The organism is Micromonospora psammae, from assembly GCF_036902725.1.
Lineage (GTDB): Bacteria > Actinomycetota > Actinomycetes > Mycobacteriales > Micromonosporaceae > Micromonospora.
In genome coordinates this window covers 168,755-225,021 of the sequence record NZ_JBAKHM010000006.1, presented here as the reverse complement: position 1 = coordinate 225,021, position 56,267 = coordinate 168,755, and the positions used below count along the sequence as shown (strand labels likewise).

Genomic DNA, 56,267 nt, shown 5'->3' with positions numbered 1-56,267 from the left:
GGCGGTCCGTCGCGCTACCCGTGGTCGTACACCGTGACGGCGACGTCCCGGTCGCAGAGGGCGCGGGTGATCAACGGCTCCACCCGGGGCCAGCTGCCGCCGGCGAGCCCGCACCCGATGCGCGGCATGTGCACCGACGCCCCCAGCGCCCGCGCCTCGTCGCCGAGGGTGGCCAGGCACCGCCCCAGGGCGTCGTAGCGGATGGGCGGGCCGCCGCTGCCCGTCCTGATCCCCCGCTGACCGATCATGTTCGCCACCCACAGGTCGTCGGCGACCCGCACCAGGCGGACCGCGCCGAGCCCGAAGTCGTTGCGCGCCCGGTGCCGGTGCCAGTCGCGGTAGTCCCGTTCCGGCTCCGGCCAGCGCCGGGAGACCGCCAGCACGAAGCCCTTGCCCCAGCCACCGAGGTCGTTGCAGACGTGCGCGATCACCTTCCGGCCCTTGGCCTGCGGGCTGGTCGCGTCGCCCTTGATGATCATCAGCGGGGTCATGCGGTCATGATGACCGTCGGGTACGACCATCCGACAGCCGATTACGGCCAGCCGTCAGCCGTCGGCCGTGATCTCGGTGAGCATCTGCCGCTGGAAGGCCCGGGCCTCGGCGCCGCTGGGCGGGGTGCCGCCGGCTCGGGCGGCGACGCAGCGGTGGATCAGCTCCGGCCGGTAGCCGGCGGCGGCGAGCCGGTGACCCGCGGCGACCTTGGAGAGCCACACCCCGTCCCGGACGCGCACCAGGGAGCGGCAGGCGCCCAGCACCGCGTCCTCGGCGCCGGGCGCGGGGGCGTCGTCGGCGGGCGTCGGCAGGTCGAGCCACCAGCGCAGGGCGGTGACGATCAGCCGCCGAAGCTCGTCCGGGGAGGGGTCGGCGAAGACCTCGGCGGCCGGGGCGCCGAGCAGGGCGTACCCGTGCTGGTGCAGGATGCTGCGGTCCAGGGCGTACCAGAACCGGCCGTCCTCGACGGCCCGCTCGCCGGCCGCCCAGGTCACCCGGAACGGCATCCGCGCCCCGGTGTTCAACTCCACCTCGAAGCCCGGCTCCGGGGTGCCCGAGCCGGCGACCGCGGCGGTGTAGACGACCAGTTCCAGGCCGCGCGCCGGGCACGGCAGCGCCTCGTGCCGCAGCCGGGCCACCAGGTCACGTTTGGTGTGCTCGGGCAGGGCGTGGGCGCAGACCAGGGCCACGTCCACGTCGCTGCGGCCGGACTGGTAGGCGTCCAGCGCCACCGAGCCGGCCGCGTACGCGCCGACGAGATCCTCACCGAGGACGTCCCGGGCGGCGGCGACCAGGTCGGCGAGATAGCGGCGTACGACAGGGTCCATGCCGCCATCCTGCCAAGCCCGAAACTCGGCCCGCGTCCCGGATGATCGCGAGGCACGGGCGCGGCACCGTCACCCCGTCCCGTGCCGGGCTCGACGACCTCCCCCGGGCGCGACCGGCTCGCCGCTCAACTCCGCGGCGCGGGGCAGCAGACCGTCAACGCCCCCGGCGCCACCCGGACCTTCATCCGGGTGGTCCGCGTCCGCGCGCCGCCGTCCAGTTCGTACGTCCTCGGCGCGGCGAAGCGGACCTTCACCCGGCGCCCCCGGGTGATCCGGACGAACGGCGAGTCCTCCGATCGGCCCGCGGCCATCCGGCCCAGGGTGCGCGCCCAGTCCACAGCGCCGCTGGCGGTGGAGACGCCGATCTCCAGGGCGCCGTCGTCGGGGCGGGCGTCGTCGAAGGCGGGTACGCCCCCGGTGATCGTGCCGACGTTGCCGAAGAGCACGCAGCTGGCCTCGCCGTCGAACCAGTCCGCGCCGTCGACCCGGATCCGGGTGTGCACCAGCTCACCTCGGACGTGGCGCAGGCCCGTCCAGAGGTACGCGACCCGGCCGAGCCGACCCTTGAGCTTGCGGTCGGCCTCCCGGATCAGGTCCCCGTCGAAACCGGCGCCGGCCATCACCGCGAAGTGTTCGCCGTTGAGCCGGCCGAGGTCGAGCTTGCGGCGGCGGCCGTGCAGGCCGATCCGCACCGCCTCGGCGAGGTCGGTGGGGATGCCGAGGTTGGCGGCGAAGAGGTTGGCGGTGCCGGCCGGCACGATGGCCATCGCCGCGTCCGCGCCGGCCATCGCGTCCGCGCAGCGCTGCACCATGCCGTCGCCGCCCCACACGAAGATCAGCGCGGCGCCCTTCTTCATCGCCTTACGGGCCTTCTTGGGCGCCTTGCGGCTCTTGGGCACCTCGTACCAGAGGAGGTGCTCGACCCCGGCGGCCACCAGCGTGGCGCGTAGCTGGTCGAGGCCGCCGTCCAGGGTCTTCTTCCGATGGGCGACGACCGCGACGGTGCCGGGCGGCGCGGCGCGGTCACGGTCGGGGCGGGCGACGGTGCTGCTGCTCATGAGCGGGGGTGTTACCCACCCGCCCATGGGTCCACGCACCGGGTGGCGGCCGCCCCCACACCGGCCGGTTCGCCGGTGCGGACAGCCGCTGGCGCACGGGCGGTCGGTCAGACAGACTTGAGGCCCGACACGGCAGGGACGGGGGCATGGGCGGTTCCACACAGGACGGCGCGGCCGAGGCGTTCGTACGGGAACTCACCCACTGGCGCCACCAGCGGGGACTGTCCAAGAAGGAACTCGCCGGGCGCACTGGCTTCGACCCGTCGTACGTCAGCCACATCGAGAACGGCCGGCACCAGCCCACGGAGGAGTTCGCCCGACGGGTCGAGGTGGTGCTCGACAGTGGCAACCGCATCTGGCAGCGCTTCGTGGCCTTCGCCGGCACCCGGGGCCAGGGCGGGCGGTTCGCCAGCCTCGGCCCGACCGCGGTGCCCCCACCCACCGGGTCGCACCTGGTGATCGACGACGAGACGGCGCAGCTCGCACTGCGCGACGGCGCGTACGAGTGCCGGTTCCGGCGCGTGCTGCACAGCGTCGGCACCGAGCCGATCACCCGGCACACCGTGCAGATCGACATCGACCGGTTCCCCGACGACCCGGCCCGCTCCACCGCGTTCCACGGCCGCCATCCGCTCACCCTCGACGAGGTCGGCTTCCGGGCCACGATCGGCGGCGAACCGATGCGGTGGCGGGTCACCCGGTCGCGGGACGCCTTTTTGAAGATCGTCCTGATGTTCGAGACCGGCGACGCCCCGGTGCCCCTCTATCCCGGCCAGCGCACCGTCGTCGACTACGGCTACCGGGTGCCGGTGTGGAAGTTCGGCGACTGGTTGCAGCGCGACATCCGGCTGCCCACCCGGCGCCTGGCCATCCGGCTGGAACTGCCCGCCGCGGCCGGACCCACGGTGTGGGGCAGCGAGACCTCCTTCACCTCCGAGAGCACCGCCGAGGTCACTCCCCGGCGGCGGGACCGCGCCGGCGCGGTGGCGTACGACTGGGAGGTGCCCCGGCCCCGGCTGCGGGCCCAGTACCGGGTGAACTGGCGCTTCGGGAACCCCTCCGCGATCGGGGCGGCGGAGGACGCCGCGCCGACGCCCGGCGGGCCGCCGGACGCAAGTTCCGCCCGGTGTGGCCGGACGGTGTCGTTTCCGACAGATCCGGCCGGTTGTCGATCCGGTCCATAGCGACGGAAGGGGCTCGACCGTTAGGCTCGAATGCTGAGTGGGGCAGCCGGGCCAGCGCCTCCACTCGATGCCGGGTTACGGATATTGGCTGGTGGTGGCACCGGAAAGCAGGCTGCAGTGACCCGAGACGGCGAGCCGGGGATCGAATTCGCCCACCGCGCGGACCACAAACGCGTGGCCTTCGAGGTGACCGGCGCGCCCGACGGGTTTCCCGTCTTCCTGATGCACGGCACACCCGGCAGCCGACGGGGCCCGAAGCCCCGCAGCATCGTGCTGTACCGGATGGGGGTGCGGCTCATCGCGTACGACCGCCCCGGGTACGGCGACTCCGAACGGTTCGAGGGGCGCGACGTCGCGGACGCCGCCCGGGACGTCGAGGCGATCGCCGACCAGCTGGGGCTGCGGCGGTTCGCGGTCGCCGGGCGGTCCGGCGGGGGCCCGCACGCCCTGGCCTGCGCCGCCGACGAGCGGCTACGCGGCCGGGTGACCCGGGTGGCGGTGCTGGTCAGCCTCGCCCCGTCGGACGCGATGACGCTGGACTGGTTCGCCGGCATGAACGCCGACAACACGCGCGGGTTCGGCTCCGGCAGACCGGACACCCAGTCGGTGGTCGAGGAGATCCGCCAGCGCGCCGAGCGGGCGATCGGGGACCCGCGCCTGCTGCTGGAGGACCTGATCACGCACATGGGGCCGCCGGACCGCCGGGCGATCAACGACGCGGCGCTGCGCCGGCTGATCACCGACACCTACGAGGAGGCGCTGCGCGCCGGGCCGTACGGGTGGATCGACGACGTCCTGGCGCTGCGGCGCAGCTGGAAGTTCGACCTCGGCGCGATCGACACGGCGGCCACGCCGGTACGCCTCTGGCACGGCGCGGAGGACACCTTCGCCCCGGCCAGCCACGGCCGCTGGCTCGCCGCGCAGATCCCGGGCGCCCAGATCGAGGTGCAGGCCGGCGCGGCGCACTTCGACGCGATGGGGCAGCTGCCCCGCATCCTGAGCTGGCTCACCGCCGCCGACGAGCCGGCCGGCCGGGACCTGCTCATCGGCGCGCGCCCCGGTCAGTAGGGGTGCGGGTCGAGCACCCGGCGGACGAAGCGCCCGTCGCGTAGCACGACGACGCTGGGGTGGTGCTGCCCGATCCGGTTGGCGAGCCGGTCGGCGATGCGCATCCGCCCGATGCTCACCACTCCCCCGGACGCCATCTGGTTGGCCAGCTCCAGGTTGCCCAGGCCGCGCAGGGTGTCGGGATGCTCGGGCCCGAGCACCTCGGCCAGCCGCGCCACCACCGCGCGCAGCCGCTCGTGCCCCTCCTCCGGGTCGCCGGCCAGGATGGTGAAGACGGCGATGTTGTTCGCCGCGCCCATGGTGAACGGGTGGGCGTCGCCCAGGACGTCGCGCAGCGACCCGGCGGTGGCGTCGGCCAGCGCCGCGGCGTCGCCGGTGTCACCGGCGTCCCACAACGCCACGGCCAGGTTGTTGCGCGAGACCAGCGTGTACGGGTGCTCCGCGCCGAACACGCGGACGAGCATCTGCTCCACCTCGGCCAGCTCCGCCCGGGCCCGGACGCCCTGCCCCTGCAGCATCAGGTTCGCGGTACGGCTGAGCCAGGCGAAGAGGGTGTCCGGGTTCTCCGGGCCGAGGCTGGCCCGCAGCCGCTCGTACGCGTCGTCAAGCAGCTGCGCGGCCCGGACCACCTCGCCGGTGCTGCGCAGCGACACGGCGAGGTTGGCCTGGGCGGTGAGCACGTCGCGGGACTGGTCGCCGAAGAGGTTGCGGTAACCGTCGACCACGTCGTGCAGCAGCGCCACCGAGCCCTCGTAGTCGCCGGTCTCGCGCAGGTCCCGGGCCAGGTTGTTGGCCGAGACCAGGGTGCGCGGGTGGTCGGGGCCGAGCACCACCCGCAGCCGGCGGTAGGTGTTCTCGTCACCGTCGAGGGCCTTGCCGAACAGGCCCATCAACCGGTACGACGCGGCAAGGTTGTTCGCCGAGTTCAGGGTGCGGCGGTGGTCCTCCCCGAACACCTCCACGGAGGCCGCGTAGGTCGTCAGGTCCCGCTGGAGCGCCTCGGCGTAGCGGCCCAGGGCGCGCAGGTCCGCGGCGTACCCGCCGGCGGTCATCAGGGTGTACGGGTGACTGTCCCCGATCAGCTCCTCCTGCTGGCGCAGGGTGTCCGCGTCGAGCTGGCGGGCCTGCTCGAACCGGCCCAGGCTGCGCAGCAGGTTGGCCCAGTTGAACCGCAGGTGCAGCAGCTGGACCCGCAGGGCGCGGTGCGCGGCGCCGTCGGCCGGGAGGTCGGCCAGCAGGGCCGACCAGATGGCGTCGGTCTGCCGCGCGTACTGCTCGCCCTGCTCGTAGCCGCCGTTGAGGTAGATGTAGCGGATCCGGTCGATGACCAGTTGCCGGACGTTGTCGTCCTGGCAGGAGATCGCGTCGGAGCCGTCCAGATGCGGCCAGAGGATCCGGAAGCGCTGCTGGTTGGCCGGGTCCTCCACCTCGCCGGGGGGTCGGGATCCGGCGAGGATCCGGTGCACGTCGTGCTTGGCCTCGGCCAGCTCACGCTCGGACATCCGGGCCCGCAGGGCCGCCTGGAGCAGCCGGTGCACCTGCACCCGCTGGGCGTGCGGGTCCAACTTGATCAGGGCCAGCTTGTTAATCCGCTGCACCAGCGCCGCGGCGATGTCGCGCTCGGACACCCGGTCGGCGACCCGCGCGGCCACCACCGGGTCGTGCGGCGCGATCACCCGGGCCACCTGGTCGCCGTAGAGCAGGTCGAGGGAGATCTCCGGGGCCAGCACCGAGGCTAGCTGGAGCAGCCGGTACGCGCCGGCGGAGCCCTCCCGCAGCCGTTGCAGGGAGAGGTCCCAGATGTCGGTGCTCAGGCCGGTGCGGCCGAGCCCGGCCAGGTAGTCGGCGACCGGGGTGCGGGTGTCGGCCAGCCAGGCGCCGGCCATCGCCACGAAGATCGGCATGTTCTCCACCGCGTCGGCGACCCGCTCGGCCTCGGCGACGCTCATCAGGTGCTCGCCGATGCGGGCCCGCAGGTGCGTCACGCTCTCCGCCCGCTGGAACGCCTCCACGTCCAGCGTCCGCGCGACGTCGGCCCAGTCGGGGTTGCGGGTAGTGACCAGGACGTGCCCGTTGCCCTGCGGCAGGAAGGGGCGCACGTGCTCGTACTGGTCGGCGTTGTCGAAGATGAGCAGCCAGTGCGGCGGCGGGCTGCCGTCGGGACGGCGCTCGGTGTGGCCGAGCCGCTGCCGGACGGCCCGGGTCGTCTCCGGGATGGTGGCCTGGGTCGGCAGGCCGAGCTCCTCGCTGAGCTCCACCATCGCCACGTCGACGAACTGCGGCGGGTCGGCCGGGATCCACCAGACGATGTCGTAGGCGCCGCGGAAGCGGTGCGCGTACTCGATGGCGAGCTGGGTCTTGCCGAGGCCGGGACCGCCGCGCAGCGCGACCGGGGTCCGCTCACCGCCCCCCGCCTTCAGCTCCTCGCGGAGCCGGCCCAGCAGCTCCTCCCGTCCGGTGAAGCGGGCGTTGCGGCCCGGCGGGTTGAACACCCCCGCGGTGACGCCCGGATAGCGGGCGACGCGCAGGCCCGGCCCGCCCTCCACGGCCGACCGCCCGACCAGCTTGAGCAGCTGCGCGGCGGCGTCCTCGGCGGTGAGCTCGTGCACCGACGCCCAGCTGCCGATCGGGACGTCCGGCGCCGGTGGGGTGTCGTCCACGTGCAGCGCCAGCCAGTCCGCTGCGCCCCGGCCTGGGTCCAGGCCGTGCCGGGCCCGCCGGGCGGCCAGCCAGGCCCGGGAGACCAGCCGCAGCTCCCGGGACGCCGTGCCGCCCGGCACGGGCGCCGCGCCAACCGCCGGCACGGTCACCACCCGCAGGTCGGCGGCGCTGAGCACGGACTGCACCCACTCCGCCCAGACCTGGTCCTCGGGTACGTGGCGCAGCACGATCAGCTCGTCGACGATCACCGGTTTGCGCTCGAAGCGCTGGACCGTCTGCCGGCGCAGCGCCTCGTCGACGCGGGGCAGGGCGGCGACCCGCCCGTTGGTGATGTGGCTGGTCAACGTCTCGTACGCGGAGAGCAGGCTGGTCCGGCTGCCCGGCTCGTCGCCGAACGTGGCCAGCGTCTCCTCGTAGGCGTAGTACGCCCGGTAGGGCACCTCGACGGTGAGCCAGTACTCCTGGCGCTCGGCGTCGGTCATGCCGCCCGGCAGGCCGGCGAACCGCTGCATGGCCAGCGCCCGACCGGCGTCCCGCTTGCTCTTCTCCCCCTCGTCGACCCGCATCGGCACCGGCAGGACCCGCCGCGCCCGCCGCCCCTCGTAGCCGCGGACCCGGGCGGCGACCGCCGCCGCGCCGTCGATGCCCTGGTCGCTGAGGGTGAAGCAGTCGACCAGGACGTCCGGCAGGTGGATGGTGCAGATCTCGGCGACGTCGCTGATCCCGGTGCGGCTGTCGATCAGGGTGTAGTCGTAGTGCCGCTTCATGTCCTCGCGCAGCGCGTCGAAGAACTGGGCGCCGCCGAGCCGGTTGTAGAAGTTGTCCCAGTTGAGCCCGGTGACGCTGGTGGCGTAGTCGGGGTTGTGCCGGCCGGCCAGCAGCAGGTCCAGACTGCCGCCGCCGGGGAACTCCCAGCTCACCGAGAAGGCGTACTTGTGCACCCGGGCGAACTCGCGGTGCCAGTCGCCGGGGCGCCGGACCGGATCCGTGCCCTCCTTGCGCCGCCGCGCGTTCTCCCACTCGTACTCCAGGATCAGGTCCATCACCCCGCCGGTGGAGGCGACCTGGTCGGGGTCGAGGAACGGCGCGTAGAACCGGTGCAGGCCGGGTGACTCCAGGTCCCAGTCGGCGACGAGCACCCGCTGGCCGTTCGCCGCCAGGATCCAGGCGGTGTTGGCCAGGGCCATGGTGCGGCCGGTGCCGCCCTTGTAGGAGTAGAAGGTGACGACCTGGCCGTCGCGCGGTGCCGTCATCGCTCGTCCTTCCCTCGCCGTACGTCGGATTCCCCGGTCTGTCGCAGGCTCGGTCTCGGGGTGGGTGGCCCCTCCGGCGGGTCGACGGGACCGTGCCGGAGGAACTGCTTGCGGGCCTCGGTCACCAGCAGCGGCGTGCAGCGTTCGAACTCGTCGATGCCGCGCACCGGCAGCACCCGGGGGAACCCGGCGTCCTGCAACGTACCGGCGATCGTCTCGGGGGTCTGCTCGCCGCGCTCGTGGTCGGCGGCGATCACCAGCGGGACGACCCACTGCGGCAGGCCGTGCAGGGCGGCCCGCGCGGCGGCCCCGCCGACGGCCGCGTCGACCAGCACCACCGTGGGGCTCTCCGGGACCCGGTCCCGGGCCCGGTCCAGCTCCACGACGGTGGTGGGCAGGCCGAGCCGCTCCGCCGTGGCGGCGACGTAGTCGGCGACCGTCAGCTCGTGCTGGTCGCCGTACGGGCGCCAGCGGGCGCCGTGCGGGGTGAGGGTGGCGACCACCAGCGCGGGGCCGCCGGCGTCGGTGACCGGGCTGCCGGTCAGGGGCGCGGCCCGGGACCGGGGCAGTGGTTCGGTCTCGGCCACGGTGACGATCCGCTCGGCCAGCGCGGTGAGGACGCTGCGGTACTGCCGCCGGTAGGCGCTCAGCTTGCACAGCGCGCGCAGCCCGTTCTCGGCGTAGTCGGCGCGGTCGCCGCCGTCGCGGACCAGCTCCAGGGCGGGGACCGTCTCCGACCGGTCGCTCCACGACGGCAGCGGCATCCAGAGCACCGGCAGGATGTGCCGGGCGGCCCGGGACGGCGACAACCGGCTGAGCCGGCTGCGGAACGAGTCCCGCTCCCCCACCGCCCAGGCGTTGCGGAAGTAGTTGGGCGAGTACAGCGGCACGAAGACGTGGGCGAGGCTGAGCGCCTCGGTCAGCGTCTGCTTCAGGTCCGCGCCGGGGTTGACCAGGCCGTCGAAGAACCCGACGTCCAGCTCGCCGGTCCGGCTCGCGCCGTCGCGTACCGCCGTGCCCAGGTCCTGGAAGAACCGGGTGACCCAGAAGTCGGTGTCCGGGCGGGCCGCCGCCGACAGCGGAACCGAGTGGGCGTAGCTGAGGAAGAAGTAGGTCTCCCGCCCGGCGACCGCGCTGGTCGAGGAAGCGTCAGCCCAGTTCATGCCCGGCCTCCTCGAAGCTGTCGCGCAGCTCGCGCACGTCGTCCGGGACCCGGGCGGCGACCCAGTGGGTCTGGTACGCCTTGGCGATGCGCTGCGCCAGGCGCCACACCACCGCGTCGTAGGCGTCCTTGCCGTTCTTGCCGAGGCTCAGCAGCCCGTAGATGCCCTCGTCGTGGTACTGCGGGGCGATCTCCGGGGGTAGCCGGGTGGGGCTGAACATCTGCCGCTGCGACACGACCGGAGGCACCCGCCGCCGCTCCACCACCGACCAGTTGACCGGGATCAGCGGCGTCTCCCCCGCCGACGCCTCCGCGCCCGGCCGCAGCAGGACCGGCCGCCGGGAGAACGCGTCCCACTCGCGGGCGCACCACTCGCTGCGCAGGTACTGCGGGGAGATCAACGGGATGAAGACCTGGCAGTGGCCGGCGGCGAAGGCCAGATCCTCCGTCCACAGTTGACCGCCGTCGAGCACCCGGTCCATGAAGCCGGCCGTCCGGCCCGGGCGCAGACCCAGCAGCTCGACGACGTGGTCGGAGAGGTCGACGAAGAGCTGGAAGACCTTGCTGTTGGTGTCCCGCGGGGGCGCGGCGATCCGGTTGCGGGTCCGGGCATAGCTGAGGAAGAACACGGGGGCGCTCTCGTCCACCCGGAACTCGTCCTCCGCCACCTACCGCTCCCGCCCGGCGCAGCCACCCTGGGCCGCCCACAGTATCGACATCCGCCAACCGCCGACTGCCCCGCTCACGGCCGCCGGTGCTCATCCATCCACCCACGGGCGAAGTCCACGGCCGGCCGCAGCCGGACCAGCCGGCCCACCGCCGCGCCCACTGGTCCGGTACGCACCGGCACCGATCCCTCCAGCGCGGCGCCGATCACCGCGAAGTCCGTGTCGTCCAGGTGCGGGGCCCGGAAGTCGCGCCGCAGCCGGCGACCGTCGACCCCGCGCACGTAGCAGCGGTAGGCCCGCTCCGGGGCGGGGCGGCGCAGCCGGTACTCGGCGAGGTGGAACGCGGTGCACACCGACCAGCCCACCCCGAGCAGGAGCACGACGGCGTCGGCCGCGTGCAGGGCGCCCAGCGGTGACCGCTCGCCCAGGTGGCAGTCGAGGTCGTGCACGGCGGTCACGGTGGTCGCGCCGGGGCCGACGGCGGCGAAGGACGCCTGCGGGTGGTGGCTGCGCCGCGCCGCGGGCTGACGGCGGACGTGCTCGGCGAAGGCGCCCGTGCCCTCCGCCGGGCTGTGCTCCGGGTCGAACGGGGTGATCGCCGCCTCCGCCGCCGCGACCTGGGCGGGGCTCATCCCGGCGGTGGCGGCCCGGAACGCCCGGGAGGTGACCGAGTTGCCCGGGGTCTGGGTGCCGACGACCACGGTGCCCTCCGGGCCGAGCACGTCGCGCAGCGCGGCCAGCAGGGTCGCGGGCCCGTGCCCGACCCGGGACAGGGCGCTGTGCACCAGCACCGTCGCCCCGGCGGGCAGCCCCAACCCGCGCAGCTGCGCCGCCAGCGTCTCCCGGCCCGCGGTCAGCTCCACCCGTCCACCGTCTCCCGCATCCGCCGGACGAAGCGGTCGCCGGTGGGGGTCAGCGCGCCGAGGCCGAGCAGGGCCTCGAGCGCCCCGACGGTCCAGTCCCGGTAGCGGCGGTGGTGGGCGGCGGCGGCCGGGCCGGGTCGGGTGCGCCACACATCGGCGACCGCCAGGTGGGCGTATACGCCGTGCAGGGCGCCCTCGACGGGACGGGGGTCGTCGCGCCACGGCACGGTCAGCGTCCGGGGGTCGGTCCGGTCGAAGAGGTCGGCGACGTCCAGCACCGCGTCCAGCTTGAGGTGCTGCACCTCGTGGACGAGCAGCACCGCTAGGGCGGCGTCGTCGGGGGTCGGCGTGACGGCCACCGCGCCGAAGGCGGCCCCGGCGGCGGCGCTGCGCTGCCGGCCCGTCGGGTCCGGACGCAGCGGCACCACGGCCCGCAGCAGCGCGCGCAGGCCGGGGGCGTACCCCGCCGACTCGGCGCCGACCCGGTGGACCGCCCGCTCCAGCCGCCGCGTCCACCGCTCGGCGGTCACCCGGTCCAGCCGGGGCGCGACCGGCAGCCCGTAGCAGTCCCGGTACGGGTCGGTGTCCTCCAGCAGCAGGTGGTGCCCGCCGAGGGGCAGCCGGCGTACCGGCCGCCAACCGGGCGGGTCGGCGGCGTCGCCGGGTCGCACGGCGACGCGCTGCCGCCCGGCGCGCACCGCGAAGCCATCGGCGGTGACGGAGATCGACCCGTCGCCGTCGACGGTGTCGAGGGCGACGGCGCCGAGGGTCGGCAGGTTGACCAGGCCGTCGCGGACGGGCACGACGAGTTCGGCCTCGACGCCGGCGTGCACCGCGGCGGCGGCGGCCACGCAGCCGAGGTACGCCAGGTCGACCTCGGCGGCGTCGCGGCAGGAGCGCGCCCACCGGCGGACGAAGGGATGGGCGAGGACCGTCCGCACGGCGTCGGGCGCGGTGACGTCGAGGGCGGCCAGCAGCTCCCAGCCCGGCGCGGCGACCGGGTCGACGGCCGCCTCGGGGCTGAGCGCGACCAGCAGCGCGCGGACCATCGCCTGGTGGACGGCGACCAGCTGGCGCACCGAGTCGTCGCTGCCGTAACCGGTGCCGAGGTCGTCGAGGACCGCCGGGCCCAGCGCGTCCGCCGGCGGGTCGGGTGGCTCGGCTGCCGGCACGCTCACCGCGTCGATCAGCTCGCGCAGGTCGGCGCAGTAGACGGAGGGGTTGTCGAAGCCGTTGCCGGAGCGGTACCGGTGGGCGAAGAGCCCGCCGCCGCACCGGTGGACCACCGGGCAGGCGCGGCACGTCGCGCAGAGCCCCGCCAGGCCGATCTGCCGGACGGCGATCATCGGGTGCGCCGCCGCGTCGTCCACCCGGTGGCGGAAGACGTCCAGCCCGGTGGCCGCCGCGCCGTCGAAGGCCGACTTGAGGGAGTCGACCTGTTCGAAGGTGCCGTCGGTCTCGACGACGACCAGGTCGGCCGGGCCGAGCCCGACCGCCTCCGTCCGGCTGGCGCCCCCGGCGGCGGTGGCGAGCAGGGACTCCAGCAGCCGGATCGGCACCGGCCGCCCGTCGGCCAGCCAGCGCCGGTGCACCGCCAGCAGCCAGTCGGCGTACGGGGTGGCGGTGCCGTCACCCCGCTCGGGTGGGCGGTCCCAGTTGGCGTGCGGCAGCAGGAAGTCGACGTGCGGGGGCTGCTCGGCCAGCACCGCCTCGTAGACCCGGACCGGATCGTTGGCGAGGTCGACGGTGCAGAGGATGCCGGCGTAGCTGGGGCGGTATGCCGGGCGGCGCAGCAGGGCCAGCGCGCGGCGCACCGCGGCGTGGCTGCTGGCCCCGTTGGCGTGGCGGCGGTGCCGGTCGTTGGCGGCCAGGTCGCCGTCGAAGGAGATGCCCACCTTGACGTCGTGGGCGACCAGCACGTCGGCGATCGCCGGGGTGAGCAGCACACCGTTGGACTGCATGCGCAGGTCGAGCCGGGCCACCGGCTCGATCCGCCGGCGCAGCTCGGCGGCGGTCGCGTCGAGTCGGTCGGCGCCGGCGAGCAGCGGTTCACCGCCGTGCAGGACGACCCGGACGGCGCCGAGCCGGTGCGCCGCCGCGTGCTCGGCGATGCGCCGCGCGGTGGCGGAGACCGTCGAGGGGGCCATGACGTGCGGTTGCCGCCGCCAGGACTGGTCCGGGTGCTGGTAGACGTAGCAGTGGTCGCAGGCGAGGTCGCAGCGGCTGGTCAGCTTCAGCACGTACTGACTCAGCGGGGCGACCCGACCGGCCCGGTCGCGACCCGGCGTGCCAGGCTCAGATCGAAGAAGAGAAGGCGGCGACATCGACACGGGCCGGCTGGTCCGCCCGGCGGTCGGCGACCCGGACCACGGCCCGGGCCCGGTCGAGCGGGATCTGGCCGAGCGGTGTGTGCCGCAGGTCGTCCAGCGGCGGCGGGGTCGGGCCCGGCTGGCGAGCGATGAGATCCACGGAGGCTCCCCCATTTGAGTCGAAGGTGGACGGACCTCCACCCATGGCGACGGTCAGTGAGCACTATCGACGATGCTATATGCCACAGCCGGTGATGTCACTGCTGCGCTGCGCCATCGAGCTCGATCATCCGGGCCATCCACCCCTCGTTGGAGAGCGAGATGATCCGCTCGGCCTCCGCCACGACCGCGTCGTCGTCGGCCCAGCCCTGACCGGCGGCGCGGACGGCCAGCAGCCGGGTGAGCTGGTCGGCCGTGCGGGCGTACTCGATCTGCTGGTGCTCGTAGCGCTGGGCGGCCCCGTAGCCGACCAGCGCCGTGGTGACGGTGGCGGTGACGCCGATCCAGGCGGTCAGCCCCAGCGGGTCGCCGAGCACGGCCACCGTCGCGGAGAGCAGCGCGCCGGCGACGGTCACCGTGGTCGCGGCGCGCCCGACCCGCTCGGACCGGGTCGCCATCCGGCGCGCCATAGGCAGGTAGTACCCCTCGACCTGCCCGCGGACCCGGGCCGTCAGGTAGCTCGGCACGTCCGACACCTCGGGCAACGGCCGCGCGTCCGGCGCCGGATCGACGACGTGCCCCATCAGGTCCCCCACGTCGTCCATCAGGGCGTCCAGGCGGCGCAGCAGCACGGCGTCCCGGTCGGCGCCGGCGAACGGAGCGACACCGGCCAGGTGGCGGTGCACGTCGGCCTTCAACGCCTCGGAGACCGACCGCAGCCGCGTCCAGGCCTGCACCGACTCCCGGGACGCCGCCCGGGTCACGATCGGCACCAGCAGCAGCGCGGCGGCCGCGACGACGGCGAGGACCCGGGCGGGCACGGTCTCCCCGATCCCCGCGGCGGCGGTGCCGGCGACCGCGGCGCCGATGGTGAGCCCGGCGACGGCGCGGCGGGCGGCGACGATCCGCCGTTTCGCGTTGCCGGCCGCCCGGGACCAGACGCCCTGGCGTCGCCAGACCAGGTCGACGGCGGCTTCCGCATCGAAGGTCGTCACGCCCGGCATGGTAGCCATGCGTCGCCCACCCGCCCCCGGCGGCGCTACCGCACCTGCGGCCATTTTCCCTACTGATCCCTCCGGTACGCGGGCACTTCGCTCCCTTCCGCCACGCAGATGCGGCCCGCTAGGGTGACCGGGTGACCGTCTTCCGGATCAGCGAAGCCGCCGAACTGCTCGGCGTCAGCACCGACACGGTGCGCCGCTGGGTGGACGCCGGCCGGCTCGCCGCCACCCGCGACCCGCAGGGCCACCGGCTGATCGACGGCGTCGACCTGGCCGGCTTCGTCCGCGCGCAGGCCGCCGAGCCGGACCGGGCGGAGTTCTCCTCGGCCCGCAACCGGCTGCGCGGCATCGTCACCGCGGTCGTCCGGGACACCGTGATGGCGCAGGTCGACATCCAGGCCGGACCGTTCCGGGTGGTCTCGCTGATGAGCCGGGAGGCGGTCGACGAGCTGGACCTGCGGGTCGGCTCGGTGGCCGTCGCCGTGATCAAGTCGACCACCGTCGTGGTGGAGCGTGCCGCCCCCGGTGGCGGCAGGGGGAGGAGTTCGTGACCGCACGGTGTATCCGGTCCGCCCTGGCCGCGCTCGCGGCCCTGACCGTCGTCGGCGCCACCGCCTGCGGCAGCGGGGCCGGGGACCGGCGACCGGCCGGCGGCGGGAGCGCCGGCGCCGTCACCGGCACCGTGACGGTGTTCGCGGCGGCGTCGCTGACCGAGTCGTTCACCGCCCTGGGTACGGCGTTCGAGGCCGCCCACCCCGGCGCCGAGGTGAACTTCAACTTCGCCGGCAGCTCCGCTCTGGCCGCCCAGATCAACCAGGGCGCGCCCGCCGACGTGTTCGCCTCCGCCGCCCCGAAGAACATGGCCACGGTGACCGAGGCCGGCAACGGCGCGGACTCCCCGACCACCTTCGCCCGCAACCAGCTGGTCATCGCCGTGCCGAAGGGCAACGCCAGGAAGATCACCGGGCTGGCCGACCTGGCCGGACCCGGGATCAAGGTGGCGCTCTGCGCCGAGCAGGTGCCCTGCGGGGCGGCGGGCACCCGGGCCCTGGCCGCGGCGAAGGTGACGCTCACACCGGTCACCCTGGAGCAGGACGTCAGGGGCGCCCTGTCGAAGGTGAAGCTGGGCGAGGTCGACGCCGCGCTGGTCTACCGCACCGACGCCAGGACCGCCGCCGACGCCGTCGACAGCATCGAGTTCCCCGAATCCGCGAGCGCGATCAACGACTATCCGATCATCGTGCTCCGGGACGCCCCGAACCAGGCCGGCGCCCGGGCCTTCGTGGCGTACGTGCTCTCCGCGGCGGGCCGCACCGCGCTCACCGACGCCGGCTTCCAGGCGCCAGCCGGATCATGACGCCCCCGGTCGTCGAGGAGCCCGCCGCCGCGGTCCGGCGACCGCGCGGGCCCGGCCGGCGGGTGCCGGTGGCGCTGCTCGTACCCGCCGGCCTCGGGCTGCTGTTCCTGGTGCTGCCGCTGGCCGGGCTGCTGGTCCGGACGCCGTGGGCGACCCTGCCGCAGCGGCTGACCGCGCCGGGGGTGCTCACCGCGCTGCGCCTGTCGGTGCAGTGCGCCACCCTGGCCACCCTGCTCTGCCTGCTGCTCGGCGTACCCCTGGCCTGGTTGCTGGCCCGGGCGGAGTTCCCCGGCCGGCGGCTGGTGCGGGCGCTGGTCACCGTGCCTCTGGTCCTCCCGCCGGTGGTCGGCGGCGTGGCGCTGCTGCTGGTGTTCGGCCGCAACGGGCTGGTCGGCCGGTGGCTCGACGCCGCCTTCGGCGTCACCCTGCCGTTCACCACCACCGGCGTGGTGCTCGCCGAGGCGTTCGTGGCGATGCCGTTCCTGATCATCGCCGTGGAGGGGGCGCTGCGCGGCGCGGACCACCGCTACGAGGAGGCCGCCGCGACCCTGGGCGCCGGCCGGTGGACCATCTTCACCCACGTCACCCTGCCGCTGGTCGCCCCCGGGGTCGCCGCCGGCGCGGTGCTCTGCTGGGCCCGGGCGCTGGGCGAGTTCGGCGCCACCATCACCTTCGCCGGGAACCTTCCCGGCCGCACCCAGACCATGCCGCTCGCGGTCTACCTGGCCCTGGAGACGGACCTGGAGGCCGCGATCGTACTCAGCCTGATCCTGCTCACCGTCTCGGTGGCGATCCTCGCCGGGCTCCGCGACCGCTGGATCGCCGGCCCGTGACCGCGCCGCTGCTGGACGGTCACCTCGTCGTCGACCGGGGCGCGTTCCGCCTCGACGTCCGGATGCGGCTGGCCGCCGGCGAGGTGGTCGCGCTGCTCGGCCCGAACGGCGCCGGCAAGACCACCGCGCTGCGGGCCCTGGCCGGGCTGCGACCGCTGACCGGCGGGCACCTCCGGCTCGACGGCGTCGACCTGGACCGGCCCGACCAGGGACGCTGGGTCCCGCCGGAGCGCCGACGGATCGGCGTGGTCTTCCAGGACTACCTGCTCTTCCCGCACCTGAGCGCCCTGGACAACGTCGCGTTCGGCCCGCGCCGGCAGGGCCTCGACCGGCGGGCCGCCCGCCAGCGGGCCGCCGGCTGGCTGGACCGGGTCGGGCTCGCCGGGTACGCCGAGCGCCGGCCACGGCAGCTCTCCGGCGGCCAGGCCCAGCGCGTCGCCCTCGCCCGCGCGCTCGCCGTGCATCCGAGGTTGCTGCTGCTCGACGAGCCGCTCGCGGCGCTGGACGCGCGGACCCGGCTGGACACCCGGGCGCAGCTGCACCGGCACCTGGCCGACCATGACGGGGCGACCCTGCTGGTCACCCACGACCCGCTCGACGCGCTGGCGCTGGCCGACCGGCTGGTCATCGTCGAGGACGGCCGGGTGGTCCAGGACGGCGACGCGGCCACCGTCACCGCCCGGCCGCGCACCGACTACGTCGCCCGGCTGGTCGGCCTCAACCTCTACCGGGGCCGCGCCGACGGCCACCGGGTACGCCTCGGCGACGGCTTCGTCCTCACCACCGCCGAACGGCTCGACGGCGACGCCTTCGTGGTGTTCCCACCCGCAGCGGTCGCCCTGCACGCGCACCGACCCGAGGGCAGTCCCCGCAACACCTGGCCGGCCACGGTCTCCGGCGTGCAGCGGCACGGGGACAACCTGCGGGTGCAGCTCGGCGGGCCGGTCCCCGTCGCCGCCGACGTCACCCCGGCCGCCGCCGCGCGGCTGCGCCTGGGACCGGGCCAGCAGGTCTGGGCGGCGGTGCGGGCCAGCGAGACCCGGGCGTACCCGGCCGGGTCGGCGTAGCGGCCGAGCCGCTCTGCCCGGCCGCGCTACCTCGGGCCGGCCTGGTCGTCACCGGCGGAGCGGGGCTCGACCGCCTCGTCGCGCGGTGCCGACGGCGCCGTCGACCGGCGATCCCCCCGGACCCGGCGCAGCACGCCGTACCAGGCCGGGGCCTCCCGGGCCTCGTCGAAGGCCCGGGCGATCACGACGTCGGTGGAGGAGTGCGCCAGGATCGAGACGACGATGGTCAGGGCCACCAGGTGGAACACCTCGTCCGCGGCGGGGATGCCGGACTCCAGCACCAGCAGTCCGTAGACCACCGAGGCGAACCCCTTCGGGCCGAACCACATGGCGGCGGCCTGCTCCCGGAGGCTCAGGCCGGAGCGCAGGAAGGAGATCCACAGCGCGACCGGACGGGCGACCACGATCGCCAGGATCGCGAAGACCCAGCCGGTCCAGCTGATCTCGCCGAGGAACCGTACCGAGATCAGCGCGCCGAAGACCAGCAACGCGGCCAGCTTCAGCAGCTCGGCGACGTTCTCCCCGAGGTGCTCGAACGCCGCCCGCTCCCGCGGCCCGAACGTCGCCACGGTGATGCCGGCGGCGAACGCGGCGAGGAACAGGTTCCCGTGGGTCGCCTTGCCCAGGGCCAGCACCAGCAGGCCGATCGCCACCCCGTTCAACGGGGCGTACGCCGCCGACGCGGCGAACCAGCGGGTCCGTTCCAACGCGATCGCCAGCAGCGGCACCAGCACACCGATCAGCAGCCCGAGTGCGAGCTCGGTGGCCAGCTCCGCCAGGTGCAGGTCGGAGCCGGCGGCGACGGCCAGCAGGAGCACCACGAACGGCAGGGCCAGGCCGTCGTTGACGCCGGACTCGACGTTGAGCAGGTGCCGCAGCCGGGCCGGCACCCTGTCGTTGCCGACCAGCGCGGCGGCGAACACCGGGTCGGTGGGGGCCAGGATCGCCCCGATCAGCAGTGCCTCCGGCCAGTCCAACCCGGCCACGTAGTGCGCCAGCACCGCGGTCACCAGCAGCGTCAGCGGCAGACCCCAGCCGAGCGCCCGGCCGGGCAGCCGCCACGCCGAGCGCAGGTCGGCCCAGCCCACCCGCATCCCGTCGGTGAAGAGCACCGCGAACAGCGCCAGCTCCGCCAGCTGCGCCACGATCGGGGAGTCCGCCCGCAGGTGCAGCACCCCGGTGGTGTCCTCGCCGAGCACGAAACCGGCGATCAGGAACAGCGCCGCCGTGGAGAGGATGGTGCGATGCGCCAGGGCCGACACGAGCACGGCGGCCAGCAGGACGGCGGCGAAGGAGAGCAGCAGCACGGGATCAGCCTCCAGGGGCAGGGATCAGCACGGTGCCGACCGGACTTCCCGGCGCTCCACGGTTCCCGGTGATCATAACGGTCCGGGCACCCCCGACCGTAGCGATGGCCGGACGGGGGTCGCCCGTCCGGCCATCGCCGTGCTCACCGACCGGTGGACCGGTCGGCCTCGGATTCGTAGACGTCCGGCACGCCGTCCTGGTCGAGGTCGACCCGCTCGGCCTCGTGGACCCGGCGGTAGACGCGGCTACGGGCGCGGAGGATGACGGTCGCCAGGAGCGCCGACAGCAGCGACCCGGTGAGCACGGCGACCTTGACGTGGTCGTCACGTTCGCTGCCCAGGCCGAAGGCCAGCTCGCCGATCAGCAGCGACACCGTGAAGCCGATGCCGCCGAGCAGTGCCAGGCCCAGCACGTCGAGCCAGTTGAGGCCCTCGTCGGGGGCGGCCCGGGTGAACCGGGACACCAGCCAGGTGGCCACCAGGATGCCGATCGGCTTGCCGACGACCAGGCCGACCACGATGCCGATCGCGACCCGGTCGCTCAGCGAGGTGACCAGACCGGAGAGACCGCCCACGGTGACGCCGGCGGAGAGGAACGCGAAGATCGGTACGGCGATCCCGGCGGAGATCGGCCGGAACAGGTGCTCGAAGTGCTCGGCCAGGCCGGGGCCCGCGTCCGGGCCACCGGCGTCCGCGCTGCGGATCACCGGGACGGTGAAGGCCAGCAGCACCCCCGCCACGGTGGCGTGCACCCCGGACTCGTGCACCAGCGTCCAGGTCACCACCGCCAGGGGCAGCAGCAGCCACCAGGAGCGGACCCGACGCTGCACCAGCAGGGCGAAGACCACCAGCGGCACCAGCGCGCCCAGCAACGGGGCCACCGAGAGGTCGACGGTGTAGAAGACGGCGATGATGACGATCGCCATCAGGTCGTCGACGACGGCGAGGGTGAGCAGGAAGGTGCGCAGCGCCGACGGGAGGCACCGGCCGACCACGGCGAGCACGGCGAGGGCGAATGCGATGTCGGTGGCGGTCGGGATGGCCCAGCCCCTGCCGGCGCCGGGGCCCGCGCCGGCGGCGATCAGGTAGTACAGCACGGCGGGTACGACCACCCCGCCCACGGCCGCGGCGACCGGCACGGCGGCGCGGCGCGGATCGCGCAGGTCACCGGCGACGAATTCCCGCTTGAGTTCGAGCCCGGCGACGAAGAAGAAGATGGCGAGCAGGCCGTCGGCCGCCCAGGTGGCGAGGCTGAGGTCGAGGTGCAGCGCGGACGGGCCGACGGTCAGGTCGCGCACCCACCGGTAGCCCTCCGCCCAGGGCGAATTCGACCAGATCAACGCCAACAGCGCCCCGATGAGCAGCAGCGCGCCGCCCACGGTCTCCTTGCGGAGGATGGCGGAGATGCGGCTGGTCTCGCCCCACGAGTGTCGGGCGAACAGGCTGGTGCGGCGCCGGGTGGCGTCGGTCACGGAAACTCCTCGTCGGCAGGGGTCGCGTCATCCATCGCCGACCAGACTTCCCGGCACACCTGGGCCAACCCTATCCGCCGCCGCGGCGGCTTTACCCGGGGGCGGGTCGGGTATGCACGCGCGTGGGCCAGTGGTGGGTGCTCCTCGTAGTGATGGTCTGGCTGGCGACCGGCCTGCTGACCGCGGCCGTCTTCGTCACCCGGGGCGGGCACCGCAACCTGCTCTGGTACCTGGTCGGGGGGCTGCTCGGGCCGATCTTCGTACCCATCGCGGTGGAGCGTGGCCGGGCGGGCACCCGGCGGGTCGAGGTGCGGTCCCGGCCGCCGGCGCCGACCGGGACGGGGTTGCGGGTCCTCGTCGGCGTGGACGGCTCCCCGGACTCCGACCGGGCCCTGCGCGCCGTGGTGCGCACGCTGAGCGGCACCGCCAGCGAGCTGGTGCTCGTCGCGGTGACCAGCCCGGACCTGGTCGACGGCGAGGCGACCGACGAGGAACGGCGGGCCCGCCGGATGCTCGACGAGTGGGCGGACGGACTGCCGGCGGAGTTGCCGCCGCCGAGCATCGAGGTGGTCGTCGGTCATCCGGCGGACGGGCTGCTGGCGGTGGCCGAGTCCCGCGACGTCGATCTGCTTGTCGTGGGTCGGGGCGGTCAGGGGCTCGGCGAGCGACTACTCGGCAGCGTCGCCGAGGACCTGGCACACCGTTCTCCCCGCGCCGTGCTGCTCGGCAGTCTGCCGGACCGGGCGGCGTCGTCTCCGCCTCGGGCAGGGTGAACGGACGCGCGATGGGCGCCCCGGCGGCAAGGCGTTGCCGGGCCGGCGGACCCGTGAGCGCCCGGCCGCTGGGCGGCGGCCGGGCGCTCACGTGTTCGGGTGTCACCTGCCCGTCCGGTCCCCTGCGGGGCCGGACGGAACGGGATCAGAGCGCGAGCTTCTGACCCGGGAAGATCAGGCCCGGGTCGGCGCCGACGATCCCCCTGTTGCGCTCGTACAGCGCGCGCCAGCCCCCGGTCAGGTCCCGGGCGTCGGCGATCTTCGCCAGCGTGTCGCCCGGCTTGACGACGTGGACCTTGCCCGTGCCGGCCGGTGCGCTGCGCCGCTGGCTGCGGCTGCTGGGCTGTTCCCCACGCGAGGAGCGCTCCTTGGTGGCGGCTCGCGTGGCGCGCCGCTCCGACTTCTGCGACTTCTCCGAGGTGGCGTAGCTCCGGGTCGAGCCGCCCTTCTTGCCGCAGGTCGGCCAGGCGCCGATGCCCTGGCCGTCGAGCACCTTCTCGGCGATGGCGATCTGCTCGCCACGGCTGGCCAGGTCGGCGCGGGCGGCGTACTTCTTGCCGCCGTAGCCGGCCCAGGTGCTCTGCGAGAACTGCAGGCCACCGTAGTAGCCGTTCCCGGTGTTGATGTGCCAGTTGCCGCTGGACTCGCACTGGGCGATCGCGTCCCAGTTGACGCCGGCGGCGCTCGCCGGGGAGGCCGGGGCGAGGATGGCCGCGACCCCGGTGACCGCGCCGACGGCGAGCGTGCCGACGGCAGTGCGGCGCGAGCTGGCCCGTCGGTGACGGGCGGTGTTTTCAGTTGCCATGTGGATTCCTCCACGCCGACGAGGTGAGCTGTCGGGTTCGGGCCGAGGAGCCCGGCCGCCGCTGGCGGCTTCACCCCGAGGTGACGTGCACCGAGGAACTAGTGGGTCCCCCGCTCCATGCCTGGTGACAGGGTCTCGCGATCGGCGGCATGGATTAGGCGTTACCGACCGTGGTGTCCGCGATCGCGGACCAGAACGACGTTAGGGAGAGTTTCGGCCGATTGCCCACTTCTTGTGAAGTTCTTCACCCGGTCAGGCGAGGGCCTTCCACGCCGAGTTGCGGACCGTGCGAGCGTGTCGACAATGCCCCGCGGAGCCGGGTGTCCCGTCGGGCGGCGGCCGGGCTCCCGGACAGTGACGGCGGCCGCCCGCGCCGCGCCACTGCGCAGGAGTCCGGCGGGGATGAGCGACGTCACGGGTCCCCGAACCGACCGAGGTGAGAGCGGGTGTCAGGATGGGTAGGAACGCCGGCAGGGTCGACCGGCCCGGGAACTGGAGGGCCGAATGGGGTTCGGTCACAGGTGAGCGCGCCTACGGGGGACCTGTTCGCCGCCGGTGGTGACACCGGGCGGTTGATGGCTCGCATCGACTGGTCCGGCACGCCCCTGGGGGCCGTCGAGGGCTGGTCGCAGAGCCTGCGAGCGGCGGTGCGGATGGTGCTGTCGTCCCGGTATCCGATGCTGCTGCTCTGGGGTGACCGCTTCACCCAGCTCTACAACGACGCGTACTCGGCGCTGATCGGGGACAAGCATCCCGCCGCGCTCGGCGACGACGTCCGGGTCACCCTCGCCGAGGGCTGGGACGTGCTGCGGCCCCTCATCGAGGAGGCGATGGCGACCGGCGTGGCGAGCTGGGTTCCCGCCCTGCGGCTGCTGCTCGACCGGGCCGGCTACCGCGAGGAGGCGTACTTCAGCGTCTCGCACGCGCCCGCGCGTGACGACGACGGCCGCACCGTCGGCATCCTCACCGTGTGCAGCGAGGTCACCGAGCAGGTGGTCGGCGAGCGCCGGCTGCGCCTGCTGCGGGACCTGTCCGTGCACGGCGGCGGGCAGACCGTCGACACGGGGGCCACCTGCGCCGGTCTGGTGGAGGCGATCGCCGGGCATCCGCTCGACGTCCCGTTCGCGGCGATCTACCTGCGCGAGGACGGCCGGCTGCGGCGGGTCGCGCACGCCGGCGCGGCCGTGGTCGGCGCCACGCTGCCCGCCGTGGTCGAGGCCGCCGGCGACACCGGCGGGTGGGGGCTGCCGGCCGCCGCGTCGGGTACGACCACCGAGGTCACCGACGTCGCCACGCGGATGCCGCTGCCGGCCGGGGCGTTCGACGATCCGGTCCGGGTCGCGCTGGCCCTGCCGCTGCCCTCGGCCGAGCTGGACCAGCCACTCGGAGTGCTGCTGGTCGGGGTGAGCCCCAGCCGCGGCCTCGACGAGGCTTACCGGTCGTTCTTCCAGCTGCTCGCCCAGCAGGTCTCCGTGGCGGTGCGCAACGCCCGGGCGTACGAGGAGGAGCGGCGGCGGGCCGAGGCGCTGGCCGAGCTCGACCGGGTCAAGACCACCTTCTTCACCAACGTCAGCCACGAGTTCCGCACCCCACTGACGCTGATGCTCGGTCCGCTCGGCGACGCCCTCGCCGACACCGACGAGCCGCTGCCGCCCGCGCAGCGCGAGCGGATCGACCTCGCCCGGCGTAACGCCGGCCGCCTGCTCACCCTGGTCAACAGCCTGCTGACCTTCTCCACCCTGGAGGCGGGGCAGGCGCGGGCCGTCCCCCGCGAGGTCGACCTGGCCGCCGTCACCGGGGAGTTCGCCAGCGTCTTCCGGGCGGCCGTCGAGCGGGCCGGGCTGCGGCTGGTGGTGCAGTGCCCGCCGCTGCCCCGCCCGGTCGCGGTGGACCCGGCGCTCTGGGAGCAGATCGTCACGAACCTGCTGTCCAACGCGCTGAAGTACACCTTCGTCGGTCGGATCCGGGTGGCGTTGGAGCACGACGAGCGCGAGGTCCGGCTCACCGTCTCCGACACCGGTATCGGGATTTCCGAGGCCGACCTGCCCCGGCTCTTCGAACGCTTCCACCGGGTGCACGGGGCCCGCTCCCGCAGCCACGAGGGCACCGGCATCGGGTTGGCGCTGGTCCGGGAGCTGACCCGGTTGCAGGGCGGCGAGGTGCGGGTGGCCAGCGCCACCGGCGTCGGTACGACCTTCACCGTCGCCCTGCCCTGGAGGGCGCTCACCGCCCCGCCGGCCGGGCCCGAACCGGCCGGGCTCGGCGAGGTCGCGCAGGTCGCCGCCCAGGCGGCGTTCAGTTGGCTCGCCGGATCCACCATGGACGGGCCGGCCCCGGCGGGCGGAGCCGTCCCGCCCGGCACCGGCCCGGAGGGCGACGAGCCGCACGAGGCGCGGATCCTGGTGGCCGACGACAACAGCGACATGCGCGGCTACCTGGCCCGGCTGCTGGCCGCGCAGGGCTGGCGGGTACAAACGGTCGGTGACGGTCGCCAGGCCCTCGACGAGATCCGCCGGAACCCGCCGGACCTGCTGCTCACCGACGTGATGATGCCCGGGCTGGACGGCTTCGCGCTGGTCCGTGCGTTGCGCCGCGAGGAGGCCACCCGGGCACTGCCGGTGGTGGTGCTGTCGGCCCGGGCCGGCGGTGAGGCCAGCGTCGAGGGGTTGGACCTGGGCGCCGACGACTACGTGGTGAAACCGTTCACCGCTGCGGACCTGGTGGCACGGATCCGCGTCCTCCTGCGCCGGGCCGGGCTGCGCACCCACCCCGACGAGCCGGCCACCGGACCGGTCCCGCCGACCGGCGAGTCCGCGCCGCCCGCCCCGCGGAGCGTGGAGATCGCGCCGCCCGCCCCACCGACCGTGGAGTCCGCGCCGCCGGCCTCGCCGACCGGTCCGGGAAGCACCGCCGTGTGCGCGGTCGCCGCCGGACCGCGGCCAACGAACGGCACCGTCCGGCCGAGGAGCGCCGCGCCGGAGGACGGTCCCCCGCCCCCGCCCACCCGTCCGTCCGCCGTGCCCGACGTCGACCTCGACTGGACGTACCCGTCGGGTCCCACCGCGGCGCAGGCCATGCGCCGCGACCTGCGGGTGGTGCTCGACCGCCCGGAGGTCGACCCGGACGTGGTGCAGGACCTGCTGGTGGCCGCGTCGGAGGCGGTCAACAACGCGGTGGAGCACGCCCAGCGACCGAGCCGCCCGGAGGTGCGGGTCCGGCTGGAGGTCGACGCCGACACCGTCCGGATCTCCGTGCGGGACTTCGGGACGTGGCGCGACCGGCGGCCGGCGATGGACCGGGGACGCGGCGCGATGTTGATGGACGCGTACGCGCAGGTGCGGATGTCCTCCACCGACGAGGGCACCACCGTGGTGATCGAGCGGCGGTTGACCGACCCGGTCGGCGGCCCGCCGGTCGACTGACCGACGGGCCGCCGGGCCGATGGCCTAGAGGGTCCGGGCCAGCCGCTCGGCCAGCACGCGGGCGAAGCGGGCCGGATCGGCCAGGTCGCCGCCCTCGGCGAGCAGCGCCATGCCGTACAGCAGCTCCGCCGTCTCGGTGAGGGCCGGCTCGTCGTCGCCGCGCTCGTGGGCGGCGCGCAGGCCGGTGACCAGCGGGTGGGTCGGGTTGAGTTCGAGGATCCGCTTGACCGGCGGCACCTGCTGGCCCATCGCCCGGTACATCTTCTCCAGCGTCGGGGTGATGTCGTGCGCGTCGCCGACGACGCAGGCGGGCGAGGTGGTCAGCCGGGAGGAGAGGCGGACCTCCTTGACGGTGTCGGCGAGCGCGCCGCCGAGGAAGGCGAGCAGGTCGGCGTACTCCTTGGCCTGCCGCTCCCGCTCCTGCCCGGCGTCGGAGCCCTCCGCCGAGGCGTCGAGGTCCACCTGGCCCTTGGCGATCGAGCGCAGCGGCCGGCCGTCGAACTGGCCGACCCGCTCCACCCACACCTCGTCGACGGGGTCGGTGAGCAGCAGCACCTCGTAGCCCCGGGCCCGGAACGCCTCCATGTGCGGCGAGTTCTCCAGCGTCGCCCGGGTCTCCCCGGTGGCGTAGTAGATCTCGCTCTGGCCGTCCTTCATCCGCTCCACGTAGTCGCGCAGCGTGGTGAGTTCGGCGGCGTTGTGGGTGGAGGCGACGGAGACGACGTCGAGGATCGCCTCGGCGTTGTCCGGGTCCTCGATCAGCCCCTCCTTGACCACCCGGCCGAACTCCGACCAGAAGGTCCGGTACCGCTCGGCGTGCGCGGTGCGCATCTCCTTGAGCGTGGCGAGCACCTTGCGGACCAGCCGGCGGCGCACGATCTGGATCTGGCGGTCCTGCTGGAGGATCTCCCGGGAGATGTTCAGCGACAGGTCGTGGGCGTCCACCACACCCTTGACGAAGCGCAGGTAGTTCGGCATGAGCGCCGCGCAGTCGTCCATCACGAAGACCCGCTTGACGTACAGCTGGACGCCGCGCCGGGCGTCGGCCATGAACAGGTCGAAGGGGGCGTGCGAGGGGATGAAGAGCAGCGCCTCGTACTCGAAGACGCCCTCGCCGCGCATGTGGATGGTTTCCAGCGGGTCGGCCCAGTCGTGGGCGACGTGCCGGTAGAAGTCGCGGTACTCCTCCTCGGCGACCTCGTCGCGCGGCCGGGCCCAGAGCGCCTTCATCGAGTTGAGGACGGCGGGCTCGCCGTCCGGGGTCACCAGGCGGATCGGCCAGGCGATGAAGTCGGAGTATTTCTTGACGATCTCGCGGATCTTGCCGGGGTCGGTGTAGTCGTGCAGGTTGTCCTCGCTGTCGACCGGCTTGAGGTGCACGGTCACCGAGGTGCCCTGGGGCGCGTCGTCCACCGTCTCGATGACGTAGGTGCCCTCACCGGTGGACTCCCAGCGGGTGCCCTCGGTCTGGCCGGCGCGGCGGGTCAGCAGGCTCACCCGGTCGGCGACCATGAACGTCGAGTAGAAGCCCACCCCGAACTGGCCGATCAGGTCCTGGCTCGCGGCCTCCCGGGACTCCTTCAGCTTGCGCAGCAGCTCGGCGGTGCCGGAGCGGGCGATGGTGCCGATCAGGGAGACGACGTCCTCGCGGGACATGCCGATGCCGTTGTCCCGGACGGTGAGGGTGCGGGCCTCGGGGTCGGCCTCGACCGCGATGTGCAGGTCACCGGTGTCGGCCTCGAGGTCCTTCTCGACCAGCGCCGCCAACCGCAGCTTGTCCAGCGCGTCGGAGGCGTTGGAGACGAGTTCGCGCAGGAAGACGTCCTTGTCCGAGTAGATGGAGTGCACCATCAGCTGCAACAGCTGACGGGTCTCCGCCTGGAACTCCAACGTCTCGGTCCGGGTGCTCACACCAACCTCCTCATCCGTTCGCTGCCGATCCACCGCAAGGATCCGCCGGATGAGGATACGAGCCCCGGTGGCCGCCCGGTCACGGGCGGTCGCCGACCCGACGGGCCAGCAGGTACGCCTGCGGCGTCGGTTCGAGCCGGCCGGCGTGCGGCTCCGGTTCCCGCCGCAGCTCCGCGTGCACGGCGAGCCCGGCGGCGCGCAACAGCTCCGCCACCGCCTCGGGGCGGCGGCGGTGGAAGGTCAGCGAGACCGGCAGGCCCGAGGCGTCGGTGCGGTGGACCGGTTCGTCGCCGACCTGGAAGGCGAGCAGCAGGTGCCCGCCCGGGGCGAGGACCCGGTGGAACTCGGCGAAGGCCTCGGGCAGCCGGTCGTCGGGGAGGTGGATCACCGAGTACCAGGCGACCAGGCCGGCGAGCGTGCCGTCGGCGGTCGGCAGCTCCAGCATGGAGCCCTCGGTGAAGCGCAGGTCGGGGTGATCGCGGCGGGCCCGGGCCACCATCTGCGGCGACAGGTCGAGACCGGCGACGTCCAGGCCGAGGTCGCGCAGGTGCCGGCTGATCCGGCCGGGGCCGCAGCCCACGTCGAGGACGGGGCCGCCCCCACCGCTGCGGACCAGCTCGGCGAAGGCCGCCAGCATCGCCCGGTCCAGCGGGCGGGCGGCGAGTTCGTCGCCGACGTACTCGACGTAGAAGTCGACGATCGTGTCGTACGAGGTGCGGGTGTCGGTGAGGAAGGCGGGTTCGATCACGGCCGGACCCTACCGGGCCGAACGCCGCGCCAGCGTGGACCGAGCGGGTGGACGGGCGTTCACTTTCGCAAGAACTTGGAAACATCCGGGTGGGGCCCGCCGGCGTCGCCGGCGGGCCCGGGTGCCTCACGCCGGGGCGCCGGCCCGGGAGACGTCGTGGACGTGGTGCGCGATGTCGTGCAGGAAGTAGACGGCGAAGGTGCGCACCGTGAACCGCGAGCCGTTGCCGCGCCGGCCCGGCCGTTCCCAATGCTCGGGGCGGACCGCGTCGAAGGCCGCCGCGGTCGCCTCCGCCTCGGTGGCCAACTGGTCGGCCACCGCCTTCGGTGCCTGGTGGAAGTAATCCTCTGCGACGGCGGTGGCGTCCTGGTCCCAGTTCGGGAAGACCGGGTCGTCGTGGCCCAGCATCAGCTCCAGCCGCCCCCGGAAGATCCGACAGGCGTCGCGGACGTGGCAGGCGTACTCGACCGGCGACCAGACCGTCGGCGCCGGCCGGGTGGTGGCGTCGGGGCGGGAGAGCCGCTCCCGCCAGGTCGGCACGGCGGCGCGCAGCCGCGCGCCGGTGGTGGTGACGTCGTGCGGGGAGAAGCCGCACTCCGCGCATCCGTCGTCGATGACGAACGTCCAGTCCATGTCCTCGGGCGGGATCGCCGGCGGTCGCTGCATGGCCCGAGTCTGCCACCGGCGCCGGTCCCGGTCTGGATAGGGTGTACGCCGTCGAGCAGGTGGCCGGGGTCGTCGGGAGGTGGTCGTGTCCAGGGACACGGAGCGCAAACTGATCGCCTCCAACAAGAAGGCCCGCCACGACTACACGGTCCTCAAGACGTACGAGGCCGGGATCGTGCTGGCGGGCACGGAGGTCAAGTCGCTGCGGGAGGGACGGGTGTCGCTGGTCGACGCGTTCGCCCAGGAGCGCGACGGCGAGATCATGCTGTACGGCCTGCACATCGCCGAGTACGGCTACGGCACCTGGACCAACCACCAGCCGCGCCGGACCCGGAAGCTGCTGCTGCACCGGGTGGAGATCGCCCGGATTCTGGAGAAGCTCCGCGACGGCGGGATCACGCTGGTGCCGCTGTCGATGTACTTCAGCAACGGCTGGGCCAAGGTCGAGATCGGCCTGGCGCGCGGCAGGAAGTCGTACGACAAGCGGCAGGCGCTCGCCGAGCGGGACGCCGACCGGGAGATCGCCCGTGAGCTGGGCCGCCGCCTGAAGGGCCGCCGCCCCGCCTGAGCCCACCCCGCCCCGAGGCGGTGGCTGCTGATGCCCATCTCTACAACATCTCTTGTACATCATGTCTTGTGCTTTTAGTCTGTCGACATGGCGGAGCAGCCCACCACCCTTCACCTGACCGATCCGGGCGCCATGCGCGCGCTCGCCCACCCGACCCGGCTACGCCTCCTCGGCGAGCTGCGCCGACGTGGTCCGCAGACCGTCGGCATGCTCAGCGACGTCCTCGACGAGGCGGTCGGTTCGGTCAGCTACCACCTCCGCCGGCTCGCCGAGCACGGCTTCGTGACCGAGGCCCCCGAGCGCGCCCGGGACCGGCGGGAACGATGGTGGCGGGCGGCCCACGAGCGCACCTCGTGGAACCTGGTCGAGGCGCTCGAAGACCCGGAGCGCCAGGCCGCCTCCACTCTGCTGCGCCGGGCGGTCCTCGAACGGTACGTGGAACGCCTGCGGGCGTACCTCGACGCCGAGGCGACCCTGGAGCCGCGGTGGGTGCGCGGCACCGCCAGCAGCGACTCCTGGCTGCACCTGACCAGCGACGAGCTGGTGGAGCTGCGCGCCGACCTGGAGGCGCTGGCGGAGCGCTGGCGGGCCCGCAGCGACCCGGACCGGCCCGACGCCGGCACCGTTACGCTGATGTACCACGCGTTCCGGGACCCGCGGTGACCCGGCCGGCACGCCGCCGGGCGCCGCTGACCGGGCTGCTCCTCGGCCACGCGGTCTCCCTCACCGGCAACGTGCTCACCCTCATCGCGCTGCCGCTCTACGTGCTCGCCGAGACCGGCTCCCCCACCGCCACCGGCCTCACCGCGGCGTTCGCCACCGCCCCGGTGGTGCTCGGCGGCGCCCTCGGCGGGGTGGTCGTCGACCGGATCGGCTACCGCCGGGCCAGCGTCCTGGCCGACCTGATCTCCTGCGGGACCGTCGCCGCCGTCCCCCTCCTCGACGCCACGGTCGGCCTGCCGTTCTGGGCGCTGCTCGGCCTGGTCTTCACCAGCGGGCTGCTCGACACCCCCGGCCAGACCGCGCGGATCGCCCTGCTGCCCGAGGCGGCAGCCGCCGCCGGCGTGCCGGTGGAGCGGGCGATCGGCTGGTTCGAGGCCACCGAGCGGGGTGCCCGTCTGGTCGGCGCGCCGGTGGCCGGCCTGCTGGTCGCCGCCTTCGGTGCACTGCCCGTGCTCGCCGTCGACGCGGCCTCCTTCGCGCTCTCCGCGCTGGTCGTCGCCGCCCTGGTCCCCCGGGCGATGCGCCCGGCCCGGACGGCCGGCGAGGAGTCCCACGGCTACTGGCACGACCTCGCCGCCGGGCTGCGGTTCCTGGTCCGCGAACCCCTGCTGCGCGCGATGGTCCTGCTGGTCCTGGTCACCAACCTCTTCGACGCCACCAAGAGCAGTGTGCTGCTGCCCGTGGTGGCCGAGCGGGAACTCGGCGGCGCCGCCGCGTTCGGGCTGCTGGTCGGCGCGATGGGCGGCGGCGCGATGGTCGGGTCGCTGCTGTTCAGCGCCGTCGGGCACCGGCTCCCCCGCCGCGCCACCTTCGTCACCACCTTCGCCGTCGCCGGCGCCCCGCCCTTCTGGGCGCTGGCCGCCGCGCCGCCGCTGCCGGTGCTCCTCGCGGTCTTCGCGGTCTCCGGCCTCGCCGCCGGCGCCATCAACCCGCTGATCGGCACGGTCGAGCTGGAACGGGTGCCGGCCACCATGCGGGCCCGGGTGTACGGCGTGATCGGCGCGGCCTGCTGGGCGGCCATGCCGCTGGGCGCCCTCGGCGCCGGCCTGGCCGTCGACCGGTTCGGCACCACGACCACCCTGCTCACCGTGGGCGGCTGCTACCTGCTGGTGGTACTCACCCCGCTGGCCGGCGGCCCCTGGCGGACGATGTCCCGCCTCCCGGCCCCGCCACCACAGGAGGCGAAGCTGACCGCGACCACGACCTGAGCCGCCGGGGCGCGCGCGGAGCCTGCCCTCCGGACCGGCATAGACTGCCCGCATGGGGCTGCCAGCGTGACCAGCGGATCGACGTCGCCGCGCCACGTCTGCTGGGCCTACGACGACCGGGCGGCCTTCACGGCGCGGGCCCGGGACTTCCTCCTCGCCGGGCTCGCCGCCGGCGAGCGGGTCCGCCACACCTCGACCGAGCCGCCGGAGGCCGTCGCCGCGCGATGGCAGGACGTCCCCCGGCTGCGCGAGGCGTTGCGCACCGGCGCCGCCGAGATCGTGCCGGTCTCGGACGCGTACGGCCACGGCCTCGTCGACGCCGAGGCGCAGGTGGCGGGGTACGTTGCGGCGACCGCGGCGGCGCTCGACGACGGCCACGCCGGGCTGCGGGTGGTCGCCGACGCCACCTCACTGGTCCGGACCCCCGCGCAGCGCGCGGCGTTCGCCCGGTACGAGCACCTGGTCGACCGGTTCCTGCGGACCCACCCCATGACCGCCGCCTGCGCCTATGACCGGGGCCTCCTCGGTGACCGCGCCGTCGAGGAGTTGGCGTGCCTGCACCCGGCGGCCGACCCCGACGTCGTCCTGTTCCACCTCTACGGGGGTGACCCGGGCGAGCTGGTGCTCACCGGCGAGCTGGACGCGTCCAACGAGGACGGCTTCGCCACCGCCCTGGAGCGGGTCCACGTCGACCAGGGTGAGCTGGTGGTCCGCGCCGACGAGCTGCGCTTCATCGACTACCGCGCCCTGACGCACCTGCACCGGCACGCCGCGCGTCGCGACGCGACGGTGGTGCTGCGGACCAGCCTGGCGCCCGCCGCCCGACTGGTCGCGTTGCTGGGCCTGTCCCGGATCCGGATCGAGACGCCCCGGTGAGGACTGGAGCGGCCGCCGGACACCACGGCTACTACCACGAGGCGATCGTCTACGACTCCGACGAGGAGCTGCTCGCCGTCGTGCTGCCCTTCCTGCGGGACGGGGTCGCGGCGGGCGAGCCGACGATGGTGGCGTTCGGCGACGACCACACGGCGCTGGTACGGGGGGCGCTGCCCCCCGACAGCGGGGTGGTGTTCCTCGGCGGCGGCGACGTGTACGCCCGGCCGGCGGGGGCGATCCGGGCGTACCGCAAGCTGCTGGCCGAGCACGCGGCCGCCGGCGCGACGCAGATCCGGATCGTCGGCGAGCTGCCCCCGGTCGCGTTCGGCCCGACCTGGGACTGGTGGGCCCGGTACGAGTCGGCGATCAACCACGCGTACGACGAGTGGCCGCTGTGGAGCATGTGCCCGTACGACCGCCGGACCACCCCGGCCGCGGTGCTCGCCGACGTCGCCCGCACCCACCCGCGTACGGCCACCCCGGACGGTCGCCACCTGCCGAACGAGGCGTACACCGAGCCGCGCGCGTACCTGCGGGAGAACCGCCCGATCGTGGTCGACCCGATCGAGCGCACCACCCCGGCGGTGGAGCTGACCGACCCGACCCCGGTCGAGGCCCGCCAGGCCGTGCACCGGGTGGGGTCCGGGCGGCTGCCGGTGGACGACGTCGACGACCTGGCGGTGGCGGTCAGCGAGATCGTGACCAACGCGCTGCGGCACGGGTTGCCGCCGGTGCGGTTCCGGCTGTGGGCGGGCGCGGACCGGATGGTGGTGACGGTCAGCGACGGTGGCGCCGGCCCGACCGACCCGTTCGCGGGTCTGCTGCCGGCGGACGGCGCGACGTCCGGCGGGCTCGGGCTCTGGATCACCCACCAGTCCTGCGACCACGTGGCGATGCACCGGGCCCCGGACGGGTTCACCCTGCGGCTGACCGCCGGGGACCCGCACTTCGCGGGCTGAACCGGCCCCGGCGCGGGCCGCCGCCGGGTCAGTCGCGCAGCAGGTCGGTGTGGGCGGCGCGCAGCCGGTCCAGCTCCCGGTCGGTGCCCGGCGGGACGCGGCGGTCCAGCTCGGCCCACGCCTCGGCGAGGGCGTCGGTGAGCACCCGCAGCTCGGCCGCGTGCCGGCGGGCACCCTGCCGGTGCGACTCCTCCAGGCGGCGGGCCCAGCCGGCGGTGACGGCGGCGAGCCGGTCGGCGTCGGCCCGCGCCTGGGCCGCGCTGCGCGCGCCGCCGACCGGCACGAGCGCGGCGACCGGGCGGGTATCGCCGTCGCGGGTGACCAGGGTGACGGTGTCGGTGAGCTCGGCCATCGCGATCAGCTGGGTGAGCCGGGTGCGCAGCTCGCGCAGCGGCACGGAACGGGGTTGACCACTGTAGTGGATCAGCGCGGGGGCAGCCATGACGCCATGCTGCGTGGCGGGTACGACATTTACCGGCGTGAGGCTCCGGCGGGGTGCGCCGCCGGCCGCGGATTGCGGCGCGGTGGTGGGACGGGCCGGGTGGGGCGGGCGGCGGGCCCGCCCCACCCGCCTCGCCTCAGCCGGCCTGCAGGGTGACGTCGTCGATGACGAAGCTGGTCTGCAACGAGGAGTCCTCGGTGCCGGTGAACTTCAGGGTGACCGTCTGGCCGGCGAACGCGGCGACGTTGAACGACCGCAGGACGTAGCCGCTGGCGGCGTTGAGGTTCGAGTACGTCGCCAGGGTGGTCGTGCCGAGCTGCACGGTGAGCTTGTCGTACGCCGTGCCGGTGGTGGTCTCGGCGGTGTCGATGTGCAGGTGGAAGGCGAGGGTGTAGGTCGAGCAGCCGGCCGGGACGGTCACCGACTGGGAGAGGGTGTCGGTGCGGGTGCTGCCGTACCCGTCCAGCCACGCCTTGTAGGAGCCGGTCCGGGCGGGCTGGCTGGCCGAGTTGGTGATGACGCCCGAGGTGGCGGTCCACGGGGCGGTGCCGGACTCGAAGCTGCTGTTGCCGATCCGCTGGCCGCCGGAGCAGCCGCCGGTACCGGTGACGGTGAGGCTGTAGCCGGCGGTGCGGGTGACCGATCCGGTGCCGGTGACCGTGATGGTGAAGGTGCCGGCGGCGGCCGTCGCCGAGGCGTTGACGGTCATCGTGGCGGAGCCACCGGAGGTGACCGACGACGGGCTGAACGACACCGTCACCCCGCTGGGCACGCCGGTGGCGGCCAGCGCCACGGTCTGGGCGCTGCCGCTGGTGGTGGCGGTGCTGACGGTGGCGGTGGTGGAGGCGCCCGGCGCGACGCTGCCGGTGGTCGGGCTGACCGACACCGAGAAGTCGTTGGTCGGGGTGCCGGTGCCGACCGCGAGCTGCCAGATGGCGTACGCGATGCCGTCCGCGCTGCGGTTCAGGTGGGTGGCGCTGACGTTGGCGGTGGTGTCGCAGGACCGGTGGTAGCAGGGGTCGTACGCGGCACCGGCGGTGCCGCCCCACTTGCCGGCCTGGGTGCTGGTCTTGCGGGCGCTGGCGCCGGCGGCGTACCCGGAGGTGGGGATGCCGGCCTGCTGGAACGGGTAGTCGTCGGAGCGGCCCTGGCCCTCGACGTTCTCCTCCGGTTGGAGGTTGAGCGAGTCCCAGTACGCCTTCAGCGGCGCGGCCGTGGTGGAGGTGATCCGGTTGATGAAGTAGCCGCCGTTGGTCGAGCCCACCATGTCGAAGTTGTAGTAGCCCTTGATCTGGCCGCGCTGGGTGGCGGTGAGCGAGTTGACGTAGAACTCGGAGCCGTTGAGCCCCTGCTCCTCGTCGGTCCACCAGGCGAACCGGACCCGCTTGGTCATGGTCGGGTTCTGCTGCGCGAGCACCAGCGCGTTCTCCAGCAGGCTGGCCGAGCCGGTGGCGTTGTCGTTGATGCCCGGCCCGGCCGAGACGCCGTCCAGGTGGGCGCCGAACATGACCACCTGGTCGGCGGGGCCGCCCGGCCACTCGGCGATCAGGTTGTTGGACCGGTACACGCAGCTGGTGCAGACCTGCTCGGTGACCGTGTAGCCGGCGGCCTGGAGCCGGGTCCTGAGGTAGCTGACCGAGGCGGTGTAGCCGGGCGACCCGGCCCGCCGGTTGCCGCCGTTGCTGGTGGCGATGCTGTTGAACTGGGTCAGGTGGGCCTGCAGGTTGGTCACCGAGATGTCCGGCGCCGCGAGCGCGGCGACGGGTGCGGCGGTGACCGGCGCGACGGCCGTGGCCGGTTGCCCGGTCAGGGTGATCGTCACGGCGGCCAGGACGGCCAGCGCGAGGCCGGCGGTCGGCGTGCTGCGTCTCATGCGAGCTCCTCGGGGGTCGGCGGGGCAGCGCGGGCGTGACCTGATCCGGGTACGGGGGTGGTCGGGTTGGTCGGATCTCGGCGGCCCGGGGGTGGGGTCGCGACGGGTCAGGCCGGGGAATGAAACACTGACATGCATCAATCTCTTGGTCAACCGGCCGGACGGCGTCACGTGCGCCGGCCGGCCGGGGTCGATCCGCGCCGGGCGGGCGGCCCGGGGCAGGATGGGGGCATGCGCCTGGTCTCCCTGCTCCCCTCCGCCACGGAGATCGTCTACGCCCTCGGCCTCGGCGACGACCTGGTGGGCGTGACCTTCGAGTGCGAGGTGCCGGCCGCCGACCGGGCCGGCAAGGCCGTCGTGGTCGGCGGCACCGACACCCGGGGCATGGCCCCCGGCGAGATCGACGCGCACGTCCGGGCCCGGCTGGCCGCCGGGGCGGACCTGTACACCCTGCACGCCGACGCGCTCGCCGGGCTGGACGCCGAGCTGATCCTCACCCAGGACCTCTGCCGGGTCTGCGCCCTGCCCTCCGGGCACGTCTCCGACGCCCTGGAGCACCTCGGCTGCCGCGCCGAGGTGCTGTCGCTGGACCCGTACACCCTGGACGAGGTGCTCGACAGCATCGTCGCGGTGGGCGACGCGGCGGGCGTACCCGAGCGGGCCCGGACGCTCGTCGCCGGCCTGCGCGCCCGGCTCGCGGGCGTCGCCACGGCGGTCGCCGGGCGGCCACGGCCCCGGGTCGCGGTGGTGGAGTGGACCGACCCGCCGTTCACCGCCGGACACTGGATCCCCGACCTGGTGGTCGCCGCCGGCGGACAGCCGGTGGCCGCTCGACCCGGCGCCCGCTCGGTGCGGGTGCCCTGGGCGGAGCTGCGCGACGCCGCGCCCGACGTCGTGCTGGTCACGCCCTGCGGCTTCCACCTCGACGGCGCCGTGGCGCAGGCCCGGACGGTCGCGCCGCACTTCCCGGGCACACCGGTGTGGGCGGTCGACGCGGACGCCCTGGTGGTCCGCCCCGGACCACGCCTGGTCGACGGTGTCGAGGCGATCGCGGCGGTGCTGCACCCCGACGCCGTGCCCGCGGCGCCCGCCGGCGCGGTCGCCCGGGTCGCCTGATGCCGCCGCCGGACCGGACGGATCCGCCGGCGGTCGACGAGCGCCCGGCGGACGAGATGATCTCCGTTCCGGGCGGGCGGGTGACGCTGTCCGACCGGCGGACCCGGAGCACCTGGTCGGTGGCGCTCGCGCCCTACCAGCTCGCGACCTTCCCGGTGACCCGGGAACGGTACGCCGAGGTCACCGGTGAGCGGCCGTTCGGCGCGCGGGGCGACCGGCTGCCCGCCGATTGTGTCTCCTGGTGGGACGCGATCCGGTTCTGCAACGCCCGGTCCCTTCGCGAGGGGCTGGCGCCCGCCTACCACCTCCACGACGACGGCGAGGGCGTCGCCTGGGACGCCTCCGCCGACGGGTACCGACTGCCGACCGAGGCCGAGTGGGAGCACGCCTGCCGAGCCGGCACGACCGGACCGCGGTACGGGCCGCTCGACGAGATCGCCTGGTACCGCGGCAACTCGCAGGAGCTGCTCCACGACGTGGGCGGCCGGCGCCCCAACGCCTGGGGCCTGTACGACATGCTGGGCAACGTCTGGGAATGGTGCTGGGACGTCTACGACGCCGAGGTCTACGGCACCTACCGGGTGCTGCGCGGCGGTGGCTGGTTCGACGAGCACTGGAGCTGCCGGGCCTCGGTGCGGCGGCGCAGCCACCCGACGTTCCGGATCGACGACGTGGGGTTCCGCGTCGCCCGCTCCCCCTCGCCCTGACCCGGGCCGGCCGCCGACCCCGTCGTGCCCGCGATGTCCACTGTAACGCTGCTGTTACACCCCGGCGAGGCCACCGTGGCACGGCCGGCCGACCGTCGACCTCACCACCGTCCCCGCCGGGGGCGGACCGGTCGACCGGGAGGACACCATGAAGATTGCCAGGACACTCACCGCGGCGGTCCTGCTCAGCGGGCTGCTCGCCACCACCGCGGTGAGCGCCGCCGCCAGCGCCCCACGGGTCGGCGGGGCCACCACCAGCGCCGTCGCCGGCCCGTACTGCGGGATCACCTGGGGCAGCGTGGAGAAGTCGGCCGGCACGCTCAGCGGCGCGCCACTGGTCGACGTGCGTACCGGTCGGCACGACTGTTTCGACCGGGTGGTGTTCGAGTTCGCCGGGCCGGTGAACGGCTACTCGGTCGGCTACGGCGAGACGTGGACCGAGGGCGAGGGGCTGGCGCTGTCGCCGTACACGGCCGGGGACGAGCTGCTCCGGGTTTCGCTGCGGGCCCCGGCGTACGACGACGAGCACCTGGCCACCGTCCCGTACCGGGTCGGTGAGCACGCCGCGAACGTGCTGCGTTCCTCGACGCTGCGGGACGTGGTCTTCGGCGGCAGCTTCGAGGGCTACACCACCTTCGCGGTCGGCGTGCGGGCCCGGCTGCCGTTCCGGGTGCTGGTGCTGGCGGGACCGGGCACGCACAGCCGGATCGTGCTCGACGTGGCGCACCAGTGGCAGCAGTGACCACCCGTCGGGACGGGGGCGCGGCACCGGCCGGGCCCCCGTCACCGGCCGTTGCGCCAGGGTCGCCCGGGGCCGTCCCGGGACTACCCTGAGGACGTCATGGAGGGCCACGTGCTGGTCGTCGAGGACGATGCCTCCATCAGGGAGGTCACCGCCCTCGGTCTGCGGCGGGCCGGGTTCCGGGTGAGCACCGCCGTCGACGGCCGGGCCGCCCTGGCGGCCTGGCGGGCCCAACCGGTCGACCTGATCGTGCTGGACGTGATGCTGCCCGGCGTGGACGGCCTGGAGGTCTGCCGGGAGGTGCGCCGCAGCAGCCAGGTGCCGATCCTGATGCTCACCGCCCGCACCGACACCATCGACGTCGTGGTCGGCCTGGAGTGCGGCGCCGACGACTACCTGCGCAAGCCGTTCGACCTGCCGGAGCTGGTCGCCCGGGTCCGCGCCGGGCTGCGCCGGGCCGCCGCCGTGGTCGAGGAGGCCACCCTGACGGTGGGACCGCTGGAGATCGACCCGGCCCGGTTCGTGGCCCGCAAGGCCGGTCGGGAGCTGACCCTCACCGCCACCGAGTTCCGGCTGCTGCTGGAGCTGGCCCGGCGCCCCGGTCAGGTGTTCACCCGGGAGCTGCTGCTGGACCGGGTGTGGAACCACTCCCACCTCGGCGACTCCCGGCTGGTCGACGTGGCCGTGCAGCGGCTGCGGGCCAAGGTGGAGGACGACCCCGCCACGCCCCGGCTGGTCCGCACGGTCCGCGGCGTCGGCTACAAGCTCTCCACCGGATGACGGGAGGCACGCCATGCCCGCCGACGCCGTGGCGCCGGGCCGCCTCCGGTACCGGTTGACGGTGGCGTTCGTGCTGGTGGCCGGGGTGTCCGCCGGGGTGCTCGCCAGCGGGTCGTACCTGCTGCTGCGGCAGGCCCGGCTCGACGGCTCGGTGCAGCGGGCCGCCGCCGACGCCCGCTACCAGCTGGTCCTGGCCGGGCAGTTCGTGCCGCTGACCGACGCCCGCCGGGTGGAGCTGCTGGCCAGCTTCGAGGGCAGCGGCCGGCACGTGCTGCTGGTAGCCGGGGAGACCGAGGCGTCCAACCCGGCGTACGCCCCGACGCCCGGCCGTACGCTGCGCGCCGCCGTCGCCGACGGTCAGCTCGGCTACGAACGCTCCCGCGCCGGCCGGCACCTGCTCGTGGTCGGCGGGCGGATCCCCGGCTCCACCGCCGAGCTGTACGCGGTCACCGACGAGACCGACCTGGTCGACGGCCTGACGCAGCTGCGCACCGCGCTGGCGCTCGGCTGGGTGGCGGTGGTGGCGCTGGCCGCCGGGGTCGGGCACACCCTGGCCCGGCGCACCCTGGAACCGGTGGGGCGGGCCAGCCGGGCGGCCCGGGCGGTCGCCGAGGGGCTGCTCGCCACCCGGCTGCCGGTGCGCGGGCGGGACGAGTTCAGCGACTGGGCCGCCGCCTTCAACGAGATGGCCCAGGCGTTGCAGACGAAGATCGACGACCTGTCCCGCGCCGAGGCCCGGGAGCGGCGGTTCACCGCCGACGTCGCGCACGAGCTGCGTACCCCGGTCACCGCCCTGGTGGCCGCGGCCTCGCTGCTCGGCGACGAGCTGGACACGCTGCCGCCCGGCGCCCGGCGCACCGCCGAGCTGCTGGTCGCCGACGTGACCCGGCTCCGGGCCCTGGTCGAGGAGCTGATCGAGATCTCCCGACTGGACGCCGGCCGGGAAGCCGTGGTGCTCGCGCCGGTCGACGCCGGCGCCCTGCTGCGCGAGGTGGTCGCCGCGCACGGCTGGACCGGCCGGGTCCGGGTCACCGGCGAGGGGGCGACGGTGCGCACCGACCGGCGCCGGCTGGAGCGGGTGCTGGCCAACCTGGTCGGCAACGCGGTCGCGCACGGGGCGGGCGAGCTGCGGGCCGACGTCACCGCCGCCGGCGCGCGGCTGAGCTACGAGGTCAGCGATCAGGGGCCGGGGATCACCGCCGCGCACCTGCCGCACCTGTTCGAACGCTTCTACAAGGCCGACCCGGCCCGCTCGGGCCCTGGCAGCGGACTCGGCCTGGCCATCGCCCGGGAGAACGCCCGACTGCTCGGCGCCCAGCTCACCGTCAGCAGCACGGTGGGCGTGGGGACGACGTTCCGCCTGGTGCTGCCCGTGCCACCGGGCGGGCCCGAGGCGCCGGACGGTGACCGGTGAACCGGCTGCCGCTCCTGCTCGCCGCGCTCGTCCTGCTCCTGGCCGGCTGCGGCGACGACCGCTCGGGCACCCTCGGCCCGGCGCCGACCGCCGCGTCGCCGACCACCGCGCCGCCGGCCACGTCGCCCCGCCCGGCCGCTCCTCCGCCGCAGGTCAGCTCACCCCCGCCGACGGCGGCGTCGTGGGCACCCGCATCCGGTACGCCGACTCCACGGCCCACCGGCACGCGGACGACGACCACCGTCCAGCTCTGGTTCGTCCGCGACGGCACGCTGGCGCCGACCCGGCGTACCCGGGCCGCCACCGTCGCCACCTCCCGCCTGGCGCTGGCCGAGCTGGCCGCCGGTCCCACCCCGGCGGAGACCCGCGCCGGGATGGCCACCCTGGTCCCCGGCCCGGTCGAGGTGACCCGGATCGCCGGCGGCACCGCGACCGTCGTCCCGCCGCCCGCCTTCGCCGCCGGGGACGAGCGGGCGCTGCGGCTGCGCCGCGCCCAGGTGGTCTGGACCCTCACCCAGTTCCCCGCCGTACGCCGGGTCGCCTTCACCGGCGGCCCCGCCGAGCTGGTGCTCACCCGGGCCGACCTCGACGACCTGCTCGCGCCGATCGTGGTCACCGAGCCGGTGGTGGGGCAACGGGTCACCCGGCCGGTCACCGTCGCCGGGACCGCGAACGTCTACGAGGCGACCGTCTCGATCCGGGTGCTCGACGCGAGCGGCCGGGTGGTCGGCACCGGCTTCACCACCGCCAGCTGCGGCACCGGCTGCCGGGGCGACTACCGCGCCACCGTCACCTACCGACTGCCCGCCGCCGGCGCCGGCGCCGTCGAGGTGTACGAGGTCTCACCGCAGGACGGGTCGCGCGCCCACGTGGTGACGATTCCGGTCCAGCTCGCCGCCACCGGCTGAAAGCCTCAGCGGTACGGAACGTTCTCGTTTCGTCCAGCCGTTGCGATGGAAGTCATAAAAGGCCGCCAAGGCTGGGTGGCGCGCCTAGTATCGGTACGACATCGTTTCGCTGGAGGAGTTCATGGCCGTGGGGACGGACCCGGACCGGACCGGCCCCCCGGTCTGCGGGGAGCGCAACCCCGAGCTGCTGGAGATCGTGATCCAGCTGCTCCGCGAGGTCGGCTACGACCGGATGACCATCGACGCGGTGGCCGCCCGGGCCCGGGTCAGCAAGGCCACCATCTACCGGCACTGGCCCGGCAAGGCCGAGCTGGTGGCCGCCGCCCTGCGACACCGGCACGTCGCGGTGCTGGTCCCGGCGGACACCGGCTCGCTCCGCGGCGACCTGCTGGAACTGCTGCGCACCACCGCCGCCATCTGCACCGCCGACAGCGACCTCATGCAGGCGCTCACCCTGGCCATGCGGACCAACCCCGAACTGGCCCACCTGATCCGGCAGCAGGTGATGCCGGGCGGCCGGGTCGCCAGCGTCGCCATCGTGGTCCGCGCCGCCGCCCGCGGCGAGATCCCCGCCGAGGCCGGCGAGCGGGACCTCTTCCACGACCTCGCCCCGGCGATGGTGATGTCCCGGATCCTCGCGCACGGCCTGCCCGCCGACGACACCTTCCTCACCCAACTCGTCGACCAGGTGCTCATCCCCGTGCTCCGTTACCGCTCCGCCTGAACCCGACCGCGTTCCGCAACACAGGCTCTCGCATCCACGGAAGGCCCCCCATGCCCAGCACGACCTCGACCGCCCCCGGCGCGCCCCGCGCCGGGACGTCGACCACGCCCCACCCACGCCGGTGGCTGGCCCTCGCGGTCATCGCGATCTCGCAGCTGATGGTCGTCCTCGACGCCACCATCGTGAACATCGCCCTGCCGCAGGCCCAGGCCGACCTGGGCATCTCCAACGCCGACCGGCAGTGGGTGGTCACCGCCTACACCCTCACCTTCGGCGGCCTGCTCCTGCTCGGCGGCCGGATCGCCGACTACTGGGGGCGCAAGCGGACCTTCCTCGTCGGCATGGTGGGCTTCGCCCTCGCCTCCGCCATCGGCGGTCTCGCCACCACCGGCGGGCTGCTCTTCGCCGCCCGCGCCCTCCAGGGCGCCTTCGGCGCCCTGCTTGCCCCGGCCTCGCTGGCCCTGCTCACCGTGCTCTTCACCGAGGCCACCGAGCGCGCCAAGGCGTTCGCCGTCTACGGCGCCATCGCCGGTGGCGGCTCCGCCGTCGGCCTCGTCCTCGGCGGGGTGCTGACCGAGTACGCCGACTGGCGCTGGTGCCTGCTGGTCAACATCCCGATCGCCGCCGTCGCCCTGTTCGCCGCCATCCCGCTGGTGCCGGAGAGCCGCGCCCACGGCGACACCCGGTACGACGTGCCCGGCGCCGTCGTGGTCACCGCCGGCCTGGTCTCCCTGGTGTACGGCTTCACCAGGGCCGCCGAGGACGGCTGGGACGCCACCGCCACCATCGCGTTCATCGCCGCCGGTGTCGTGCTGCTCGCCGCCTTCGTCGTCATCGAGCTGCGCTCGTCCCACCCGCTGCTGCCGCTGCGCATCCTGCTGGACCGCAACCGGGGCGGCGCGTACCTCGCCTCCACGCTGGTCGGCGCGGGCCTGTTCGGCGCGTTCCTGTTCCTCACCTTCTACTTCCAGCAGGCGTTGCAGTACACCCCGCTGGAGGCCGGTCTCGCCTCGCTGCCGGTGACCGCCGGCGTGCTGGTCAGCGCCGGCGTCGCCAGCCAGCTGCTGCCCCGCGTCGGGGCCAAGCCGCTGATGGTGGCCGGCGCGGTCCTCGCCGCCGCCGGCATGCTCACGCTGACCCAGATCGACCTCGACACCTCCTTCGTGTCGCACCTGCTGCCCGCGCAGGTCGTCCTGGGCCTGGGCCTCGGCTTCACCTTCGTGCCGCTGTCCAGCCTCGCCCTGGTCGGGGTGCCCGAGCACGACGCCGGGGCGGCCAGCGCCACCCTCAACGCCACCCAGCAGATCGGTGGCTCGCTCGGCACCGCGCTGCTGAACACCTTCTTCACCAGCTCGGTGGCCGCGTACCTGGCCACCCGGATCCCCGACCCGGCCACCCAGGCCCAGGCGGCGATCCACGGCTACACCGTCGCCTTCGCCTGGGGCGCCGGGCTGATCCTGCTCGCCGGCCTGGCCACCCTCCTGCTGATCAAGGTGCGCAAGGAGGACCTCGCCACCGGCGGGGCCGTACACATGGGCTGAGCCCCGCACACGACGGCCGCCGGTCACCCGTGGGGGTGACCGGCGGCCGTCGCTGCCTCGGATCGCGGTGTACTGCGAACGTCGTGGAGGACAAGCTGCGGCTTGACCCCCGTTACCTTTTTGATCGTCCGCAGCAAAGCGCGCTACCAAGTTGCGCCACGTCCCGATGCTGCCCCGGCAGGACTCGAACCTGCACATGTCACACCCTCGTAGGGTGCCGCTCTGTCCTTTGAGCTACAAGGGCATCGGTCCACCAGCCGAATTGGCGGGCCGTTCGACGTATGTGGCAGTTCGCGCATACTACGTCGCACTTCTCAATCTCCGCCTTCACCGTCGCGAGGGACGAGATTCGGCGGATCATCTCGCCGACACCGTGCAACTTATTGCCGCGAACATGGTCGAATTGCAACACCACGATGTCCGCTTCGCCGCAGTCCACACACGAGTGGGTGGACAGATACTCAGCAAGAAATGCGCGCAACTCGGCCCTGATCCTGTCGTTGCGGTCTATAGCCTTGCGGATGTAAGCGGCGCGGTTGTCTGCGTAGTGCCGGCTGACGTATTCCCGGTGACACTTCTTGCAGTGCGCATAGGTGTATGGCTTGCCGCGCTTCACCGTCTGGTGAAACTCAGTCAACGGCAACGTCTCGCGGCACCGTGAGCACGGCTTCGAAGATCCCGACTTTTCCACACGGTTCAAGATACCAGTCTATTGACGTAAGCCGCTGTCGGGATACCCAGGGGCAGGGGCCGACGGGTGGAGTCGAACCACCGACCCCCGCGTTTATCAGCGCAGTGCCCTGACCCCTCAGCTACGACGGCTTAGCGGAGGGCCCGGGGTTCGAACCCGGGAGCGATTGCCCCTCCTACTGCCTTAGCACGGGCAGCGCTATAGACAGCTCATGCCACCCTTCCGTGCGGTTGGTGCCCGGCCGGGCGCCAACCGGTCTAGCCCTTCACACAGACGACCTGCTTGAGGTGCGCCACCACCTCGACCAGATCGTCCTGCTGCGCCATCACCTCGATGATGTCCTTGTACGCGCCGGGGATCTCGTCGACCACCCCGGCGTCCTTGCGGCACTCCACCCCGGCGGTCTGCCGAGCCAGGTCGGCCGTGGTGTACGTCCGCTTCGCCTGCCCCCGCGACATCCGCCGCCCCGCGCCGTGCGACGCCGAGCAGTACGCTTCGGGGTTGCCCCTGCCGCGCACGATGTACGAGCCGGTGCCCATCGACCCCGGGATGATGCCCAGGTCCCCCCGACCGGCCCGGATCGCGCCCTTGCGGGTCACCAGCACGTCCACCCCGTCGTAGCTCTCCTCCGCCACGTAGTTGTGGTGGCAGCTGATCGGCTCCCCGTACGCGACCTGCGGGAACTGCTCGCGGACCACGCCGCAGAGCAGGGCCAGCATGACCGCCCGGTTGCGCCGCGCGTACTCCTGCGCCCACCACAGGTCCCGGCGGTAGGCGTCCATCTCCGGGGTGCCGGCGAGGAACACCGCCAGGTCGCGGTCGGGCAGGTCGGCGTTGTGCGGCAGGCGCCGGGCCACCCCGATGTGCCGCTCGGCGAGTTCCTTGCCGATGTTGCGGGAACCGGAGTGCAGCATCAGCCAGACCTGCCCGGCGTCCGGGCCGTCCTGCTCGACGCAGACCTCGATGAAGTGGTTGCCGCCGCCGAGAGTGCCCATCTGGTGCCGGGCCCGGCTCTCCAACTGCGCCACCCTCCGGTCCAGCTCGCCGAACCGCTGCCAGAAGTCGGCCCAGCCGGCCTGCTCCAGGCCCCGGATCCGGCGCGGGTCGACCGGGTCGTCGCGCTTGGCGAAGCCGACCGGGACGACCGCCTCGATCGCCGACCGCAGCGGCGCCAGGTCGTCCGGCAAATCGGCCGCAGTGAGCGAAGTGCGCACCGCGGACATGCCGCAGCCGATGTCGACGCCGACCGCGGCCGGCGAGACCGCCTGCCGCATCGCGATCACCGAACCGACCGTCGCGCCCTTGCCGAAGTGCACGTCCGGCATCACCGCGACGCCCTGCACCCAGGGCAGCGCGCCGATGTTGCGCAGCTGCTGCGCGGCCTGCGGCTCGATGCCGTACGGGTCGGTCCAGACCCGGACCGGCGCCCGGGTGCCCGGCAGCGGGGTGAATGCCATCGTCTTCTCCTGGTGTCGTGGGATGCCGCCCCGGGCCGGGGCGGCGGAAGGCTCGTGTACCGACCGGGAATCGAACCCGGCGGGAGTGCGTGCAAGGCCTCTCTGCGCCCCAGCGCGCAGCCCGTGCCTGTGAAATGAAGGTGTTCCGAGCGGCTGGCCGGATTCGAACCGGCGATCTTCGCCTTGGCGAGGCGACGCGCTACCCCTGCGCCACAACCGCGTGTCGTCACTGCGTAGGCCGTACGGGGCTCGAACCCGTAACCGCCCGGCTGAGAACCGGGTGAGCTGCCAGCTTGCTCCAACGGCCCGTGCGCGAGGTGGTGGTGCCACCCCGCGTCGTACCCCCGGCCGGCGCGCTGTCGACGCCGGCCGGGATTCGTGTCATCCACTGTGGAGTTGAGAAGGAGCGACGTCGCCGGCGGTGCCGGGACAGCGGGCAGGGGTGACAGGACTCGAACCTGCAACCGTCGGGTTTGGAATCCGGTGCTCTTCCGGTTGAGCTACACCCCTCGGACGGGTGCCGGGTGACGAAAAAGCCGCCCGGTCCCCGGTGGGGTGGGCGGCTGCGCGTACTGCGCTGGCGCTATCCGCGCCGCCACCCTTGTCGCCGGCCGCACCAACCCTGAGGCTGGGCCAGGGCTCGTTCGCAGGCCGACAGCATGGCACCACCGCGCGGCGCGGGCCGCGTGGTCTCGGTGCTGGTGTGCTGCTGCACGGCGGGCTCCCCGGTCAGATCGGCGTGACGTTGCCGTTGAAGGTAAGCGAGGTTCCCGGGGTCCCGCAACGGATAATCCGAGGACTTGTCGGCGGTGCCCCGTTCGTGGTGCCGGCCGGACGGGCGCGCCCGCTTCCTCCGCCCGGGCGGACGGGTGGCGGGAGCGGGCTCCGGTGGGCGGCTCGCGCTCAGTCGGCGTGGTCGGCGGACTCGGCGGGCACCGCGGCCTGCCGGGCGGGCTCGGTCGAGAAGGCACCCTCCAGCCGCCGGCGCAGAAGGTCGGACTGGGCCAGGAACGACGCGACGCGCCGACCGGTGTCGGGCGCGTCGCGTCGCGTCAGGTCGCGCGGCTTCAGCAAGCGCCGTCGCCGGACCGCTACGGCAGGTCGTCCAGGTGGAGCCGGTACCAGCCGGCCTCGTCGAGCAGGTGCAGCACCGGACCCCGGCCGACGACCCGGGCGCGGCTCGGGAGGGCACCACCGTCGGGCAGGGCCAGCCGGTACTCCCCGACCCGGCGGACCCGGCCGCCAACGAGCTCACCGACGACGAGGCGATCCTCGGCGCCGTGGCCGCCGAGGAACGCCACCCGGGAGCCGTCGGTCACCAACCCCCGGGCCCCTTCCGCGACGTCGTTGCGCCAGCCGGTGAGCTCGTCCTCCCGCACGCGGACCAGCGGAAATCCGGTGTAGTAGCAGGTCCACACGGCGTCGTCGGCGACGTTGAGCGCATAGCAGTCGTCGATGGCGCCCCAGAGGTTGTCCACGTGCGACGGATAGTGCCACTGCGGCTCGAAGTCAGCGGAGAAGCGCACCAGGCCCCGCGAGCCGACCGGCGGCGGACCATCCGGCCCGCCCCAGCCGAAGTTCCCGTAGACCCCCTCGTCGAAGTAGCCCACCCAGACCTGACCGTCCCGGGTGGTGGCGACGTGCTCGATGCCGTCCCCCAGAATGTGCGCGGCCACCGGCCGCCCGTCGCTGTCATAGACGACGGCGTTGCGGTCCGGTCCGTCCGGCCGCCACCGCGCCCGGGCACCGACCAGCAGGATCCGGCCGCCGGGTAGCGGCTGCAGCTCCGGAAAGGTTACGTCCAGCTCGGTGAGGTGGACGACCGCGACCGTCTCCGGGGCGTGCACGGTCACCCGGGCGGTCACCGGTCGGGGCGGCCGCGGGTCGGGAAAGATCGCCCAGCCGGTCTGCGCGGTCTGCGCGGTCAGCGCCGCCAGGTCGTCCGGCGTCGCCCAGAGCACGAGCGCCGCACCGTCCGGCCCGACCGACGCCGAGACCAGCACGTCGCCGCCGTGTGCAGCGGCGAGCACCGCGTGCGGACGCAGGCGTACGACGGGGAGTTCCGCCGCCCGCGCACCGGCGGGCCCGGCCGGCGTAGGACGGTCCTGAGGATCAGTCATCCGGACACCTCAGCACGGGGCAGCCCACCTGACCACCGGATTCCCCGCCGATGTTGCATCGGTGCCGCAGCGGGTACGCCGCGGGATGAGCCGGGACGACGTGAACGTCGACGAGCCGCTCGCCGTCGACGTACCTCCGGCGCCGCACGACGCCAGCGGCGAGCGGGTCCCGATCCGTGACCTGGCCGGGCTGGCCCCGCCGCCCCGGCCCGCGCGGCGCTGGACCCCGCGCCGGGTGGTGGCCACCCCGGCGGCGTTGGAGCACCCGCACGGCCGGCGGATCGCCGCCCGGGTGGAGGAGCTCGGCATCGAGGTCGAGCGGCTGCGCGCCAACCGGCTCACCGGGCTGCGCGGCGAGACCGAGCGGGAGACGTACGCCCGGGCGAAGTCGACCATGGCGATCGTGGTGAGCCCGGCGTCGCGGCGGAAGCTGCAACCGATCGCGCCCAGCGCCGACTGGCGGGTCGACCTGGCGGAGGGGTGCCCGGCGCACTGCCAGTACTGCTACCTGGCCGGTTCGCTCTCCGGCCCGCCGGTGACCCGGGTCTACGCCGACCTGGACGACATCCTCGCCGGGCTGGCCGACTACGCCGGTCGCGGCACGGTGACCAGTCGCAGCGCCACCCGCGCCGACGAGGGCACCACCTTCGAGGCCTCCTGCTACACCGACCCCCTGGCGCTGGAGCACCTCACCGGCAGCTGGCGTCGGGCGGTGGAACACTTCGCCGCCTGGGACGCCCCGGTGCAGCTGCGCTGGACCACCAAGTTCGACGACGTGGGCGGCTTCGTCGGCCTGCCGCACGCCGGGCGTACCCGGGTCCGGTTCAGCGTGAACTGCCTGCCGGTGAGCACCCGGCTGGAGGGGGGCACCAGCCCGGTGCCGGCCCGGCTGGCCGCGCTGCGCCGGCTCGCGCTCGACGGCTATCCGGTCGGGTTGACCATCGCGCCGATCATCGCGCTGCCGGACTGGCGGGACCACTACGGGCAGCTGCTGGGCATGGTCGCCGACGCCGTCGCCGGGGTGCCGGGGTTGGACCTCACCGCCGAGCTGATCACGCACCGCTTCACTCCGGGCAGCAAGGAGGTGCTGCTCGGCTGGTACCCGCGCACCCGGCTGGAGATGGACGAGTCGTCACGCAGCCGCAAGCACGGCAAATTCGGCGCGGTGAAGTACGTCTACCCGAGCGAGCTGATGGGCGAGCTGCGGTCGTGGTTCACCGCGGAGCTGGCCGCCCGGGTGCCGTCCTGCCGGGTCCTCTACTGGACCTGACGGCCCGCCCGCCGCTCACCGACGATCTTGAAGCGGCGTCGTTGCCGGCCACCCGCGCGCCACCGCCTGAGCCGGTACGGTCTACAGACCATGGCTCTGGTCCGCTGCGACTTCTTCTCCGAGGCGCTCGGCCTCAACACCTCGATGACGGTGCTCCTGCCGCAGCGCGCCCCGTCCCAGATCGGCCTCGCCGGTGGCGCGGGCGACGGCGCGCCACCGGTGCTCTACCTGCTGCACGGCCTCACCGACGACGAGACCATCTGGCTGCGGCGCACCGCGATCGAGCGGTACGTCGCACCGCTGGGCCTGGCCGTGGTGATGCCCCGCGCCGAGCGCAGCTTCTACGCCGACGAGGCGCACGGCAACCGGTACTGGACCTTCCTCAGCGCCGAGCTGCCGCAGCTGTGCCACTCGTTCTTCCGGCTCTCCGCCCGCCGGGAGGACACCTTCGTCGCCGGCCTGTCGATGGGTGGCTACGGCGCGGTGAAGTGGGCGCTGCGCGAACCCGGCCGGTTCGCCGCCGCCGCCAGCCTCTCCGGGGCGCTGGACGTCGCCCACCGGCGCGACCATCCGACCAGCCCGGTCGACCCGACCGTCTGGCACACCGTCTGGGGCGACCGCCCGGCCGCCGACACCGACGACGACACCGTCGCGCTGGTCGGCCGGGCCGGCCCGGACGCCCCCGCGCTCTACGTCGCCTGCGGCACCGAGGACTTCCTGTACGACGACAACCAGCGCTTCGTCGACGCCGCCCGGGGACGGGGGGTGCCGGTCACCGTGGACTTCTCCCCCGGCGCGCACGACTGGGCGTACTGGGACGCGAAGATCCAGGACGTGCTGGCCTGGCTGCCGCTGCGCGCGGGCGGCGACGTCTCCCGCTGAGCACGCTCCTCACCGAGCGCGGACGAACGGCTAGAAGACGCTTGACCTGCGCAAACTCCCGTCATGATCGCGTTCATTCCGTCGCCAACTCGTCAGACCCGGGGCGGGTGTCTCGGAACAGGTCATCGATCGGCCGCGGGTGCGTTCCTCGCTGGCGGCATCAGGCAAAATGGTCTCCAACCGAACCCAAACATCAGGACGTCGACGAGAAACGGGGCACCGCACTGTACGTCACCGATCTGTACGTCAAAGCCGTCGACCAACTGGGATCCGACAAAGCCCCTATACGCATCGGCGGCCTGTACGCGCTGGAGCGCCTCGCCCAAGACAACCGAGTCCAGCGACAAAGCATCGTCGAGGTGATCTGCGCCTACCTGCGCATGCCATACACCCCGCCCGACGACCACCCCACCCCTGACAACAGCGGCCTTCCCTCATCAATAGAGGGAGCCCATACCCAACCCCAATCACACTCATCATCCAACATCGGCAACGGCAGCACCGACGAACCGACCCGCAACTCCAGCGAGGAACGCCAGGTCCGTCTTACCGCTCAGCGCATCCTCGCCCGACATCTTCAACCGCGCACCCACGACGCTACCGCCAACCCTCTGTATTGGGGGCCGGAGATGGTGCTGGATCTCACCGAGGCGACCCTCGTCAACCTCGACTTCACTGGCTGCCACCTCCACAACGCCACCTTCACCAGCGCGACATTCGCCGGCGACGCCAAGTTCGACGAGGCCACGTTCACCGGCGTTGCCAGGTTCGAAAAGGCGACGTTCGCTTGCAACGCCTCGTTCGGCGAGGCGACGTTCTCAGGCCTTGCCTGGTTCAGCAAAACTACGTTCACCGGCTACGCCTGGTTCGGTAAGGCGACGTTCGCCGGCAACGTCTCCTTCGGCAGGGCAACGTTTACCGGCTACGCCTCGTTCAGCGCGGCGACGTTCGGCAGCGACGCCACGTTCGCTGGCAGCGCTACGTTCGGCAAGGCAAGGTTCACCAGCAACGCCTTTTTCGACGCAACGAATTTCGGCGGCGAGGCCAGATTCGGCGAGGCGAAGTTCGGCGGCGAGGCCAGGTTCGCTGAGGCGACGTTCGGTGCCTACGCCTCGTTCAATAGGACCGAGTTTGCTTCGCTCCCCGTCTTCAAGGCGGCGTTCCAAGGACTTAGATCGTTTGAGGGAGCGACGGCCAACGGATCAAGGTACGACGGGCCAGCTGCCGAATAGATTGCCGAACTAACCTGGTCCTTAAGCCCCGGGCCCCGGCGCTCAGACGCCGACGGCGCCGTCGACGCCTTCCCGCAGGAAGTCGGCGTGGCCGTTGTGCCGGGCGTACTCGTGCATCATGTGCAGCATCACCAGGCGCAGCGAGACGTCCTCGCCCCAGCGTGCGTTGTGGCCGGTGACGTCGAGCGACTCGGCCTCCCGCTCGATCCTGCGGGAGTGCTCCACCTCGCGCTGCCAGACCTCGAACGCCTCCGCGCCGGTCGAGCCGCCCGGGTCGTACGCCTCCTGGAAGTCGCCGGTCTCCGACCAGATCAGCGGGACGTCCTCGCCGTCGATGACCCGCCGGAACCAGGTCCGCTCCACCTCGGCTAGGTGCCGCAGCAGGCCGAGCAGGGTCAGCGTGGACGGTGGCATGGAGCGGCGCCGCAACTCGTCGTCGGAGAGGCCCGCGCACTTCATGGCAAGGGTGGCCCGGTGGAAGTCGAGGAAGGCGCGCAGGGTCTCCCGCTCCCCCGCGCGCAGCGGCGGTCCGATCCGTTCGACGTCCATGGTGGTCCTTCCCCGTTGGGCCTCGCCGTCGACGAGGAGCCTAGACGGAACCACCGTCGGCGGGCCGCGAGGAGGGCCACAGCCAGGGAACGTTGCTGCCGCAGTGCGGGGCGCCGAGACAGCCGCGCCTTCTCCGGCGTCAGCGGGTCCGGCGTGGCCGGGACGGGCCGGCGGCCCGGCGACGGCGGACGAGCAGCGCGGCGACGGCCACGGCGACGGCCGCGGCGAGCCCGGCGGCGAGCAGTGGGGCGGGACGGGCCGAGCGGTGCCGAGCGTCCCGCAGCCCCGGCCCCGCGGCGGCGGCCAGCGCGGGAGCGGTGCCGGCCGCCGACGCGGGCGCGGCGTCCAGCTCGCCGGGGCGTACCAGCCGGCCCACGGACGCGTCCCGGGGCAGGCGGAAGCCCCAGTCCAGCAGGGCCGCGCCCTGCTGCCAGCCGCGCCGCTCGTCGACGATCTCGGCGCCGAGCAGGGTGACCACCAACCGGCGGCCGCCGCGCTCGGCCGCACCGACGTACGTGTGGCGGGCCAGGTCGGTGAAGCCGGTCTTGCCGCCCAGCGCCCCCGGATAGCGGTAGAGGAGCTGGTTGTCGTTCTGGATCTGGTAGCCCTTCTTGCGCTGCGCCGGCTGGGCCGGGACCATCGCGGTCAGGGTGGCGTCGTAGCGGCGGAACATCGGGTTGGCGAAGCAGGCCCGGGCGATCAGCGCCAGGTCGTAGGCGCTGGTGAACTGGCCCGGCCCGTCCAGCCCGGAGGGGGTCACCGCGTGGGTCTGCAGCGCGCCGAGGCGGCGGGCCTCCTCGTTCATCGCCCGGACGCCGCCGGCCTGGCCGTCGGGTCCGCCACCCAGTCGGGCGAGGGTGTTCGCGGCGTCGTTGCCCGACTGGAGCAGCAGTCCCAGCCAGATCGTCGCGATCGGGTACCGGCCGCCCTCGGCCAGGCCGACGGCGGAGCTGCCTGGCTCGATGTCGACGTCCTCCGCCGTCACGGTGACGACCCGGGTCGGGTCGAGCTTCGGCAGGACGGCCGCGGCGAGCAGCAGCTTCTGCACGCTGGCCGGGGTGGCGTACTCGTGCGGGCCGCAGCCGCCCAGCACCGCGCCGGTGTCGAGGTCGGCGACCAACCAGGAGGTCGCCGGCACCGGGGGCGGGGTCGGGACGTCGGCGGGGACCACCAGGCCGGCGGTGGCCAGGGCGGGCCCGCCGACGACGCGCTGCGCCGGGTCCGCCCGGGGTGGCGCGGGTCGCGGCGGCCGGGAGATCGACGGTACGGGCGCGCACGGCCCGGTCCGGACGGCGGGCGAGGCGACCGCGGCCACCGGTATGGCGGCCGGCGACAGCAGGACGGCGACGGCAGCAGCGGTGGCGCGGCCGGGGACTCTCACTCTCACTCCCACGGACGGTAGCGAGCCCGACCGGGCCAGGCCGTCGATCCGGTGAATCGCGTCCGCCGGACCGGGCCGGGCCGCTATCCTGCCCGGCCCGGCCCGCGGTGCGACCGCCGCCGCCCGGTCCCCGGGTCAGCGCCCCCGGCTGGCGCGGCAGATCTCCACCGGCTGGGCCGGCGCGCCGTCGACCGGCGCCGGATTCTCCGGGGTGGCCGCGATCCCGCCGGCGGCGATCCGATCGAGGGTGGCCAGGCCCGCCTCGTCGACGCTGCCGAAGACGGTGTAGTTGGGGCGCAGCGCCGAGTCGGCCTGGACCAGGAAGAACTGGCTGCCGTTGGTGTCCGGACCGGCGTTGGCCATGGCGAGGGTCCCCCGGGCGTACAGCCGGCGGACGCCGGTCGGGTCGGTCGGCGCCGGCGGCAGGTCGGTGGGGAGTTCGTCGGCGTACCGGTAGCCGGGGCCGCCCTCGCCGGTGCCGGACGGGTCGCCGCACTGGAGCACCTTCAGCGTCGGGTACGCGGTGAGCCGGTGGCAGGGCGTCCGGTCGTAGAACCGGTGTCGGGCGAGGTGCAGGAAGCTCTGCACGGTGCACGGGGCCTGCTCCCGGTCCAGGGTCAGCCCGATGGGGCCCTGGTTGGTGCGCAGGGTGATCCGGACGGTCCCCCGGTCGGGCGTCCGCCGGGGGTCGGGGGGCAGCGGCACCGGCCGGGCGGCCGGCTCGTCGGGGGTCTGCGTGTACGCGCAGGGCCCCTTGGTGGTCGGGGGCGGCGCGGACGGATCGGTGCCCGGCGCGGCGACGGCGGCGGTGCCGCCGACGGCGACCAGCGTGGCCGACACCAGCGCCACACCGGCGAGGCGGTACGGCATGGCGGCGCGGGGTGGCTGCGGGGTGGCGTGCGGTCGGGGTTCGCTCGACACGTGGGATCCTCCTGGACTCGTGGCACCAGAACGACCGGAGTCTATGGACGTGGCGGGCGGTTGTCGACGCGGATCAATTCCTCGCGCGGCGCGTCCGGCGGGCCCGCCGTCGCCGGCCGACCGCCAGCAGCGCGGCGAGCAGGCCGACCAGTCCGGCCGAACCGCCCACCACCGCCCCGCCCAGCCACTGCGGCGCGCCGCCGGCCGGGGGGCCGGCGGCGCCCGGGACGGCGGTGGGTCGCACGGGCGGGCCGGACGCGGGAGCCTGGTCGGCGTCCACCTCACCCGGCTCGACCAGCCGGCCGACCGAGGCGTCCCGGGGCAGCGCGAAGCCCCAGTCGAGCAGCCGCGCGCCCTGCTCCCACGCCCGCACCGGGCGGGCCTCCGCGCCGAGCAGGGTGACCACCAGGCGGCGGCCACCACGCTCGGCGGCGCCCACGTAGGTGTGCCGGGCCAGGTCGGTGAAGCCGGTCTTGCCGCCGAGCGCCCCCGGGTACCGGTAGATCAACTGGTTCTCGTTCTGGATCTGGAAACCGCCCTTGCGCAGGGCCGGCTGGGCCGGGATCCGAGTGCGCTCGGTCAGCGCGTACCGGCGGAAGGTGGGGTCGGCGAAGCAGACCCGGGCGATCAACGCCAGGTCGTACGCGCTGGTGAACTGGCCGGGCCCGTCCAGCCCGGACGGGGTCACCGCGCGGGTCTGGAGGGCGCCCAGCCGGCGCGCCTGCGCGTTCATCTCCCGGACCCCGGCCGAGGCGCTGCCGGCGCCGAGCCGGGCCAGCAGGTTCGCCGCGTCGTTGCCGGACTGGAGCAGCAGTCCGAGCCAGACGGTCTCCACGGCGTACCGCCCGCCGTCGAGCAGCCCGACCGCCGAGCTGCCCGGCTCGATGTCCAGGTCCGGTCGGGTCACCGTGACGACCCGCTTCGGGTCGAGCTTCGGCAGCATGGTGGCGGCCAGCAGCAGCTTCTGCACGCTGGCCGGGGTGGCGTACTCGTGCGGGCCGCAGCCGCCCAGCACCGCCCCGGTGTCGAGGTCGGCGACCAGCCACGAGGTCGCGGTGACCGGTGGTGGGGCGGGCGCGCCGGGCGGCACCACCAGGCCCGGGGTGGCCAACGCCTCGCCGCCCACCGCGCGCTGCTCGGGCACCGACGGCGGCGGGGTCGGCCGCGGTGGCCGGGTCACCTTCGGCGCCGGGAGCTTCGGGCAGGGCACCGCCGCCGGCGGGACGGCGGCGCTCGCAGCTGCGCTCGCCGGGGCGGGCGTCCCGGCGCTGAGGAGTACGGCGGCGGTGACGGCTGCCAGGACCCGGGCTCTCATGGAGAGGCACCCTACCGAGGCCCGACCCGCGACCGCCGCAGCGGCTCACCCGCCGGGCAGCCCGCGGTGGCCACCCGGTCGTCGCGGTGCTCAACGGGCCACGGTCGGTCCTCACGTGCCGGCCGGCGTGCGCGGGGCGCCCTGCTCGGCCGCGTCGGAGCGGCGGGTGGCGAGCAGGCTCCAGAGGATCGAGCCGGCGAGGGTGGCGACGATGACGCCGAGGGTGAGCGGGATCGGCAGCTTGCCGACCGGGGTCTCGGAGAGGATCAGCTTGACCCCGGCGAAGGCGAGCAGCAGCGCCAGCCCGTAGTGCAGGTGGGTGAAGCGGCGCAGCAGGCCGGCCAGGCAGAAGTAGAGGCTGCGCAGGCCGAGCACGGCGAAGGCGTTGGCCGTCCAGACGATGAAGGTGCTGGTGGTGATGGCCAGGACCGCCGCCACGGAGTCGATGGCGAAGACCAGGTCGGTGGCCTCGACGGCGATCAGCACGACGAAGAGCAGGGTCGCCACCCGACGGCCGTCGATCCGGGTGAAGAACCGGTTGCCGTGGTACGCGGGGTCGGTGGGGATCAGCCGGCGGACCAGCCGGACGACGGGGTTGCGCTCCGGGTGGACCTCCTCGTCGTGCCGGAAGGCCATCTTCCAGCCGGTCCAGATCAGGAAGGCGCCGAACAGGTACGCCGTCCAGAAGAAGGTGGCCAGCAGCTCGGCGCCGACGAAGATGAAGACCAGCCGGAAGGCGAGCGCGCCGACCACGCCCCAGAAGAGCACCTTGTGCTGGTACGCGGCGGGCACCGCGAAGTAG

General features: G+C 74.1%; 51 protein-coding genes, 6 tRNA genes and 1 riboswitch (1 of these 58 cut by a window edge). Of the genes, 25 read left to right on the top strand and 32 right to left on the bottom strand.

Going from position 1 to position 56,267, the window contains the following annotated elements:
- Positions 1–14 precede the first annotated feature (14 nt).
- The 3 genes from V6U79_RS12180 to V6U79_RS12170 all read right to left on the bottom strand — a co-directional run bounded on the left by V6U79_RS12180 (position 15) and on the right by V6U79_RS12170 (position 2,377).
- Complete coding sequence (locus tag V6U79_RS12180; RefSeq protein ID WP_334614711.1) at positions 15–491, bottom strand: macro domain-containing protein; 477 nt, start codon at positions 489–491, stop codon at positions 15–17.
- A 54-nt stretch (positions 492–545) separates the two neighbouring features.
- Positions 546–1,319, bottom strand: a complete 774-nt coding sequence (locus V6U79_RS12175) for a nucleotidyltransferase domain-containing protein (RefSeq protein WP_334614710.1) — start codon at positions 1,317–1,319, stop codon at positions 546–548.
- Positions 1,320–1,444: 125 nt separating this feature from the next.
- Entirely contained in the window at positions 1,445–2,377 is a 933-nt protein-coding gene (locus V6U79_RS12170) for a diacylglycerol/lipid kinase family protein (protein WP_334614709.1), read from the bottom strand.
- Positions 2,378–2,523: 146 nt separating this feature from the next.
- Here V6U79_RS12170 and V6U79_RS12165 point away from each other — a divergent pair, with 146 nt between their 5' ends.
- Both V6U79_RS12165 and V6U79_RS12160 read left to right on the top strand, forming a co-directional pair.
- Positions 2,524–3,561 (top strand): helix-turn-helix domain-containing protein, encoded by a 1,038-nt coding sequence (locus V6U79_RS12165; protein ID WP_334614708.1) that lies wholly within the window; start codon positions 2,524–2,526, stop codon positions 3,559–3,561.
- A 117-nt stretch (positions 3,562–3,678) separates the two neighbouring features.
- Entirely contained in the window at positions 3,679–4,629 is a 951-nt protein-coding gene (locus V6U79_RS12160) for an alpha/beta fold hydrolase (protein ID WP_334530878.1), read from the top strand.
- On the opposite strand, the gene fxsT is transcribed toward V6U79_RS12160, so the two are convergent.
- From fxsT to V6U79_RS12125, 7 genes are all read right to left on the bottom strand, one after another.
- Positions 4,623–8,543 carry an FxSxx-COOH system tetratricopeptide repeat protein gene (fxsT, locus tag V6U79_RS12155; protein WP_334614707.1) on the bottom strand — a complete coding sequence of 1,307 codons (3,921 nt, stop codon included), beginning with the start codon at positions 8,541–8,543 and terminating at the stop codon, positions 4,623–4,625. The genes V6U79_RS12160 and fxsT overlap by 7 nt on opposite strands.
- Positions 8,540–9,706 (bottom strand): TIR-like protein FxsC, encoded by a 1,167-nt coding sequence (locus V6U79_RS12150; RefSeq protein ID WP_334614706.1) that lies wholly within the window; start codon positions 9,704–9,706, stop codon positions 8,540–8,542. The genes fxsT and V6U79_RS12150 overlap by 4 nt, the downstream gene beginning before the upstream one ends.
- A complete protein-coding gene (locus V6U79_RS12145; RefSeq protein WP_334614705.1) occupies positions 9,693–10,373 on the bottom strand; it encodes a TIR-like protein FxsC in 681 nt (226 codons plus the stop codon). The genes V6U79_RS12150 and V6U79_RS12145 overlap by 14 nt, the downstream gene beginning before the upstream one ends.
- Positions 10,374–10,447: 74 nt before the next feature.
- A complete protein-coding gene (locus V6U79_RS12140) occupies positions 10,448–11,230 on the bottom strand; it encodes an AAC(3) family N-acetyltransferase (protein WP_334614723.1) in 783 nt (260 codons plus the stop codon).
- Positions 11,227–13,560: an FxsB family cyclophane-forming radical SAM/SPASM peptide maturase gene (locus tag V6U79_RS12135; protein WP_334614722.1), complete on the bottom strand. Its 2,334-nt coding sequence runs from the start codon at positions 13,558–13,560 to the stop codon at positions 11,227–11,229. The genes V6U79_RS12140 and V6U79_RS12135 overlap by 4 nt, the downstream gene beginning before the upstream one ends.
- Positions 13,532–13,705, bottom strand: coding sequence for an FXSXX-COOH protein (locus tag V6U79_RS12130; protein WP_334530892.1), 174 nt, complete (start codon positions 13,703–13,705; stop codon positions 13,532–13,534). The genes V6U79_RS12135 and V6U79_RS12130 overlap by 29 nt, the downstream gene beginning before the upstream one ends.
- Before the next feature lie 97 nt (positions 13,706–13,802).
- On the bottom strand, positions 13,803–14,699 hold the full coding sequence (locus V6U79_RS12125; RefSeq protein ID WP_334614704.1) for a DUF4231 domain-containing protein: 897 nt from the start codon (positions 14,697–14,699) through the stop codon (positions 13,803–13,805).
- Between the two features lie 140 nt (positions 14,700–14,839).
- On the opposite strand from V6U79_RS12125, the gene V6U79_RS12120 reads away from it, so the two are divergent.
- The 4 genes from V6U79_RS12120 to V6U79_RS12105 are packed head-to-tail and all read left to right on the top strand — an operon-like array spanning position 14,840 to position 17,962.
- Positions 14,840–15,256: a TOBE domain-containing protein gene (locus tag V6U79_RS12120; RefSeq protein WP_334614703.1), complete on the top strand. Its 417-nt coding sequence runs from the start codon at positions 14,840–14,842 to the stop codon at positions 15,254–15,256.
- Positions 15,253–16,062, top strand: a complete 810-nt coding sequence (gene modA / locus V6U79_RS12115) for a molybdate ABC transporter substrate-binding protein (RefSeq protein WP_334614702.1) — start codon at positions 15,253–15,255, stop codon at positions 16,060–16,062. Before V6U79_RS12120 ends, modA begins: the two co-directional genes overlap by 4 nt.
- Positions 16,059–16,895, top strand: coding sequence for an ABC transporter permease (locus tag V6U79_RS12110; RefSeq protein WP_334614701.1), 837 nt, complete (start codon positions 16,059–16,061; stop codon positions 16,893–16,895). The genes modA and V6U79_RS12110 overlap by 4 nt, the downstream gene beginning before the upstream one ends.
- The gene (locus V6U79_RS12105; RefSeq protein WP_334614700.1) at positions 16,892–17,962 is read left to right on the top strand and encodes an ABC transporter ATP-binding protein; all 1,071 of its coding nucleotides are present in this window, start codon (positions 16,892–16,894) and stop codon (positions 17,960–17,962) included. Before V6U79_RS12110 ends, V6U79_RS12105 begins: the two co-directional genes overlap by 4 nt.
- Before the next feature lie 26 nt (positions 17,963–17,988).
- Here V6U79_RS12105 and V6U79_RS12100 read toward each other — a convergent pair whose 3' ends face one another.
- A complete protein-coding gene (locus tag V6U79_RS12100; protein ID WP_334614699.1) occupies positions 17,989–19,269 on the bottom strand; it encodes a cation:proton antiporter in 1,281 nt (426 codons plus the stop codon).
- A gap of 143 nt (positions 19,270–19,412) precedes the next feature.
- Entirely contained in the window at positions 19,413–20,741 is a 1,329-nt protein-coding gene (nhaA, locus tag V6U79_RS12095; protein WP_334530912.1) for a Na+/H+ antiporter NhaA, read from the bottom strand.
- Between the two features lie 137 nt (positions 20,742–20,878).
- On the opposite strand from nhaA, the gene V6U79_RS12090 reads away from it, so the two are divergent.
- Positions 20,879–21,514 carry a universal stress protein gene (locus V6U79_RS12090; protein ID WP_334614698.1) on the top strand — a complete coding sequence of 212 codons (636 nt, stop codon included), beginning with the start codon at positions 20,879–20,881 and terminating at the stop codon, positions 21,512–21,514.
- Between the two features lie 145 nt (positions 21,515–21,659).
- Here the strand turns inward: V6U79_RS12090 and V6U79_RS12085 are convergent, their stop codons facing one another.
- Positions 21,660–22,319, bottom strand: a complete 660-nt coding sequence (locus V6U79_RS12085; protein ID WP_334614697.1) for a transglycosylase family protein — start codon at positions 22,317–22,319, stop codon at positions 21,660–21,662.
- Positions 22,318–22,476, bottom strand: a riboswitch (cyclic di-AMP (ydaO/yuaA leader). Its footprint overlaps the gene before it by 2 nt.
- A 364-nt stretch (positions 22,477–22,840) precedes the next feature.
- Between V6U79_RS12085 and V6U79_RS12080 the strand changes: the two genes are divergently transcribed.
- Positions 22,841–25,741: an ATP-binding protein gene (locus V6U79_RS12080; RefSeq protein WP_334614696.1), complete on the top strand. Its 2,901-nt coding sequence runs from the start codon at positions 22,841–22,843 to the stop codon at positions 25,739–25,741.
- A gap of 24 nt (positions 25,742–25,765) precedes the next feature.
- On the opposite strand, the gene htpG is transcribed toward V6U79_RS12080, so the two are convergent.
- The 3 genes from htpG to V6U79_RS12065 all read right to left on the bottom strand — a co-directional run bounded on the left by htpG (position 25,766) and on the right by V6U79_RS12065 (position 29,066).
- Entirely contained in the window at positions 25,766–27,652 is a 1,887-nt protein-coding gene (gene htpG / locus V6U79_RS12075; RefSeq protein WP_334614695.1) for a molecular chaperone HtpG, read from the bottom strand.
- Between the two features lie 79 nt (positions 27,653–27,731).
- On the bottom strand, positions 27,732–28,400 hold the full coding sequence (locus tag V6U79_RS12070; protein WP_334614694.1) for a class I SAM-dependent DNA methyltransferase: 669 nt from the start codon (positions 28,398–28,400) through the stop codon (positions 27,732–27,734).
- Between the two features lie 126 nt (positions 28,401–28,526).
- Positions 28,527–29,066 carry a DinB family protein gene (locus tag V6U79_RS12065; RefSeq protein ID WP_334614693.1) on the bottom strand — a complete coding sequence of 180 codons (540 nt, stop codon included), beginning with the start codon at positions 29,064–29,066 and terminating at the stop codon, positions 28,527–28,529.
- Between the two features lie 85 nt (positions 29,067–29,151).
- Between V6U79_RS12065 and smpB the strand changes: the two genes are divergently transcribed.
- The 5 genes from smpB to V6U79_RS12040 all read left to right on the top strand — a co-directional run bounded on the left by smpB (position 29,152) and on the right by V6U79_RS12040 (position 33,400).
- Positions 29,152–29,634 (top strand): SsrA-binding protein SmpB, encoded by a 483-nt coding sequence (gene smpB / locus V6U79_RS12060; RefSeq protein WP_334614692.1) that lies wholly within the window; start codon positions 29,152–29,154, stop codon positions 29,632–29,634.
- A gap of 87 nt (positions 29,635–29,721) precedes the next feature.
- Positions 29,722–30,297 carry a helix-turn-helix domain-containing protein gene (locus V6U79_RS12055; RefSeq protein WP_334614691.1) on the top strand — a complete coding sequence of 192 codons (576 nt, stop codon included), beginning with the start codon at positions 29,722–29,724 and terminating at the stop codon, positions 30,295–30,297.
- The gene (locus tag V6U79_RS12050; RefSeq protein ID WP_334614690.1) at positions 30,294–31,565 is read left to right on the top strand and encodes an MFS transporter; all 1,272 of its coding nucleotides are present in this window, start codon (positions 30,294–30,296) and stop codon (positions 31,563–31,565) included. Before V6U79_RS12055 ends, V6U79_RS12050 begins: the two co-directional genes overlap by 4 nt.
- Before the next feature lie 66 nt (positions 31,566–31,631).
- On the top strand, positions 31,632–32,441 hold the full coding sequence (locus V6U79_RS12045) for an MEDS domain-containing protein (RefSeq protein WP_334530942.1): 810 nt from the start codon (positions 31,632–31,634) through the stop codon (positions 32,439–32,441).
- Positions 32,438–33,400: an anti-sigma factor RsbA family regulatory protein gene (locus tag V6U79_RS12040; RefSeq protein WP_334530945.1), complete on the top strand. Its 963-nt coding sequence runs from the start codon at positions 32,438–32,440 to the stop codon at positions 33,398–33,400. Before V6U79_RS12045 ends, V6U79_RS12040 begins: the two co-directional genes overlap by 4 nt.
- Before the next feature lie 28 nt (positions 33,401–33,428).
- On the opposite strand, the gene V6U79_RS12035 is transcribed toward V6U79_RS12040, so the two are convergent.
- The gene (locus V6U79_RS12035) at positions 33,429–33,842 is read right to left on the bottom strand and encodes a type II toxin-antitoxin system Phd/YefM family antitoxin (RefSeq protein WP_334614689.1); all 414 of its coding nucleotides are present in this window, start codon (positions 33,840–33,842) and stop codon (positions 33,429–33,431) included.
- 136 nt (positions 33,843–33,978) lie between these two features.
- Positions 33,979–35,715 carry a M28 family peptidase gene (locus V6U79_RS12030; RefSeq protein WP_334614688.1) on the bottom strand — a complete coding sequence of 579 codons (1,737 nt, stop codon included), beginning with the start codon at positions 35,713–35,715 and terminating at the stop codon, positions 33,979–33,981.
- A 231-nt stretch (positions 35,716–35,946) separates the two neighbouring features.
- Between V6U79_RS12030 and V6U79_RS12025 the strand changes: the two genes are divergently transcribed.
- From V6U79_RS12025 to V6U79_RS11990, 8 genes are all read left to right on the top strand, one after another.
- Positions 35,947–36,831, top strand: coding sequence for an ABC transporter substrate-binding protein (locus V6U79_RS12025; protein WP_334614687.1), 885 nt, complete (start codon positions 35,947–35,949; stop codon positions 36,829–36,831).
- Entirely contained in the window at positions 36,831–37,538 is a 708-nt protein-coding gene (locus V6U79_RS12020) for a formylglycine-generating enzyme family protein (protein WP_334530957.1), read from the top strand. Before V6U79_RS12025 ends, V6U79_RS12020 begins: the two co-directional genes overlap by 1 nt.
- 148 nt (positions 37,539–37,686) lie before the next feature.
- Positions 37,687–38,280: an AMIN-like domain-containing (lipo)protein gene (locus tag V6U79_RS12015; protein ID WP_334530960.1), complete on the top strand. Its 594-nt coding sequence runs from the start codon at positions 37,687–37,689 to the stop codon at positions 38,278–38,280.
- A gap of 99 nt (positions 38,281–38,379) precedes the next feature.
- Positions 38,380–39,060, top strand: a complete 681-nt coding sequence (locus V6U79_RS12010) for a response regulator (protein ID WP_334614686.1) — start codon at positions 38,380–38,382, stop codon at positions 39,058–39,060.
- A gap of 13 nt (positions 39,061–39,073) precedes the next feature.
- Positions 39,074–40,474 carry an ATP-binding protein gene (locus V6U79_RS12005; protein WP_334614685.1) on the top strand — a complete coding sequence of 467 codons (1,401 nt, stop codon included), beginning with the start codon at positions 39,074–39,076 and terminating at the stop codon, positions 40,472–40,474.
- The gene (locus V6U79_RS12000; RefSeq protein WP_334614684.1) at positions 40,471–41,382 is read left to right on the top strand and encodes a Gmad2 immunoglobulin-like domain-containing protein; all 912 of its coding nucleotides are present in this window, start codon (positions 40,471–40,473) and stop codon (positions 41,380–41,382) included. Before V6U79_RS12005 ends, V6U79_RS12000 begins: the two co-directional genes overlap by 4 nt.
- A gap of 121 nt (positions 41,383–41,503) precedes the next feature.
- Positions 41,504–42,106: a TetR/AcrR family transcriptional regulator gene (locus V6U79_RS11995; protein ID WP_334530969.1), complete on the top strand. Its 603-nt coding sequence runs from the start codon at positions 41,504–41,506 to the stop codon at positions 42,104–42,106.
- Between the two features lie 50 nt (positions 42,107–42,156).
- On the top strand, positions 42,157–43,647 hold the full coding sequence (locus V6U79_RS11990; RefSeq protein ID WP_334614683.1) for an MFS transporter: 1,491 nt from the start codon (positions 42,157–42,159) through the stop codon (positions 43,645–43,647).
- Positions 43,648–43,816: 169 nt separating this feature from the next.
- On the opposite strand, the gene V6U79_RS11985 is transcribed toward V6U79_RS11990, so the two are convergent.
- Positions 43,817–43,892: transfer RNA gene (locus V6U79_RS11985), tRNA-Arg, on the bottom strand.
- On the opposite strand from V6U79_RS11985, the gene V6U79_RS11980 reads away from it, so the two are divergent.
- Positions 43,862–44,308: a hypothetical protein gene (locus V6U79_RS11980; protein WP_334614682.1), complete on the top strand. Its 447-nt coding sequence runs from the start codon at positions 43,862–43,864 to the stop codon at positions 44,306–44,308. The genes V6U79_RS11985 and V6U79_RS11980 overlap by 31 nt on opposite strands.
- An 87-nt stretch (positions 44,309–44,395) precedes the next feature.
- Here the strand turns inward: V6U79_RS11980 and V6U79_RS11975 are convergent.
- The 8 genes from V6U79_RS11975 to V6U79_RS11940 form a co-directional block, all read right to left on the bottom strand.
- Positions 44,396–44,469, bottom strand: a tRNA-Ile gene (locus V6U79_RS11975).
- A 4-nt stretch (positions 44,470–44,473) separates the two neighbouring features.
- Positions 44,474–44,562, bottom strand: a tRNA-Ala gene (locus V6U79_RS11970).
- Between the two features lie 33 nt (positions 44,563–44,595).
- On the bottom strand, positions 44,596–45,795 hold the full coding sequence (locus tag V6U79_RS11965) for an RtcB family protein (protein ID WP_334614681.1): 1,200 nt from the start codon (positions 45,793–45,795) through the stop codon (positions 44,596–44,598).
- A gap of 148 nt (positions 45,796–45,943) precedes the next feature.
- Positions 45,944–46,015 (bottom strand) — tRNA-Gly (locus V6U79_RS11960).
- A gap of 14 nt (positions 46,016–46,029) precedes the next feature.
- Positions 46,030–46,103: transfer RNA gene (locus V6U79_RS11955), tRNA-Glu, on the bottom strand.
- A 129-nt stretch (positions 46,104–46,232) separates the two neighbouring features.
- Positions 46,233–46,305, bottom strand: a tRNA-Trp gene (locus V6U79_RS11950).
- A 393-nt stretch (positions 46,306–46,698) separates the two neighbouring features.
- Positions 46,699–46,869 (bottom strand): hypothetical protein, encoded by a 171-nt coding sequence (locus tag V6U79_RS11945; RefSeq protein WP_334530981.1) that lies wholly within the window; start codon positions 46,867–46,869, stop codon positions 46,699–46,701.
- 17 nt (positions 46,870–46,886) lie between these two features.
- Positions 46,887–47,915: a YxiH-YxzG fusion protein gene (locus tag V6U79_RS11940; protein ID WP_334530983.1), complete on the bottom strand. Its 1,029-nt coding sequence runs from the start codon at positions 47,913–47,915 to the stop codon at positions 46,887–46,889.
- Between the two features lie 61 nt (positions 47,916–47,976).
- Between V6U79_RS11940 and V6U79_RS11935 the strand changes: the two genes are divergently transcribed.
- The 3 genes from V6U79_RS11935 (at position 47,977) to V6U79_RS11925 (ending at position 51,299) form a co-directional block, all read left to right on the top strand.
- Positions 47,977–49,185, top strand: coding sequence for a spore photoproduct lyase family protein (locus V6U79_RS11935; protein WP_334614680.1), 1,209 nt, complete (start codon positions 47,977–47,979; stop codon positions 49,183–49,185).
- Between the two features lie 90 nt (positions 49,186–49,275).
- Positions 49,276–50,067 carry an alpha/beta hydrolase gene (locus V6U79_RS11930; protein ID WP_334614679.1) on the top strand — a complete coding sequence of 264 codons (792 nt, stop codon included), beginning with the start codon at positions 49,276–49,278 and terminating at the stop codon, positions 50,065–50,067.
- A 107-nt stretch (positions 50,068–50,174) separates the two neighbouring features.
- A complete protein-coding gene (locus V6U79_RS11925; RefSeq protein WP_334614678.1) occupies positions 50,175–51,299 on the top strand; it encodes a pentapeptide repeat-containing protein in 1,125 nt (374 codons plus the stop codon).
- 42 nt (positions 51,300–51,341) lie between these two features.
- On the opposite strand, the gene V6U79_RS11920 is transcribed toward V6U79_RS11925, so the two are convergent.
- From V6U79_RS11920 to V6U79_RS11900, 5 genes are all read right to left on the bottom strand, one after another.
- Positions 51,342–51,848 (bottom strand): DinB family protein, encoded by a 507-nt coding sequence (locus V6U79_RS11920; RefSeq protein ID WP_334614677.1) that lies wholly within the window; start codon positions 51,846–51,848, stop codon positions 51,342–51,344.
- Between the two features lie 139 nt (positions 51,849–51,987).
- Positions 51,988–53,163 (bottom strand): D-alanyl-D-alanine carboxypeptidase family protein, encoded by a 1,176-nt coding sequence (locus tag V6U79_RS11915; RefSeq protein WP_442933767.1) that lies wholly within the window; start codon positions 53,161–53,163, stop codon positions 51,988–51,990.
- 201 nt (positions 53,164–53,364) lie between these two features.
- On the bottom strand, positions 53,365–54,150 hold the full coding sequence (locus V6U79_RS11910) for a peptidylprolyl isomerase (protein ID WP_442933404.1): 786 nt from the start codon (positions 54,148–54,150) through the stop codon (positions 53,365–53,367).
- A gap of 73 nt (positions 54,151–54,223) precedes the next feature.
- Complete coding sequence (locus V6U79_RS11905; protein ID WP_334614676.1) at positions 54,224–55,465, bottom strand: D-alanyl-D-alanine carboxypeptidase family protein; 1,242 nt, start codon at positions 55,463–55,465, stop codon at positions 54,224–54,226.
- Between the two features lie 111 nt (positions 55,466–55,576).
- Positions 55,577–56,267 carry the 3' portion of a TerC family protein gene (locus tag V6U79_RS11900; protein WP_334534182.1) on the bottom strand. The gene runs 269 nt beyond the window's last position, so only the last 691 of its 960 coding nucleotides appear in the window; its start codon lies beyond the right edge, outside the window; the stop codon is at positions 55,577–55,579.

What these genes read in the sequence shown, in the direction of transcription:
- V6U79_RS12180 (WP_334614711.1), bottom strand. Translation starts at nt 491, where the DNA reads ATGACCCCGCTGATGATCATCAAGGGCGACGCGACCAGCCCGCAGGCC.
- V6U79_RS12175 (WP_334614710.1), bottom strand. Translation starts at nt 1,319, where the DNA reads ATGGACCCTGTCGTACGCCGCTATCTCGCCGACCTGGTCGCCGCCGCC.
- V6U79_RS12170 (WP_334614709.1), bottom strand. Translation starts at nt 2,377, where the DNA reads ATGAGCAGCAGCACCGTCGCCCGCCCCGACCGTGACCGCGCCGCGCCG.
- V6U79_RS12165 (WP_334614708.1), top strand. Translation starts at nt 2,524, where the DNA reads ATGGGCGGTTCCACACAGGACGGCGCGGCCGAGGCGTTCGTACGGGAA.
- fxsT (WP_334614707.1), bottom strand. Translation starts at nt 8,543, where the DNA reads ATGACGGCACCGCGCGACGGCCAGGTCGTCACCTTCTACTCCTACAAG.
- V6U79_RS12150 (WP_334614706.1), bottom strand. Translation starts at nt 9,706, where the DNA reads ATGAACTGGGCTGACGCTTCCTCGACCAGCGCGGTCGCCGGGCGGGAG.
- V6U79_RS12135 (WP_334614722.1), bottom strand. Translation starts at nt 13,560, where the DNA reads ATGTCGCCGCCTTCTCTTCTTCGATCTGAGCCTGGCACGCCGGGTCGC.
- V6U79_RS12110 (WP_334614701.1), top strand. Translation starts at nt 16,059, where the DNA reads ATGACGCCCCCGGTCGTCGAGGAGCCCGCCGCCGCGGTCCGGCGACCG.
- V6U79_RS12085 (WP_334614697.1), bottom strand. Translation starts at nt 22,319, where the DNA reads ATGGCAACTGAAAACACCGCCCGTCACCGACGGGCCAGCTCGCGCCGC.
- V6U79_RS12065 (WP_334614693.1), bottom strand. Translation starts at nt 29,066, where the DNA reads ATGCAGCGACCGCCGGCGATCCCGCCCGAGGACATGGACTGGACGTTC.
- V6U79_RS12055 (WP_334614691.1), top strand. Translation starts at nt 29,722, where the DNA reads ATGGCGGAGCAGCCCACCACCCTTCACCTGACCGATCCGGGCGCCATG.
- V6U79_RS12035 (WP_334614689.1), bottom strand. Translation starts at nt 33,842, where the DNA reads ATGGCTGCCCCCGCGCTGATCCACTACAGTGGTCAACCCCGTTCCGTG.
- V6U79_RS12030 (WP_334614688.1), bottom strand. Translation starts at nt 35,715, where the DNA reads ATGAGACGCAGCACGCCGACCGCCGGCCTCGCGCTGGCCGTCCTGGCC.
- V6U79_RS12025 (WP_334614687.1), top strand. Translation starts at nt 35,947, where the DNA reads ATGCGCCTGGTCTCCCTGCTCCCCTCCGCCACGGAGATCGTCTACGCC.
- V6U79_RS12020 (WP_334530957.1), top strand. Translation starts at nt 36,831, where the DNA reads ATGCCGCCGCCGGACCGGACGGATCCGCCGGCGGTCGACGAGCGCCCG.
- V6U79_RS12015 (WP_334530960.1), top strand. Translation starts at nt 37,687, where the DNA reads ATGAAGATTGCCAGGACACTCACCGCGGCGGTCCTGCTCAGCGGGCTG.
- V6U79_RS12010 (WP_334614686.1), top strand. Translation starts at nt 38,380, where the DNA reads ATGGAGGGCCACGTGCTGGTCGTCGAGGACGATGCCTCCATCAGGGAG.
- V6U79_RS12005 (WP_334614685.1), top strand. Translation starts at nt 39,074, where the DNA reads ATGCCCGCCGACGCCGTGGCGCCGGGCCGCCTCCGGTACCGGTTGACG.
- V6U79_RS11995 (WP_334530969.1), top strand. Translation starts at nt 41,504, where the DNA reads ATGGCCGTGGGGACGGACCCGGACCGGACCGGCCCCCCGGTCTGCGGG.
- V6U79_RS11990 (WP_334614683.1), top strand. Translation starts at nt 42,157, where the DNA reads ATGCCCAGCACGACCTCGACCGCCCCCGGCGCGCCCCGCGCCGGGACG.
- V6U79_RS11965 (WP_334614681.1), bottom strand. Translation starts at nt 45,795, where the DNA reads ATGGCATTCACCCCGCTGCCGGGCACCCGGGCGCCGGTCCGGGTCTGG.
- V6U79_RS11940 (WP_334530983.1), bottom strand. Translation starts at nt 47,915, where the DNA reads ATGACTGATCCTCAGGACCGTCCTACGCCGGCCGGGCCCGCCGGTGCG.
- V6U79_RS11930 (WP_334614679.1), top strand. Translation starts at nt 49,276, where the DNA reads ATGGCTCTGGTCCGCTGCGACTTCTTCTCCGAGGCGCTCGGCCTCAAC.
- V6U79_RS11920 (WP_334614677.1), bottom strand. Translation starts at nt 51,848, where the DNA reads ATGGACGTCGAACGGATCGGACCGCCGCTGCGCGCGGGGGAGCGGGAG.
- V6U79_RS11905 (WP_334614676.1), bottom strand. Translation starts at nt 55,465, where the DNA reads ATGAGAGCCCGGGTCCTGGCAGCCGTCACCGCCGCCGTACTCCTCAGC.